Consider the following 57,671-nt stretch of genomic DNA (forward strand, 5'->3'; position numbering starts at 1 on the left):
TGGCGAGGGGGCTTGTCGGAATGCCCCCTCGCCACAGATGTCAGGGTTAACCAAAGATCTTTTTGAAGAAAGCCTGCATGTCCGCCCAGGATTTTTCGTCCGCAGCCTTGTTGTAGCCAATGTCGGGCCCGCCATGATCGCCATGGCCCAACCGATCGGCTTCCGGATTGGTGAAGCCGTGCTTGGCGCCGTCGAGACTGACGAATTTATAGTCGGCCCCGGCCTTGTCCATCTCGCTCTTGAAGGCGCTGATGCTCTCCGGGGTGACGATGCTGTCCAGCGCCCCGTGCTCCACCAGGATCTTCGCCTTGACGCTGCCCGGCGTTGCCGGCGTATTGGTTGCCAACGCACCATGGAAACTCACCACACCCGCCAGCGGCACACCCTGGCGCGCGGCGTTGAGCACCACGCCACCACCGAAGCAGTAGCCGATGGCGGCGATTTTGTTCGGGTCGGTTTGTGGCTGTTTCTTCAGCAAGTCGAGTCCGGCGTTAAACCTCGCGCTGCCCACGGCACTGTCTTTCGTCACCGCTTGCATAAAGGCCATGGCGTCTTTGGGGTGTTCGGTATTTTTGCCGTCACCGTACATGTCGATGGCCAGGGCGCTGTAGCCCAGGCCGGCGAGATCCCGGGCGCGACGCTTGGTGTAGTCATTCAGCCCCCAGAACTCATGCACCACCAAGACCCCGGGGCGCGGACCTTTGATGGCATCGTCATAAGCGTAATAGCCGATCATTTTCGTGCCGTCGGCACTTTGGTAGGGAATTTCCTGAGTATTGATGGCGGCCTGACTGAGCCTGCTCAGGGCCAGTAGGAGGACGGCTAAGAACATGCGCATGGTCGGAACTCCTTTTGAAACGTGTCGAAACATTCGGGAGGGGCCGGTTCAGCCCAGGTTCAGATTGCGTTCAGGGGGAGTTCAGGGCGCGGTGCGTAACCTTGCCCCGTACCCAAAAAACAAACGGCACATGAGGAACTCCCCAATGACTGGATTCAAAAAACTGCTTCTGGCGTTCACCGTTCTGGGCGCGAGCACCGCGGCCTTCGCGTCTGACGACAACTTCGCCAGCCTTACTCTTGGACAGACCAGCGACAAAGTCAAAAAGTCCCACGCCCTGAATGACAACCTCAACCACCCGAACGCCGATGGCGTGATCGGCAAGGACACCACCTGGGGTGTGCGTCTGGGCCAGCAGAATAGCCAGGGCCGTTACTACGCCACTTACGACAACGTGTCGGGCTCGCACAACGGCATTAAACTGCGTCAGGAAAACCTCCTGGGCAGCTACGATCTGTTCTACCCGGTGGGCGGCAGTACCAAATTGTTCGGCGGCGCCACGGCCGGCCTGACCAAAATGACCCAGGAGTCGCCAGGCTTCAGCCGCGACAGCGATATCGGCTACGCCATCGGTGGCCAGGTGGGTGTGCTGCAACAGGTTTCGCAGAACACCTCGGTTGAACTGGGTTACCGTTACCTGCGCAGCAACGCGAGCACCGAGATGAGTGAGCGCGGTGGCAGCAAGCAGGGTTCGCTGGACCTGACCAGTAGCGCCCAGACTTACCTGTCGGCCAACTACGCTTTCTGACAAGCGTTTCGTGAGCGGCTTGCGCCGGATCAGCCCGAGTGACTGATCCGGCGTTGCCATGTTAGCTATTGAGGTGCGACGTTGCGCCTCTGGAGATGTTGATTTGCCCGGGAGAGCGTTATGAAACTGCTGGTCGTCGAAGATGAAGCGCTGCTGCGTCATCACCTGAAAACCCGCCTGACGGAGAGCGGCCACGTGGTCGAGTCCGTGGCCAACGCCGAGGAGGGGCTGTACCAGACCGCGCAGTTCAACTTTGACCTGGCGGTGATCGACCTCGGTCTGCCGGGCATGAGCGGGCTCGACCTGATCCGCCAGTTGCGCTCAAGTGGCAAAACCTTCCCGATCCTCATCCTCACCGCGCGCGGCAACTGGCAGGACAAGGTCGAAGGCCTGGCCGCCGGCGCCGACGATTACGTGGTCAAGCCGTTTCAGTTCGAAGAACTGGAGGCCCGCCTGAATGCCTTGCTACGCCGCTCCAGCGGTTTTACCCAATCGACTATCGTTGCCGGTCCCTTGCTGCTGGACCTCAATCGCAAGCAGGCGTCCCTCGACGACCAGCCGCTGGCACTGACCGCGTACGAATACCGCATTCTCGAATACCTGATGCGCCATCATCAGCAGGTGGTGCCCAAGGACCGCTTGATGGAACAGCTCTACCCGGATGACGACGAGCGTGATCCGAATGTGATCGAGGTGCTGGTCGGCCGTCTGCGCCGCAAGCTGGAGGGGCCGGATGGGTTCAAACCGATCGACACCGTGCGCGGCCTGGGCTACCTGTTCAATGAGCGTTGCACTTGATCCGTTCGCTGCGCATTCGCTTGATGCTCGCCGCCACGCTGTTGGCGGTGTTGTTCATGCTGGCGTTGCTGCCGGCGATGCAGGGGGCCTTCAGCCTGGCGTTGCAGGACTCCATCGAGCAGCGCTTGGCATCGGACGTGACCACGTTGATCTCTGCCGCCCGGGTGGATAACAACAGCTTGCAGATGCCGGAGCAATTGCCCGACGAACGCTTCAACCTCACCGACAGCCGATTGCTCGGCTACATCTATGACCGTGAAGGGCATCTGGTCTGGCGTTCGAAGGCGACCCGGGAAGAACAGATCAATTACACGCCGCGCTATGACGGACGTGGCAACGAGTTCGCGCGGATCCGCGAAGCCAATGGCCAGGAGTTCTTCGTCTACGACGTCGAGGTCAAGTTGCTCGGCGGTAAAAGTGCGGCGTTCAGCATCGTGGCGCTGCAACCGGTTCGCGAGTACGAACTGACCCTCGAAGGCCTGCGGGAAAATCTCTATCTGGGTTTTGGCGCGGCACTGCTGGTGTTGCTGGCGTTGCTGTGGATCGGTCTGACCTGGGGCTTGCAGGCATTGCGGCGCTTGAGCCAGGAGCTGGACCAGATCGAAGGTGGCATCCGCGAAAGCCTCAGTGAAGAACATCCCCGGGAATTGCTGCGCCTGACCGGCTCTCTCAACCGCTTGCTGCACAGTGAACGTGAGCAGCGCAGTCGCTACCGTGATTCTCTCGATGACCTGGCCCATAGCCTGAAAACGCCGCTGGCGGTGTTGCAAGGCGTCAGTGAAGACATGGCCCAGCGTCCTGAGGATCGCGATCAGGCCTGGGTGCTGCAAACCCAGATCGAACGCATGAGTCAGCAGATCGGCTACCAGTTGCAGCGCGCCAGCCTGCGCAAGAGTGGTCTGGTACGTCATCAGGTGCACTTGCGGCCGGTGCTGAAAAGCCTGTGCGACACGCTGGACAAGGTCTATCGCGACAAGCGCGTGCACGTCGCGTTCGATTTGCCCGACCCGTGTTACGTACCGATCGAGCAGGGCGCTCTGTTGGAGATGATGGGCAATCTGCTGGAAAACGCCTATCGCCTGTGCCTCGGCGAAGTACGCATCAGCGTGCGCGAAACCCTCGGTGGCACCGAGTTGTGTGTCGAGGACGATGGCCCCGGCGTGCCACAGGATCAGCGCGCACGGATTCTCGAGCGAGGAGAGCGCCTGGACCGCCAGCACCCGGGGCAGGGCATCGGCCTGGCGGTGGTCAAGGACATCATCGAAAGCTACAGCGCCCAGCTGACGCTGGGGGATTCGCCAATGGGCGGGGCGGCGTTCCGGATTCACTTTCCGGTGGTTTAGTGGTGTTTTATCGGACGCCATCGCGAGCAAGCTCGCTCCCACAAAGGGTTGCGATAAACCTGTGGGAGCGAGCTTGCTCGCGATGAGGCCAGTGAATACTTCAAAAAAATCGGCCTTGGAAATCAGCTTTCCTGCGCCCGATAGGCTCCCGGTGTCAATCCGGTCCACTTCTTGAACGCCCGGTGAAACGCCGACGGCTCGGAAAACCCCAGCTGCTCGGCGATCTGTTGCAACGACAGGTCGGCGCGGCTCAGATGATAAATCGCGATGTCCCGGCGCAACTGGTCCTTCAATTCCTGAAAGCTCGAACCCTCTTCCCGCAGATGCCGGCGCAAGGTTTGCGGGCTGATGTGCAAGTGGGTGGCCACGGTTTCGAGGTCGGGCCAGCGTGAACTGTCGCGGCTGAGCAAGCGCCGCAAGCGGCTGCTCAAACTGTCGCCGTCATCCGGGCGCGAGAGCAGGTCGGCGGGGGAGCGCTCGAGGAAATGCTTGAGGGTGCGTTCGTCCTGCAACAGCGGCATGGCCAGGTAACGGCTGTGGAACAACAGGCTGCTCTGGGGCCTGGAAAACTCAAGCGGGCAGGAAAACAGCAGGTCGTACTCGGCGCCGTGTTCGGGCCTGGGGTAGCTGAACGTGGCCTGCTCCAGGCGAATGCGCTGGCCGATCAGCCAACTGCCGAATCGATGCCAGATCACCAACAGAGCCTCGCTCAGAAAGTGGTCCGGGTCCCAAAGTTGCGCGTCGTCCAGGCTCAGGCGGACCCATTCGTCCTCGCGGCTCAGGGTCAAACGCGGAGCTCCGGGGAATAGGCTATAAAACAATAAGCCACGATTGAGTGCCTTATCCAGATTGCGGCAGTGGATCACGGCATGACCCATCATCGCGAAGCTACCCGGTTTGCTCGGGGCTTGCCCGAACCCCAGGTACTCGTCGTCCAGTGCCAGCCATAAGGCCTGAATCAGTCGGGTGAACTGCTCCGGAGCGATACGCGCCCGCGGCTCGTCCAGCAACTCGGGGCTGATGCCCAGTTGCTGGAGCAGGCCCGAATAGTCGTAGCCATGCCGACGCGCACCACCCAGGGCGGCGCGAGCGAAATGACTGGCAATGGTGCGTTCGCGCATGGCAGCAGATCTGACCGTTGATCGACGGATGGTAGCTGCGCACTGCGGGCATGAACAGGGCGGATATCCGCCAAATTGCAGGGCGACTATTAGTGGAAGGGCGGAAACCCGCCACATGCTAGTAACCGTTCGGTGACAAGGAATTCGCTGCAACCCCTGATATCAAAAGGCTTGCAGGGTTTTTACGGAAGGTGGCACGGGCCTTGCGATACAACGAGCAGATGCCTGCCGTTGCGCAGCTCGAAAAAACAAATCCCTCCAGTGCAGGAGGGTTCGCAATTGCGGTGTTGCGGGCAACAGATGGATGTTGTCACCGGGCACCCTTGAGGAACTTTGCAATGACGACTCGTCAGCCACTGTACAAATCCCTGTATTTCCAGGTGATCGTTGCAATTGTCATCGGTATCTTGCTCGGTCACTTCTATCCGCAGCTCGGTGTGGCGGTAAAGCCGCTGGGTGACGGGTTCATCAAACTGATCAAAATGATCATCGCCCCGATCATCTTCTGTACCGTCGTCAGCGGTATCGCCGGCATGCAGGACATGAAAGCGGTCGGCAAGACTGGCGGTTACGCACTCCTTTACTTTGAAATCGTTTCGACCATCGCTTTGCTGGTGGGTCTGGTCGTGGTCAACGTCGTGCAGCCAGGCGCTGGCATGCACATCGACGTGAGTACACTGGATGCTTCCAAAGTCGCTACCTACGTCGCGGCCGGTGCCGATCAAAGCGTGGTCGGCTTCCTGCTCAACGTGATCCCGACCACCATCGTCGGCGCGTTCGCCACGGGCGACATCCTGCAAGTGCTGATGTTCTCGGTGATCTTCGGTTTCGCCCTGCATCGCCTGGGTGCCTACGGCAAGCCGATCCTCGACTTCATCGATCGCTTCGCCCATGTGATGTTCAACATCATCAACATGATCATGAAGCTCGCGCCAATCGGTGCCTTCGGTGCGATGGCGTTCACCATCGGTGCCTACGGTGTCGGCTCGCTGGTGCAGTTGGGTCAGTTGATGGCGTGCTTCTACATCACCTGCCTGTTGTTCATCCTGATCGTGCTGGGCGGCATTGCCCGCATGCACGGCTTCAGCGTTTTGAAAATGATCCGCTACATCCGTGAGGAACTGCTGATCGTGCTGGGTACTTCTTCTTCGGAATCGGTACTGCCACGGATGCTGATCAAGATGGAGCGTCTGGGCGCGCAGAAATCTGTCGTGGGTCTGGTGATTCCGACCGGTTACTCGTTCAACCTCGACGGTACCGCCATCTACCTGACCATGGCTGCGGTGTTCATTGCCCAAGCCACCGATACCCACATGGACATCACGCACCAGATCACCCTGCTGGTGGTGTTGTTGCTGTCCTCCAAAGGCGCCGCCGGTGTGACTGGTTCGGGCTTCATCGTACTGGCAGCCACCCTGTCCGCTGTTGGCCACCTGCCGGTTGCCGGCCTGGCGCTGATCCTCGGCATCGACCGCTTCATGTCCGAAGCCCGTGCCCTGACCAACCTGGTCGGTAACGCCGTGGCCACCATTGTTGTGGCCAAGTGGGTCAAGGAACTGGACACCGACGTGCTGCAAGCGGAGCTGGCCTCGGGCGGTCGCGGCATTGCCGACGAGCCTAAAGACGATGTTCTGGGCCACGTCGAAGGGGCAACCCCGACGAACGCCAAGTAAGCCTTGTTGTAATGAAAAACCCGCTTCGGCGGGTTTTTTCATGCCCGGCGTTTGAGCGTAACGGTCACTGCACGTGGCGTATAAGGTGATTGCTGCAAAGCAATCGGCTGCCTAGGCTGTGGGCATCGTAAAGGGAGAACGCTCATGCTCGGTCCACTGGCATCACTCAAGGTTCTGGATTTCTCGACACTGCTGCCGGGGCCATTCGCCTCGTTGTTGCTGGCGGACATGGGTGCCGAAGTGCTGCGCATCGAATCACCGACCCGCCTGGATCTGCTGCGGGTGTTGCCGCCCCACGATCAAGGAGTGTCGGCCAGTCATGCCTACCTCAACCGCAACAAGCGCAGCCTCGCCCTGGATCTCAAACAGCCTGAGGCGCTGGAGGTGATCGGGACGTTGCTGCAGGACTACGACATCGTGCTCGAGCAGTTCCGTCCGGGTGTCATGGCGCGCCTGGGCCTGGGTTACGAAGCCCTGAAGGCGATCAATCCGAAACTGATTTATGTGTCGATCACCGGCTATGGCCAGACCGGTCCCTACAAGGACCGCGCCGGCCACGACATCAACTATCTGGCCCTGTCCGGGCTGGCGAGTTACACCGGCCGTGCCGACAGTGGGCCGCTGCCGTTGGGCATGCAGGTGGCGGATGTCGCCGGTGGCTCGCTGCACGGGGTGATTGGCTTGCTGGCGGCGGTCATTGCCCGGCAGCAAACCGGTCAGGGCCAGCACCTGGATGTCAGCATGACCGACTGCGCGTTCAGCCTGAATGCGATGTCGGGTGCCGGGTATCTGGCCTGTGGCATCGAACCGGGCCTGGAAAACCAGGTGCTCAATGGCGGCAGCTTCTACGATTACTACCGCTCCGGGGATGGGCGCTGGCTGTCGGTGGGCAGCCTGGAACCGGTATTCATGAAACAGTTGTGCACGGCGTTGGGGCTGGAGGAACTGGCCGACCTCGGCCTGTCACCGCAACCGGCAGATCAGAAACAGCTTAAAGACGCGCTGAGGGTCGAATTTGAAAAGCATGATTTTGCCGAGTTGTGCGCGTTGTTCGCCGAAATGGATGCTTGTGTCGAGCCGGTGTTGAACCTGGGAGAAGCGCTGCGTCATCCGCAGTTGCAGGCCCGGGAGCTGGTGACCAACGTGCCGCGGGGCGATGGTTCAGCCCAGGCGCAGATGGCGTGCCCGCTGAAGTTTTCGCAAGGGTTGCCTGAGCCTCGGCATATAGGCGCGGTGCTGGGGCAGCATACGGATCAGGTGTTGGGGGAGTTGGGGTTCAGTGCGCAGCGGATTGAGGCGTTGCGGCGGGCCAAGGTGATTCTCTAGGGCCTGTCAGGCCGCTATCGCGAGCAAGCTCGCTCCCACACTGGATTTGCATCGCGCCAAATATCCCCTGTGGGAGCGAGCTTGCTCGCGATGAGGCCAGTGCAGTCACCAAAAGAACAACTACTCGACCCGCATCTCCCCACTGAACACCAAGGTGTGGCGACACCGCCGGCACAAATACCGCCGCCCTTGCCGAACCAGGCTGTGGCGCTGGGCCGAGAACGGGAAGTCGCTGTCGGCGCACGGGCACTTGTAGATGTAGCGGGTCACGCTGCGGCGTTTGACGTCATAGGTGTGGCAGCGGTTGGGCGGCAGTTCGTACACGCCGCGCATGATCAATTGCCACTCTTCGCCATGGGGCTGGATGCTCTCGCCGAACAGCTGATGGGCGATCAGGTGCGCGACTTCATGGGCCACGGTCTGCTTGAGAAAATCTTCGGTGTTTTCCCGGTACAGCTGCGGATTGAAGCGCAGCAGGTTCTCGTGCAAATGCGCGACACCGGCTTTCTGCCCGCGCAGCTTGAGGCTCACCACGGGGCGCTTGAAAGGTCGTTTGAAAAAGGATTCGGCTAGTTGGAAGCAGTCTTCGACGCGGGTATTGAGTTGCTCGGGCATGCTTGATGGATCTCCAGAGCGCTCGAGTATGCCGCAACCCTCGGGCCTTGCGAATCACCAGGTTGCCGAATGGTCGTGTGCCTTCTCGGCCCTGAAGATGAAAAGGCCGCCTTGCGGCGGCCTTTGTCGGCAGTTCTGATTTTCAGTGATGTGCGGCTAACTGGTGTAGACCGGCCCCACGCCGAGTCCCCAGACAATCACGGTGAACGCCATGATGGCGACCAGCACCACCAGGCCTACGGCGAGCACCGAACTTGAAAACAGGAAGCCCTCGTCAGATGGAATGTTCATGAATGTCGGTAAGCCCACATACAGCAGGTACACCGTGTAGCAGATGGCTGCGGTGCCGACGATCATCCCCAGCCACAAGTGCGGGTACAAGGCGGCGAGGCCGCCGATGAACAGCGGTGTAGCGGTGTAGGTTGCAAACGCAATGCAGCGGGCGAGGCTTGGGTTGGCGTCATAGGTGCGGGCCATCCAGTGGATGAATGCGCCCATTACCGCTACACCACCGAGCATCGCCAGGTACGACATGATTGTCATCCATACCGCGCTTTCTACGGTCAGCATCACGGGAGGCCGATTGCCGATGACCCAGCCGACCTGTGTGGTGCCAATAAAGGCAGATACGGCGGGGATCGCCGCCAGGATCAGCGTATGGGTCAGGTACATGTGGCTGATGCTTTCCTCCTGGTCGCCACGGATTTCTTTCCATTCTTGGTCAGGGTGGGTGAAGAGCCCCACTACGTGATGGATCATGCCAGTCACTCCTCTTGTTTTTACCGTCGCCCCCCAGTGGAGCGCCTACAGGCCAATGCGGCCAGGCAAGTCATAGGTCTGAAGATAATATGCGACCTTATGTCGCAGTATAGGGAGGAGTTTCCCCAGAAGGAGTAGGGGCATTAGAGCAAATCGCGCTGTAAACCCGGTTGTTAATCGCCGTCGGGTCTGTGCGGTATGACATCTGTGGCGAGGCACTTCGCCCCTGAAGCGTTTTTGCGTAAAATGCGGGCCTTTCGTCACACCTCACGGATTTCGCGTCATGGGCACTCTCACGGTCAACCAGAACAAACTGCAAAAGCGCCTTCGCCGACAGGCCGGTGAGGCGGTTGCCGATTTCAACATGATTGAAGACGGCGACAAGGTCATGGTCTGCCTGTCCGGTGGCAAGTTATAAGCAACAATTTTTTTGTAAAACACAAAAATCCGTAAATCTTTTCTTCATAGCCCGCTGGGTATCAATCTTCTCCCGCTTTAATTTGACAAAGCTATTTTCCAGCCTAGCCTTCACTGAATGGTTATTGGACTAGGTATTTTGTCAATGAAAGTCAGACGATACCAATACAATTCGATACCTTTTGTATCCATAGTGGATGATGCGGATTGCCCTATCGATCCGTATGTTTCGTGCTATCTCAATGGGGCATTGTCTTCTAAAGCGCCCAATACAAGATTCCGATACGCCAACGAACTTTTGCTCGTGCTTCAGCACTTTTCTGAAAGAAATATATTTTTACCTGGGCGGATTTCGTCTGGAAAGTTAATCTCTCAGAAAGAGTATATGCAGTTTTATGATAGATGTTGTTTGATTAAGGATGCGTGTGATTCGAGCTTAAACATAAAGTCCTTTCGAATAAATGATAAGCATCTCAGGAATGTGATTGCCGCCAATCAAAAAGGCATGGCAAAGGTATCTAGAGGAACATTGCAAGGTCGCATCAGAAGACTTCGAGCTTTTCTAACTTGGTTATTTGAGCAGTTTCACGATGTGCACGGGATTGAATACGAAATCAAAGAGCGATTCGCTAGGCTGACTTCCAAAATCAAACTAGATGAAGATGACCTTAAGGAGGATGATGGGCAGGAAGTAAGGGGAGTTGAAGAGTCGGTGATTCCTGATGAGGTTTTCATGAAGTTTATGGAGATAATGATGCCTTCTTCTCCGAATAACCCATTCAAGGCTTCGAGGATTAGAAATTATTTAATAGTCAATATGTTAGTAAGTAGTGGTATTAGAAGAGGCGCCCTTGCGAAATTGAAAATTTCAGACTTTCATTTCTATGGAACTTATGACCAGGTATCTATCTACAGATCTGAAAACGAGTCCACAGATCCTCGTGCTGAAAAACCCAACCAAAAGACAAAAGCGCACCTAGCTACGGTTGGGAAAAATTTAATGGTTAATGCTAAGTTTTATATTGATCAGATTCGTACTGAATTTTCTCGTGCTCAATATCATGATTTTTTCCTGATCAGCGAAAATGATTCTAAAGGGACTGCGGGTCAACCTCTATCCTTGAAATCAATAAATTCGATTTTCCAAACTGTTTCGAAAAGCCTGGGGTTTCATGTGCACCCTCATATGCTGCGTCACAAATGGAATGAGATTTTTGATAAGGAGGCGGAGCGGGTTGGGACAGATCCAGTTCTTCGTGAAGACGTTAGAAAGTACGCTATGGGATGGTCACAAAATACGACCATGATCAACGTTTACAATGATAGGCGTCTAGCGCTTAAAGCAAGGGAACTGTCGAAGGCGCATCAGCAACGTGTGAACCAGAAATAATGATCCAGAAAAAAGAAGAGGTGTCGTCGGCTAAAGCTGAACAGGCGCCTTCATTGTTCTCGGCTAAATCCGGTTTGATGGTAAACGAGTTAGATGACGTGTGGGAAATACTTCCAAATAATTGGAAAGGCGCACGGGTTAGCGTTGAATGGGTCCACAAATCGGAAATGTCAGATAAAGAAAAACGTTTGATTCTAGATGTTTTTACATATTATGTGCGAACCAAGGCCGCTAGTACTGCGAGCGGTGTTATTTCAAATGTAAGGCCATTTATGTTGGGTGGAATCCCAACTTTGAATAAAATCAAGGCAATTTGGAGTGGCCTGAAAGTAAATATGAAGAAAGCTCTGAATCAGTTTTTTGGAACTTTATCTAAGATGGGTAATCAGCAATTTAATGAAGTTCACAAATTTACAAGAACACATCTAGATAAAAATAAATTCAATGCGCTTGATTCGTCCACAGGTGCATTTAACGATATTGAGTTTGATTCATTAGCAAAGCTGATCAATGAAAATCTGCAGCGATTTAACTGGGCTGTTGAACGAGATTTTTCTTTTTATCAATCATCAATGCATTACGGCGTACTCAAGAATTTGGTAACTAATAAGTTGCTGATATCTATTGTACGTCGACCAATTCAAATTGCGCTTATGAAATGGTCAGATCTGATTCCCTCAGGTTCAAGTTTTCATGATGCAGCTATACGGTCTGTGGATGAGATTGGCAATTTAGGGGGCGGGACCCTACAGCTTAGGGTGTTTATTGCTAAATCTACTGGGATGCTTTTTTCACGTGAATGTCCCGAGCGCTATCCACTATACATTTCTGAGGAGTTATCTGATGCGCTCATTAAGTTTAAAAGCATAGTCTTTGAAGGACTAGAGCTGTTAATGAAGTCATCGGGAATTCAAGTTGATAAGGCCGAACTCTTGAGTTTGATGAATGATATCCCTATGTTTCCCGATGTCAGCATGTTTTCTATAAAGGGCGAGTCATTAGATTTTTTTAAAAGTCTTTTTTCTTCACGCTCCACCGCCTACCATGTATCAGAGTCTACCATAACAAACGCCATGAGGAATATACGTCCCAATTCTGATCGTGTAGTCGATTGCATAGCCAGTTCCAATAGGGTTCGTCACACTGTGTTAACTCGAGGCGCTCAAGATGGGCTTTCCGCCGCTCAATTAGCCAAAATAACCGGTGTAACAGAACCAGCTGCAAGACATTACATTGACTTGGATTACGAATCCAGGCGAGAGATTGACTCAAAGTATATAGGCAATGAGTTTCTTAGAAATTTATTTAGCACTGTTTTGATTGTGAAGCGAGAAACAGACGAAGCTATAGTTGATCATAACTTTAAGCCTATTGGTGGTCCGCGAAATGAGCGTGTATGCGATACCTGCTCTACCGTTATGGGGAGACCATTGGGGTGTTATGGGTGTCCTAATTTTCTACCTATGCTTGAGGCCGATCACAGGTCGGTTTTAGAGGCAGCGGAGGACAAGCTTATGGTCAATCGCAACGCCCTACTTAATCCTCTTTATATCCGTAGTATTGAAAAATTAGAGCGACAGATTGTTTGGATCAAATTGACTATAGCTGTTTGCGATGAAACCCTTGCAAGGAAGCTGTCAAGAGATGATTAACAAGTACTTAGACCGATTGGAAGCCCTCATTGTTTTGTATCGGGAGTTGGATCTGGAACAGTTTGAGGGGCCTGGCGGAAAGAAGGCGGATTTTGATGATTCGATTTGGTATCACATTGACCCAAACACTGGTCGCAGTAATAGGTTGCTCTGCGGCATCCATGGAAAAAAGGGAAGAGGCAATGCCGGTGGTCTGCCGACAGATGCCCTTCCTCATCCTTATAATTATTTGGTAAAAGTGTGGATCATCGAAACAACGAATACAAATTTGTCTGCTAGCGAGAAAAGGGCTAGAACATCAGCCGCTAGAAAGTTGTTATCGTTTATGGATGGAGATCTTTACATCCAGTCAGAATCCACAGTTCGGAGCCTTAACTTGGGAAGGCGAGTTGCTGGCCGTCTGCGCTCTTTTTTCGAATTCTGTGCTGACAAGGGCGTGATGAGGAAAATTGATTTAAAGGGAGTTGAAAGCCGAGACAGGTCGGGTCATGCCAGTTTCGATAAAAAGCTGGATAAACTTCCTGATATGAGTGCAGTTATAGCCTTAGGTAATATTTTTACAACAGTATTCGAACATGTAGATGAAAGCGGCTCGTTGCGCCCTGGTATGGAAATAAAAATAAATGATGCATTGGTGGTAACGTCTACCCTTTTGTCTCTAGCATCACCTAATCGCGCTTCTGCAGAAATTCCACTCCTTCCCAAACAAAAGCTTCAGTCTCACTCGGAGGGTAAAGGAGAACTGGTTTATTATCTTGATTGGATTGGAAGCAAAGGATACAAGAATAATAAAAATCATGTGCTTTCTGCGCTAGCTCAACCGATCAATAAAGCCGTGAATTTCTTTTATAATACATGTGAGCCCGCAAGAATACTTTGTAGATTCTATGAAAAACCTAACCGGGGTTGGAAAGCGTTGCTTGGAAAGTTCGAGATTGAGCCAGAGTTAAAGAAAAATGTATCTCTAAGTCAACGACCAAATCTTTTTACTTTAGGATATGCATTAGGTTTTTACGGAGTTGATGATAACGTTCCGGTTTTAAAAAAAGGAGCTGATTTAACGTGCGTTTATACGAGCCATAGAGGTCGTTTTTTTGAAAATAAATCAATTTTCTCTTTGCGGTCAGATGATCAGGTCTCTGTATCTGCGTCTAAAAACGCTATGTTATCCGGGCTGCCGTCTTTATTCGGGTACACGCAGCTCCCGAAATTATTTGCTGGCAAAGATGTTGTAACGATCGGAGAGGTACAGGATTGGTGGGTTTCGTTTTATAGAAAGACGATCCTACCCGAGTTTCCGTTTTCATTTTCTAACGGTGAATCATGCATTAAGCTGAAAAACGCCTTGTTTTGTTTCTTAGGTAGCTGGTTTCATGGAGATGCCCAAAACTGGGGGGGAGGTGGAAAGATACTTAAGAAGACAAATTACGCGATGGTGCCTTTAGCTTCTCTAGGAAGCTCGATTCTAAGTCGACTTTGTCCGCCTAAAAATAGAGATTCTATTTTTTTTGATTATGGGTATTCATCAGAATTATCGCTTACGCCAAATAAGTTGCGCCACCTAACAAATACATTGGCAGATTTAAGTGATATTCCCATCGAAATAATTACTGCTTGGTCGGGCAGGAAAAGTGCTGAACAAACTCATACTTATATCCATACGAGTGATGAAATAAAAGCGAGTCGAGTAAGTGCAATAGTGAATCCGCCCGAGATCGACCAAAGCTCTATTAGGACTTTTTCCAAAGAGCAGATTAAGAGCGCTACGAATCTACCGGCCTCGCTCACCTCGACGGGTCTCTGTGCTCAAAATTTACATGTTAACCCGTGCAATTATTTGAATGATTTCATCTCTCAGTGTTTTATGTGCCCTGAGACTTGCTACATTGCAGGCGATGAGAGCGCTATAGATTTTCTTGAAAAAGACTTAGCGTTTCAAACTGTGAGGCTAGAGTCGGTGGCAGGCGATATTCGTTTATCAACATCTACGGCAATGAAGAAATGGTATGTAATCCACTCTCGGAATACTTATATACTTTCTTTACTTATTAGCTTGATGAAAGATAGCCCTTTAGGTACGACAATTCGTTACTCGAACAAAAGTTCTCAGTTTCATCTGGTTGACTTGCAGACGATGGTCATTACAAAGGTTGCGTGTGCCCTCCCGGATTTTGAGACGCGACTGAGAGATGTAATTGAAAGTGGTGTTGCGAGCGTAAGCGCTCATGTTAATCCCGATTTGTGCTCGCTTTTGTCAAGTTTCGGTCTTTCTGATAAGGAGTTTTGACTTCGTGACGCCAAAAATATCCGCACAAGAGCAACGTAAAATAGAAATTATGCTGGCCAAATGGACGGGCAAGCTTACTTGGGATGCACTGGTAACAAGGGTTCAGCTTGAACTCGCAATAAAAACGACAAGACAAACTCTCTGCACTTATGTGGGTATAAGTGCATCCTATAAAAACAAAAAAGCGCAACTTCGTGGCGCATCACCCTCACTCTACACAAAAATCACAGCTTCTGACGTGAAGCTGGTTGAGCAGATAGAGAACCTGAAGGCTGAGGTTGAAGTACTAAAGAAAAATAATGCTGAGCAACTTCGAATGATTGAAAGAATGCTCTTGAATGCGGGAGCAATCCCCAATCTAGATCTCTATGCTTTAGTTAAGAGGAGGCCTGAGGAAATACAAAAGGACTAATATGTAATGTGTTAAATTGTCTCATGTCTGTATTTTGAAATCTTTAGAGTATGGCGAAATTTTTATTTTGGAAGTCTCGCGTGGTTTAGTTGGCGTGTAATAATGAAGTTTTGTGTTGTCTGACTTATCATCTTTCATAAATTTTCTACGGTAATAGTTCTGCTGGGGCACATTCAAGGCTTTCAGCAATCTGGTACAACTTTTCGACCGTAATATTGACTTCTCCTCGCTCAATTCGCCCCATATAGCTACGGTCTACTTGGCAAATTAGAGCGAAGACGTCTTGCGATAGACCTTTCGCTTTCCTCGCTTGCCTGATCTTTTTCCCCAATTCTTCCGCCAGATTCCCCATAGCCGCCTCGACACACATGAGGAAGGACTATCGAGCGTTTGCGGACGAATCGGCCACGGACTATAATCCGTATTTTTGTTTAAAAATCATTGAGGTGCCTGCATGAAACAAGATTTATTCGAATTCGACAGGCAGCTCCATTCGCTGCTTTGCGAGCATTTTTCTGGAGGGTTCACGACCCATCAGTTGAGAGACGCGTATGCGGCACTCCTTCCTCCCTCAAGCTTTCGGCTCGCGGATGTGCGCGTTTATGTTTATGAACAGATCCGAAGGTTAATTCGCGCTGGCTGGGTGGAGATGGCAGTGCAACGTCAAAAGCGGGGACAGGTGTTTCGTATGCTGGAGATGCCGCAACGGCTGCAGCTCGTACTGGTAGATGGGAACTTCTCCATGACCGTCGATCCTCTGGAAGGTCCAGCAGATGAGGGAAGAGAAACACCATGCCCTGTGCCTAGCTCAAAGGATGGGCAAGACGACCAGGTCCGCCTTCAAGCGATGCTAAAAGAGACCCGGCTTGATCTGCTTTCATCCTTGGGCGAGACCGAGCGGTACAAGCAGTTGTTTGAGGAAATTCCTCACCTGAAGGGGCGTTTTGAAGGGGTATATCTGGAAGTCCGTGACAGGAGCTCAAAGCTCCTGGGGCACGTTCGTGCAATTGAGAATACGCTTAAGGCGATTTCTGCCGCATGAACACCGATCTCAGGGTATGGCAACACGACTGCATTACGTTGGCTATGCAGCACTACACTCAGCAACCTCATTTCTTTTGCCAAGCAACTCCCGGTGCCGGCAAGACCAAAATGGCAGCGGAGCTGGCCAGACAATTACTAAAGCAAGACAAGATAGATCTGATCCTCTGCTTTGCTCCGTCACGACAGACAATGGATGGATTTCAGAGAACGTTCTCCGCAGTTCTGGGTAAACGCCTGGACGGGTTGATAGGTGCCGTCGGTGCTGCTTGCACATATCAAGGAATGGAATATCGAGACGCAGCATTCTGGAAACTGTTCGACGACTATAGGGTGTTCGCGGTTTTCGATGAAATCCATCACTGCGCTGGCCATGACTTGCTGTTAAGCAATGCATGGGGTCAGCAGATTGTGCAAAGGATTCAAGACCGCGCCACCTTCACTCTTGCTCTCTCGGGGACACCTTGGAGGTCTGACCAGAAGGCAATAGCGCTTGCTCGATATTCTCAGCCAGACGGGGTGTTGATCTGTGATTACCGATATGGCCTGCAGGAGGCAATCGCTGACGGCGTATGTCGGTCGCCGCGCATCGTCGTTTTGGATAACAACATGGTGAGGTTAACTGAAACGCTATCCACAGAAGGCACCGTCACAACGTATCCGAGTATTGCCAGGTTACTTTCTGAGTCACCCGTGTCTTATGAGGATCTGCTGTTCCATGACGATATTTTGCGGCAGATTCTGATGTTAGGGTGTACAAAGCTTCGCGAAATCCGTGAGCACCATCCGGAAGCCGGCGGCCTGGTAGTTGCGACAAACATTGAGCACGCTCACCGCATAGCTGAACTTATGCGTGCACAGGGGGAGGTGTGTCAGGTCGTGACCAATAAGACGCCAAACGCGCAGCAGGTCATCAATGATTTTCGACATGGTGGCTGCACCTGGATTATTGCGGTTGGCATGATCAGCGAGGGGACGGACATACCTAGGCTTCAGGTTTGCTGTCATCTAAGTCGTATACGTACCGAACTGCACTATCGGCAGGTGTTAGGCAGAATCCTCAGGCGCTCAAATGATGCGGATGAAAAAGCTTGGCTGTATGTTCTCGCGGAACCTGCGCTCCAGCAGTACTCGGAGCGTTTGGCCGATGATTTGCCCGATGATCATGCCGTATTGAGTGTCGTACGAGCTTCGCAGTTTGAGTGCGACGACCAGATTGACGACCATCCAGAAGATCCCAGTGGCATTGAGATCGCTATCTTGGGAGGTTCAATGGGCGGAGCCTATCCCCGAATGGGTAGCGACCACGCTATTTCGATTATCGGCTCATCCGAGCCCGCATTGTATGAACTCAATTTTTCTCAGCACTACCGAACTCAGCTTCTGAGCGTGTATTGAGAGCATGAGCTCATTAGCGTGGCTGTGGTTGGAAAGGTTCAGCTTCGGCTTCACAGTTCACCGACCCAGCGGACACAAAATGCCGGCTCCCCAAAGTTAATTTTGGTAGTGGCAGCACTGCGTTGGTGCCAATGCGAGAAAACTCTTGTGCGGAAACAGAAAAACAGACGTAAGAAAGCGCGGTTCATCAAGGCGTTGATGGCCATCAAAATCACTCGAGAAGCACGTCAATTGCTTGAAGGGCGTTCAGCTCGCGCGAGTCGATTTCTGGATGGGATATCGATCGTCGGAAATAACTCAGAGTCCGATGGCTGCGAGGCACAGGGAAAATACATGCGTGACTGTTCAACCGTGGACGAGAGTACGGGGGCTAACTATCGTCGATAGTCATCATCCATTTTAAAGGAGGCCGCCCGTTTTGGCGCCGTGATCTTTGGCGTCCACCTGACGATGTGAAGCTGGTCATGTATCAATCCCAACCTCCGGAAACCTCTATCAATGGACCAACAGACCCACGAAAACCACTACGTGTGTTTGGCGACGCCAAGATGACCACTGCTTTACTAGATCGGCTGACACACCACCGCCATATCGTCGAAACGGGCAACAAGTCTTACCGCCTGCAAAACAGCACCTTGGCCGCCCAGACAAAGATCAAATCACGTGAACGAAAGCGCAAGGATGAAGATGGTATCGAGGACGATGAACCGTTTTGATCTGCACCATAAACACCCTGCCGCATGCATGCGGTCGGGTCCGATGCGTCTTCAACCAGGACACTACTGCTAAGCTTATCCAAAATTGCTGGGACAAAAATCAGCAATCCGCCCTGGGTCAATTTTCAATCGGCAGGGTGGGTCAGTTTTCAATCAGTGCCACCACGTCGGATCTACAGCGAGGAAAGCGCCGCCCCTTCGTTCCTTGAAGATAGGCATCTGCTACTCGGAGCAGGCTTGCCATGCCTATCGAAGGGCCCTTTGATAGTCAAACCAAACTCACTTGGTCAGCCAGGACTCAACGGTCGCGGAGCCGTGCTCTGCTTTCCATTCCTTGAGGGTCTTGTGGTTGCCGCCTTTGGTTTCGACGACTTCGCCTGTGTTCGGATTTTTATAGATCTTCACCTGGCGTGGCTTACGGCTGCCGGATTTGGATTCGGCTGCTGGAGCGCGACGACCGGACTTCGGATCAAGCAGGTTGATCACGTTCGGCAGGCTGTAGCCGTACTCGGCAAGCAGAGCGCGCAGCTTGGTTTCAAATTCGATTTCTTTCTTGAGGCCAGCGTCGCCTTTCAACGCCTCGAGAGCTTGGAGCTGTTCGGCGAGGTTTTTTTCGAGTTGACGGAATTCTGCGAGCTTGGACATGACAGGTCTCATTTCAGTAGTTACCTAACAGTATATTGCAAATCGGTCAGCGCAATAGGGGCTGCTTGCGACAACAGAGCTAGCAGCCGAAAATTATGGCTCAGCAATAATTATGGCTGAGCCATAGTTTTGAATAATCCAGTTTTGCTGCGAAATTGCACTCCACTTGACCACCCGCTTCCATTCGACCTGACCAGTCATTTGCATCGGATTTGACCATCACGCTGCGTGGCCATGATCGGCAGAGAACGGCCAAAAGCAGCCGCTGGGCGAATTTCGCTTGGCGGGTTCGCGAGGCCTTGACTGCTTTGCTAGGCGGACACGGTAGTAGTTGACGTCGGACACTCCCCCAAGCAATGCTGGCCATTAGCTAACCTCATGTTGCTGAAGGGACTCTAGATGAACGAGATCGCAGATATATCTGAAGAAGTCGAAGAGCTAGATCACACCGAACAAGCTGTAACAAAAAACTTCGAGGCTGAAAAGCAACGGGTGCTCTTCGCAATTTCCAGAAATAGTCCTAAACGCTTAGTTGATCGAGTTGCTTGGATTCTGAATCACTACACTAATGCCCGTGACTCAGATATTGCTTGCCAGCTACACTACTGGAAAACATTCCAAGGGGACCTCTACAGTGGCGGCAATATTCTGCAAGAGAACTATCTTAAACTTGAACGATTGAACAGTATCACTCGGGCACGGGCAAGAGTGCAAAATGACCTTAAAATGTTCATCGCATCTCCTGAGGTTAGAAAGCGCAGAGGAAAATTGGAAGAAGAAGAAAAGCAGCGCGCCCTTGAGGAGCGTCCGACCTTTCCAATATATTGCATATATGCGGACGAAAGTGGCAAGACCAGTAAATACCTATTAGTCGGTAGCGTATGGGTGTTGCGAAGTTACGAAACGATAAAGATAACTAACGCAATCAACCAAAAGAAGCAGTCTATGGGCTTCAAGGGCGAGATGCACTTCAAAGACATCAACAAAGGCAACTTAGACGCCTACTGCGAGCTTTTGAACGCCATTATTGAAAACTCCTCTTCAATTTCATTCAAGGGTATTGGGGTTCTGAGAAGTGGTCTGACGAATCTCGACGACACGCTGAACAAACTCTTCTACCACATGGTCATCCAAGGCATCAAAGAGGAGGACACGTCAGGACGAGCTGTGCTTCCAAGAAACCTACAATTCCGTAAGGATTCCGAAGAGGAGTCTAAAGACAAACTATCTATGATGGAGATTGAGCTTCAACTCAGGAACGCAGCAAAATCTGTTTTCAACGATCGCTTGTATATTGACGTGGTTGAAGCTGAGAATTCTGAAAGATCCCCACTTATGCAGGTTGCGGACCTTTTCGTAAGCTCAATTTCGCGACATTTGAATAAAGGTGACGGAGCCGAGGGACCGAAGGACGTCTTTTCAAAAAAGTTCCTTCAATCGTTCGGCGTGAATACAAATTCCCAAGAGCTAGATGGTTTTAGCGATTGCGTCCGTTTCTCCCAGCCTAAAAATTAACGGCAATCAGACTTTCACTTGCTGAACGCAAAGAAGTCGCATCAACCCTATGGAAGCCTCATTCAGTTGATCATTTGCTTGAGGCACTGTAGAGGCCGTTTAGACGCAGTTCGCGTCAGCGACTAATGTTAGTGGTTATAGGCGTTCATAAGTCGGTAGCGCCAGACTTTTTGTGCACAGACAGGTTGAATCCACAACCAAATGCTGCCGCTCAATGGTATATCTCAAACCAGAGGCAATTCATCCCAGTCGTCAGCTTCTCACGTGGGTTTCAAAGCTATTTGGTTTTCCGAAAAAATTCATTCTAGGGCATCTGGTTTCATCCGACTGCTGCATTCAAGCTTCTATTAGAAGCCCCAATGCCTTCATGCGCAATCGGATCGCTGTCAAAGACACCCTAAAATACTTACTCAGCGCTGCCGCGATCATCCAGAAATTATCTACATTGTCACGCTGTCCATCCAGATACAGAACGCCATGCCCTCGGTTTCGAATTCCATGGTGTTTGATCAAGAGACTCAGTGCCATGTTGAACTCATATCGAGGCATAAGCAGACATGAGGCAAACGTGTTTGCCTGCCATTCAAGTCGCTCGACTTCCCCCTTTGGAATAGTGATGAGCTGGCTTTGATCGATGTCCCGAGACTGAATGCTCTCGCGTGTCATGTATCGTCCATGTTTAAGAAAATAATGGCCCAGCTCATGGGCCAATGTGAACCTGGCCAAGTCTGATTTTTCGTCGGCGGTGAAGATTTTTATTTCCAAGGGGCTGAAGGTAATGCTGCCCAGAGCTGAGCGATTCTCCTCAAGAAAACGCACAATCAAGCCATTGGCATTTCTCTCCTGGACAACAAGCTTATTTAGATCTACATCGCCTCGGATGTAGGAAATCGACTTCAATGCTCGTTCGGCTAAGTCTTCGAGGCTGCTTCTTGAGATAAAGGCAACACGTGGTTTGGTCGCAGGTAGGGGCGGATGAATCAACCTCAGCTCATCTTCGCTGAAAGCAGCTTCAAAGCTGAGCCCTTTCCAAATGCCTTCCCACCCATCAGTGTAACCAGACGGAGTGACGGCGTAGGCGCTGTAGATAGTGGGCTGAAAGTCCGGATGTGTCAGAGCATATTCAATTTCCGCTCGCTTACGCGACTTTGCGCTTCTAGCTCCTGTTAGCAACGCTCGAGGAAGCTCCCATCGAAACTCAGATTGGTCAAAGTACCGCAGAAGGCCGAAGCCTTTGTTGCGAGCAATGTTGAAGGTACCAGACTGAAACGCGCTCATGGAGGCGAAAATTCCTTTGACGTTGAAGCCGGCAACCTGACTGAGCTTGGAGCTGAACTCTTCAATGTCGCATACGGGCACAGTACCGCTGTAGTTTTTGCACTCTATTATGATGATCATCGATGGTTTTTCGAGACCCGGCAGGAACACCTCGATCGCAATATCGAAGATGATGGAATCTTCTCGATCGCGCGAGTAATAGCCTCTTTTTCTGTAGATCCGACAGTGCTCAGGTCGACAGAAGAAGCGCCCCTCATCGATCTCACGAGACAGGAAGTGAAAAACCTGTTCTTCAAATTTGTCGCCCTTGGCGTAAGTGCTTAGCTTCTCAATTTCCATATTTACGCAGAAATGCTGCTGATTGGACTCTGAGAATAGCCGATAGCGCAGTAGAAATTTCTATACATATGCTGGTTGTTAACGGTGCGACTCTGGATGTCGCTCGTGAGGGCTGCTTGATGAGCCAAATGAAGGGCTGGTGTGGGTTGTATAGGTGTGGGTTGTATAGAAGAGGGTTCCCGATGAATCACCTCTGGCTTGATAGACACCATCGACCGGCAGCTTTTGGCCGATTCTGTTGAAAAAGTCGGTCATTCCAAACTGCCTGATCATTGATGGGTGAAAACGCCTTTTTTGCACGCTGCCACGTGAAATCTGCGTCTAGAAGACTCTACCGAAAGTACAGATTTCAATCTCGGACGCGTACTTTTCAGCTGCGAAAACCATGGCCGACTTTTTCAACAGAATCGGCCGGTTTCTGGCCCTCACGGAGGGCCGCTATGGGTCGACTGGCGTCCCTGGCGAGCGACGACAGTCGACCAAGCGCCCCGGTCGCTTCGGCCGCTTTTGCTCTGTAGCGTGTGCGGTGATCCCGCTCAGCCCAGCGATGCAGCATGGTGGCGCCATCGGGCTAAAAGGGTTCGCCACCCCTGGCTAGCGGCTACGCCAGTGTTCTTGCCAGCGCGTCGATTTCACTCATCATCAGCTTGAACCTTAGAGGTAACACGGTGCTGGGTATCAGAGTGCCTGGGTCTCGCACGAAATGTGGGGTGTAGCCCATCAGCCCGGCATATTGGGCGGCATCGCTGCCCAACTGTTCGTAGAACCGCTCGAACAGTTCCTCCTCGTTTATTTCTGACAGCCGACGATACTGCGATTTGCAGAACGCGCACGCCTGGATATAAAACGGGATGAATAACGGCCCCGCCACGTATTTTGACTGTTCGAGTGCCGTTTTGAAGTGCGTGAGCGCCAGTAGGCTGTCACCGGCAAACATGGCCTCCCGGGCCTGTCCCCATTCATTCAGCCAGTTGGGGCCATGCATCAGTGCTGCGTGCCAGTTCCCTTCGATGAACCGCCTGTGTTGACCTTTATAAGCTAGCTCTAGGCTGTCCGGAATGTCGGAAACGCGGTTGAGTGAGCTGGGTAAGGCGCGAATTTGGTCGAGTAGGGTTTGAAAGCGGCTGGGCGCCTGTTGCGCAAAGGCCTCATGGCCGATGGGGTAGTCGTTGAATAACAGATCAAGCAGGTCGCTGCTAGGTATTGAATGGCTGTGCTCAACCAGGCCGGGCGGTAGGCCGCCCTTCACCGGAGGTGCGAACGGCCCGCAGTCAGCCACATGAACATTGAGGTTGTGAGCGATCAGGGCCGCAAATGCATTGATCGCGAATGCCTTTTCACCGATGGCCTCCGGGAGGTGGTAGGTCAGTGGCTGGAGGGTAGGATAAAAGGTTTCCCACTTCATCCGGCTGTGCTTGCGCAGTCGGTCGATCACCTGTTTGGACTGGGTATTAACCAGCTGGGAGGTGAAGTCTCGGTTCCATGCTTGCTCTTTAAGCGGTTTCTCTTGTTGAAACGCGTGGTACTGGTGAAGTTTGTGCAACGAAATGCCGGTGATGCGACAAGCGTCGTCAGCGAACCCTCTCAAAGGCCACTGCTCATTCCGCTCGGTATCTGGCCATGCATTGCCTGGTGACAGCGAGTCGGCCAGCGCTGCCGCCAGTAGGCGAAGGTTTTGGCTGAGAAAGAACTGAAAGCTATACACCTGACTCTGCGCGCTGCAGGCATGCTCTCTTACAAACTCCCTGTAGTGCGCAAGTGCCGATACGTAAAAACCTACAGCCAGTTCGGACACACCCCATTGGACGTAACGCTCACTGATCAACGTCTTGATGTATTGGCTCAGTTCCAGGTACTCATCGAAGGATTCAAAGTCGTTTTTGGATAGATGATTGACATAGGCGTGGATTGTTCTGCTTTTTTTTACTTTCTGTGCGTCCTTCGGGGCGAATTGGGCAGCCGCTGCGACTAGATCGTCGAGCGAGCCATAGGCGCCGTCGTCATTTTTGATTTCCTCGAAAGCCTGCCGAAGTGCGATGCGCCGATCTTTCTCCGTGGCGGATACGTGGAAGGTGACGTCCTGACTCTCGCTGTTCCAAAGCCCAAGGCAATCGCACACGACCTTGTGTAGGTAGCCGAAAGTCGGCAGTTGATTAGCAGTTGGCAGCATTGTTATTTCCTTGAAGATGAAGTGATCGCCATCCTAGGGAATTGAAAGCCTCTCACTAAGTATCAAAATCGATATAGACCGCGATCAGACTCAGAGCCAATGGCCCAGCCGATGTACCTGTGCCAATGACCGCTTCGGGTCCAGGCTGTGTGAAAACGCATTCACTGTTTTGAAGTCTGCGTTGCTACGTAAAATCTGCCGATTGTTGGTTGGTCAGCAGTCCGAAAACTTACATAGGAGCGCGATTCTTGCTCCGACTCTGACTGTCAAACGTGCTCTAAAACGATTTCACACAGCCATGGTCGATTGCAGCCCGTCGCGACAGGCAACAATCGGCCAAAAATAGTCATTGATGACGACTGAAAAAAGAGACGGAGTTATGTCAGAGGCAAGGTCACCCACTCAGCATCACAATGTATACCCTAAATACCATTTTGAATGACCATGGGAGTCAATATGGGCAGGGTCAGCGTTGCGCATTAACGAAATATTCAATTTTAACACTGACACTTTCACCTTTGTCGGTAAAGCTCATGGCTATAGGCAACCCGTTTTCAAGATGTGTATAGCTTGCCGTAAGCAGGCTCTCACCTGATAAAACTAAATAATATCCAGAGCTATCACAATTTATCTCGAAGAATTTTATTCTGCCTTTTCCGTCGGGCCACGTAATATGTCGACCCGAAATCGTAAATCCGACTGACAGGAATTTTTTAAGAGCACGAGAAGAACAAATCATCCATTCCGCCTTACGAGTAGGGAATGTAGTTTCCGAGTTTTCAGTTCGGTGATTGTAGAGTAGTATCTGCCCGCTCAACCAACTGTGCACTTCCTGCGCTAAATTTAAACCATACGTATCAAAAACGTAATGGGTGTCAGTGCCCGAAAGAAAAGCTTCGCGCGGCAGAGTTATATGCGAAACTATAGGTTCAACTTGAGCTATTGTGAGCCTTTTGAATAAGGGGTATTTTCTGACGGACGAGCTGAGCTCTTGAGTAACTTCACTCTTAAATCTGTCTAATAGAGTAACGTCCAAACTCTGACTGGAAATCTGAGACTTAATTTTTTGCTCAAGCGCTGTACTCAACAATTCGCAAAACTTACAAGCGTATTCCCGCAAGCTCACTGCCTGTTCTGACAAGACTCCAAGCCTGTCTATAAATCTAACGTTGGCCAAGGTTTTAAGTAGCGACGTTTTTAGCAAGGGCACTCTTTGAGAAGCAGCCTTCATCTCACCAAGCAGGCTATTTGGAATGGCTGGCGTAGGCATTTCCGGCTTAATGGTCGCTCCAGTTGCACGTAGTATGTAAATATTCCAAAGCTCGTAGACTATAAGAGCCCCTATGGCATCTACTATTTTATATTCCTGAAGGTCACTGCGAACCCCATAAAAATCACCAAAATTTTTCGCCGATAAAAATGCTGCAATGCATTCACCCAAAGATGTCGGGACTGGAGAGTGGCCGACATTAAATGAACGCGATCCAGCTGGATTGCGTAGCTCTCTACACTCGACGACTATTTCAGGATGCGTAGATAACAATGTAGCTAGAGCCCTCAAAGTTCCTATTTCTATGTCGCTTGAAAATCTTTTTAACGCTATACCTTTCCGGCACTTATCTAGCACCATATTTATAGACTGAATCTTCTCCTTGAGTTGCGCCTTATCTGAAATTTTTACATCGAGATAGGCTTGCATCTCAGGCTTATACTTAGTCTCAATCTTCTCATTTAGTTGCTCTACGGTTGTTCGCCCAGCATACGTGTCAGCAACGTCTTTATCGAACTCTAGCATGGATTCGTATCCCCATAATTCTGAAACTTCTTCAGGGAGATCCCAGCCACCTTCGTGATAGTTGCTTTTAAATTGAATTACTTGGCGTACATTACTCAAAAGCTCAGGAATATTTTCCGGCTGTTCACGAACAGAGGTTTCAATCAGAAAATTAAAATGTTCTTGCAAGTATGTATAAGCATCATTGCTAGACTTTGATTTATTGGCAAAACTAAGAAATAGGCGGCCATTTCGACAGAAGCGACCATACGATGGTAGCTTGTCCTCTCTAAATCTCGCGATTCGTTCAATAACTCCAATCTGTGATTTGTATTCTTCTTTGGAGAGAATCGCCCTCATAGCAAGGTACAAATAGAACCCAGCTAACGCTTGGTAAACATCGACTTCCCTGGAGACTTCAACCGCTGCTAAGGCTGAGGGGAGAGAAGCTAGCAAATGACGCGCATATTCATTTGCTTCATAGTTATCAAGATCGCTAAAGGCCTTATAGGAAATATCCTTGATCCGTCTATCCAAATCGAGTTTGGACGGGTCGGTGCTGAGCAAGTAGGACTCTAACTCCATCAAGGCGGCGACATTATCCTGAACTCTGACTTTACTTTTAAACAGCTTTTTTATTTTTAGAGAATTAGAGGAAAAAAAACCCCGCTCCCCGGCAGGTCGCAGGAAGCTAAGCTGTGCATAACTATTGATGCTTTCAAATATGCGCTCGTGTATCTCCCCTATGTTCGACATGAAAGTGTATGTAAACTTAAGATGTCGATACACTTGACACACCACAAAGCCGAACCAGACTGCCAGCGCACATAAATATGGAACTAACAAAATTAATTCAAACAGCTGAATTGAAACAAGCAATTTAGCTATGAGAGCGGTTGCTAATACCGCGAACAACTGTCGATTTAACTTTTTGGCATCTATGCCTGATAGCGAGGAAGTGATTTTTAACAGTGAGGGACTTCTGTAACGCGTCCTGGTTGCATCGATTACATTTAAAGAAATTGGAAGCGCTAACGCACCCAAGGCTGCGGCAATGGTTATTATGTCAGTTATCAATGTCGCCCAAATTGCACTTTTCTCCTCTGTAATTGCTGCTTGTGCGGCAGTCATTATCCAACATTTAAAATTCTCAATCGTTAGAATAATCTTGCTGCCGAGCTGAAGTGTAGAATTTAAGATCTCAGAAAAATCCATTTCGCATATCTCACTTGGCAGTTAAACAACCAATTGCATTAGTTGACGACTGCTTTCTTAATTTTCGAAATAGCTATGTCATGCATTCATGTGTGAAATTTACACCAAACGCGTCAACAAATCTGCCCAGACGGCAGTCAACATCGAGGTAGACATTTTCTTATCGCGACCATCAGCTTCACGCCCTGAGGAAGTCAGTCAACCTAAATAGAGGTTCTTCAGGAGCGGTGAACCACGCTTCCTCAAGGCATTCAAATAGGTGCTATCCAGCCCCCTCTGAACCCTTGGGAGAAAACCTCTTTCAACCGCTCGTACCAATCTACGTCTTACGGCAGGGTGAAATTCACCGAGCCACCTCTGCTCGTTGTGCCTGCACCGCATATCGGCCATAAAAAGGATGGGATACAGTCAGCGACCAGAGGTCCTGAATAAACGGGTGCAATGGCGAATCTATGCTAAACCCTAGGTAGATCCGTAGAGGTCCATAGCCGATGCAAGGCTATTGCTGATGGTTAGGTAGGGGGAATATCCTCCCTGCCTCGCGCCATCGACAACTGTCGGCTGGTCTCGGGCTCCTAGGAGCTATCTCCTATGTTGCGTTCAACAAGGAAGCTGTTTAAGTCAAAACGGATGACGAATTTGCTAGAGGAGAATGACAGTGAGCAAACATCGCGAACATAAAACCTTGATGGATAGACTGAAAAGCTATTACCAAGGTGCTGAGCGTGAGGCAGCAAAAACAACGCCTTTTTACGTCACGGGAGACGGCGTAATGTTTGCTGACCCAAAAGAAGTGATTCGCTCGCAAGCTGTGCAAAATCAGCTTTCAGCATTCGAATCTTTGAGGACAGAGATTCAAGACAAGAAGAGCGATCCTAAAAAGTGCGTCGCACAAGGCGATTAAACCCGGCGTTAATCGCCTCCTAAGGATAGGTTGATGCTCAAAGCAGCGCTGGCGTTTTTCCCCTTGATAGCTGGCTATCTTTTCGTAAGCACGTGGCATCAAACCAGATACCTTATAAAACGTGAAGACTCTCAAAAGGTCTATATCAGGGCCGCATTCTGGGGTATTTGGCTATTCCTTCTTGCTTTTGCTTTTCTTACCTCGGTCAAACAAAAGTTAGAGCCGTATCTTGCATTCGTAAGGGAGTGGGCAGACCTGGCAATCCTTCAGGACTCCAGTGACCGGCCGACCGATACAGCGTTTTGGCTTCTCGTTCTGTTTTTCACATTGTTTCTAGGAATGGTTGGCGGCTATTTTCTCAACTGGCTGCTGGCGCTCAAATCCATTTCTAGACAAGAGATTTTCCGACTGCTCGTACGTCGGATCAAAAACCGTGACCACCATTTTTTTGGGCTGATTTATGCCTACTCCAACCGGACTGCGCTCAAGACAGCAGTACGCGTTCTGAATGCCGATCTTGAGATCATCTTGATGAGGTCATTAGAGTTGACCATTCCCGTATCTGTGACCTTGGGGAGCGGTAAGGTATACATAGGCTATGTGACCGGGGCGATTGATCCGGGTGACAAACGCGACATGCTCCGGATCCTGCCCGTGGTGAGTGGCTATCGCGCGGGAGAGGAAATGAAGCTTTGTTTCACCACCTGGTACATAAATGTGTATCAGCGATTCAAGAAGGATGAGTCACTTAGCCACTTGAACCCTGAGTTGTTTGAGGTGGCGTTTCCTTTAAGCGAAATCAAGACCATCAACCTGTTCGATATAAAGGCGTACCAAGCTTTTCAGCAGGAAAACGCTCCGCCCGCTTGATCTATGTCTCTCTGGCTCTCCGCGCCGACATCTGCCGATTTTTACTGGCTTGCCGGATGAGGCTGCGACCGACTTAGCATGCAGCAGCTTAGGTTTGACAGTCTTTACGACCGTATTTACCTCCACTATCGAGCATTTAGAGTCTTTCCTGGGCAGTTCAGAGTTGACGCTAGTCGGGGAACTTTGCAGGGCGCGCCGCGCTGCACACTACTTGTGCACAGCGCGGCCAAGCTCGCGCATTAAAAAGGGGAAGCCACAGACTTACCTACAACCCAAGGGATTGCTCTTAGGTTAAATATTTAAAATGCTTGAATTTGATTAAACTACATTTGCTAAACGATGCCGAGCAACTCTGCTCCTACCATAGGGCATAAGTGTAGTTGACGTAGAATCGGGTCTGATCCTGATCCTGAAGAGTTGCAGTAGGCAACTCAGTGCGAAAGTTCGCTCGGCGCAGAGAGAAACCCAATCCTTTAAGAGCACCGGACTGAAGGACGTAGTCCAGACGAACGTCGCGCTCCCACTCGCTATACCTTTCAGTCGTAACGCCGCCAGATCCACGTATGTCGCGACCGCTAATGTAGGTCAACCCCGCCTTAAGACCTGGCACGCCCAGCGCGGCAAAATCGTAGTTGTACATACCAAACGTCGAATTTTCACCCGCGCGAGTGAAACTGTTGATCATGATATCGGTATTGAGATAAACGCTCGCGCCGCCTTCACCTTCAGCGCGACCCCTCCCATCGACAACATTAGCGTTGTTAATAAAGACCATCCCACCGCTGTCGCTGACACGCTGATGACCCATGGTCAGCGCATGCCCACCGAGGGTATAAGTGAATGCAGCAGACCAGGTATTGTTGTCGACTTCACCAGTATTGCCTTCGTTAAATCCATTCCTGTAAGCGAAATTTGAGTCACTTCCATTTTTGCCATCAGACTTGCTATTGAAATATCGCAGGTCTGTCTTGAACGACTGGTCAGGCGCAATCTGGTAGACATGCACCAACCCTAGGAAATTCTGACGGTAGTAATCTTCAAGATTGGCGTAGTAATACTGAAGAGTCAGGTCTTTATTGACTTTCCAGTCCACACCGCCAAACCGAAAACCATCGGAACCCTTGCGACCGCCCGCGGCGATACCTGCCCAGTTGCTGGAGGCGCGACCTATCTCACGATTCAGGTTGCCGGCAGTGAAAGTAAAATCATCTATCTCCTTCGAAGTCAAAATGGCGCCTTGGTAGCTCGCAGGGAGCACTCGACTGTCATTTGACACCAGAATGGGCAGGTTCGGCGCTAAAGCGTTACCCGCTTTCAGTTCGGTTTTAGAGAACATGATCTTGCCGTTTGCCCCCAGACGACTCCATTCATCTACCGGCGATCCATCGGTTTCCGTCGGGGAAATCGTATTGCTCGTAGTAGCGCTGTGCGGAGAGATACCGCCACCCAGATTTAGACCCAGCAACCCCTGAACATCCAATCCAAAACCGACGACACCTTGCGTATAGCCCGACAGATAGTCGAACCTCAGACCCGTTGCGGTTTGGCGCTGATCAACACCGTTGGGACCGCGCTGATCATTTTCATAGTACAGCGTACGAGAGCTAATGGACGCCTTGCTGTCTTCAATCAATCCGGCGGCATTAGCCTGTTGAGCTGTAACGCCTAAGGCAACTGCGAGTGCCAGCGTAGACTTGATCACTGAAAATGCTCCTATATTTTTGTGGTGTTGAGTTGCATCGCATGGTGAAAGTGGATTGATGCGCAATCCAGAATCTCACCAATGCAATGCTATTTAGCAATAGGAGTGCCATTGATATATAAGTTGTTGTTTTTAATAGTTATTTAATTCAAATCAACGATTATTAATAGTGTTACAATATTATCCTATGCTGAAATGCTATTGATTTGGAGAAGGGCTGTGGAGAATCGAATCACTTTGCGCCACCTCGAAGCATTTCGAGCCATCATGGTGCGCAAGACCGTTACTGGCGCCGCTGAAATGCTCGAGATCACTCAGCCCGTGGTAACACGACTTATCTCCGATCTTGAAGAGAGGATTGCGATTCCTCTCTTCACGCGCACCAAAGGTCGGCTTCTGCCTACGGCCGAAGCAGCCTTACTGTTCAAAGATGTAGAGCAGTCATTGATCAGCATCGAGCGCATCGCGAATGCTGCTTCAAACATCAAGGCCTTGAAGATGGGCTATCTGGAAATTGCAGCAGCCCCCAGCATGTCACTGTCCTTTCTGCCTCGGGCGATAGCGAGCTTTACGCGCGAGCACCCCGATGCAGTGGTTTCAATGCACATGCATAGCTCGTCGACAGTGCTCGATATGGTTCAACGCGACCGCTGCGATTTAGGGTTCGCTATGTTTCCCATGCGCGCGACTCGCCATGGCAACAGCGAGACATTGGTATCGGCCAAAATGGTGGGAGTCGTACCGATCAATCACCGCTTGGCGAACCGTGACGTCTTGCACCCAGAAGATTTTGAAGGCGAGAGTTTTATTTCATTGATGCCGTTAATGGAGGAACGAATGAGGATCGACTCAGTGATGCTGTCGTATGGCGTCAAACGACGTATGAATGCCGAGACCCAGGTTGCGTCCGTCATCCTTAAAATGGCTGAAGCAGGCTCGGGCGTATCCATCATCGATCCATTGACGGCCAGTGGCTACACGGGAACCATGCTCAAGTTCATTCCCTTTGAACCGGCCATCATCAATGATTATTCCATTGTCATTTCGCAGCGCAATTCCTCAACATTAATTCTCAAGCCATTTATTGACCATGCTCGGAGAGAGATACGGAAAATGGTTCCCGCCAATCTGATTGTCCGAAGTTAGGGCTAGTGCAAGCAGATGAGCACTCGCTTGGCCACAACGCTGCAGATTGTTTATCTCTCTGAACGGGCGCTGTCTAAGCTTTCATCGACCTTTGTGCTGCAACATGAAGTGCTTGCTCTAACTTGAGTACAGCTGCGCTCTGCGGGCGATTTACCGGATGTTCAAGGTAGTAGTTTCCAGGGCCTGGGGTTTGCGGGATAAGGGGGCAGACTACCAACCCCAGTGCAGCTGCCAGCGGTAAACACACTGGAACAGGCCCGATCGCGAGCCCCAATCCCTGGCTGACCATCATGAAAGCCAGCGGCGTGGTGTCGACAGGTTCCAACTTCAGATTACGACCTTGGGTGGGACCGAAGTTGTGACTCAGCAACCCCATCCAGCCCATCGAATGCGGAATCATCTCCAGAAGACGGTGTTTTAGCAGTTCGTCCACTGACGTCAGCTTGGGCAGATCAACCTTGCGGCACATGATTACGTAGGAAAGTCCCATGAGGCGGCCAGGATGGCGTACCAGATCCGGGTCTTCGCCGAAACGTATTGCCAAATCAGGTTCGGTATTTCGCAGATGAGCGCCTTCCATCCAGAGCTCGACTCGAATGGAAGGGTTGTCGCGCTCAAAGTCCGCCAGCACTTGAGGCAGCCAGCTCATGGACATCAGATGGCTGGCCTGTAGCGACACGCGCTGTATCCGTTGAGGCGAAAAAAGTGCGGCGGCCTTGCTCTCTATAGCGCCAATGGAAAGCTGCACAGCCGGAAGGAAGTCGCTGCCCTCCGGCGTCAACTGAATGCGATTCGCCAAGCGCTCGAATAATGGACGGCCGAGGCTGGCTTCTAGCGACTGGACCTGTTGACTGACGGCCGCGCCCGTCATGTGAAGTTCCTGGCCGGCTTTGGAGAAGCTCTGATGACGGGCCGCAGCCTCAAAGACACGAAGCCAGTTCAGCGATGGAATAAGTGATCTGCTCATGAATTCAGCATAAGTAGCGCTTTTGCTGAGGTCAACTAGATAGTGTCTGTGCCACTTCTCAGCCCGTCGTTATAGTGAGCCCACAACGATCGCTAGCCGCTTTTAAGCCTTTTGCTATCTGCCCTTTAATAATCTGAACAAGCCGGGAGATGGAAATGTTAAAAAAACGTGTGTTGCTTGCCATGGCGTTTATGCCTTTGTTTGCAGGTATTGCCAGCGCCCAGACTTTGCCGGGCGAAATCAAGATAGCCACTGAGGGTGCTTATCCTCCGTGGAACTACACAAATGCCGATGGTTCACTGACGGGTTACGAGATTGATCTGACACATGCGCTGTGTGAGCGTATGAAGGTCAAATGCACCATCGTCAGCCAGGAGTGGAACGGCATTATTCCAGGTCTGACTGTCGGAAAGTACGACGCGATCATTGCCTCCATGGGCGTCACCCCGGAGCGCAAAAAAGTCATAGCTTTTTCCAAGTCGTATGCCAAAGCGCCCAATGGATTTCTCACGACTTCAAACAATGATCTGAAGAGTCTCGCTGACGCCGGACATGCATTTGATTTGACTGATTCGCCATCGGATGCACAGTCTGCGATAGACGAATTGAAGTTGAAGTTTAAAGGCAAGGTTATCGGCGTGCAGACCGGATCGACTGCATCGAACTTCGTTCGAGAGTACTTCAAAGGGATGGAGATTCGTGATTACCCTACCTTTGAGCAGCTGGCACTTGATCTGGCGAACGGCCGACTTGATGTCGGCGTGGCGAACGTCACCACCTTCAAGCCTGTGATTGAAGCGAACAAAGGTGTACTGGTGTCCACTGGGCCTACCTTTGCAGGGGGCGTGCTGGGGCAAGGCACCACCAACATTGCGCTTCGTCAGGGTGACGATACTTTGCGCCAGGCATTTGATGCTGCGATCACTTCGGTGAACAACGACGGCACCAACAAGGCGCTGACGGAAAAGTGGTTCGGCGTGGATATCTCGACACGAGATTGATCAATGGACGAAGGCCTCTTCCGGCTACCGGGAGAGGCTCTCCAGGCGTTGAACACAGCAGCCAACTCCGCAACTTTATTTCTGGCAGGTACGGGTATGTTCACCCCAGTGGGTGCCGTCGAGGCAACAATCACTATTTATTTCAATGGCCGGCCCATTCCGGCTCGTTCCGGCGAGACAGTCGCGGCCTGTCTTTTGCGGGCAAATACACCTGCTTTTCGCACGACGCCTGTTACAGGTGCTGCTCGATTGCCGTATTGCATGATCGGCCATTGTTTCGAATGTCTGGTGGAAATCAACGGAATCGGCAACAGGCAGGCCTGCCTTCAGATTGTTAACGAGGGTATGAAAGTCTGCGCCCAGACGGGTGCCGCGACAGTCATTGGAGAGCTCCAATGACCGGTTTGCCGACACTGCAATCCCTCCCGGGAAACAACAGCGAAATCAAGTTTGATGCCGATGTCATCGTGGTCGGCGCAGGGCCGGCTGGCATGTCTGCGGCGATTGGGATCACCCGCGCAGGATTCAAGGTCATCGTGCTCGACATGCAGCCCACGCCAGGCGGGCAGATTTTTCGCTCGCTCGAATCCAATCTCCAAGCACGCCCAGCGACAAACAAGCTTCTGGACGCGCTCGGGCCCACCTACCTCGCCGGGCAGGCATTGATCGAGCAGTTTCGCTCTACCCCCGGCATCGACTACCGGCCGGAGACCACCGTCTGGGATTTGCGCGCTGATGCCACGGTGGGCTGGCTACAAGGTGATGCCGCTGGCTATCTGCGGGCACGTCAGGTGGTCGTTGCGAACGGCGCCATGGAACGACCGGTTCCCTTCCCGGGGTGGACATTGCCTGGCGTCATGACCGCAGGCGCGGTGCAAACGCTTCTAAAGGCCGGCCGACTGCAGCCTGACGGGCGCGTGGTACTTGTAGGTACTGGCCCGTTGATCCTGCTCCTGGCTGATCAGTTGCGTCGTCTTGGGATTCGTCCGAGTCTGATTGGGCGGACTGACACGCTCAATGACAAGATCGCAGCCTTAGGAACACTGAAGATCGCTGCATTGGCTCCCCTTGCCAAAGGGCTGGGATGGCTCACCAAGCTGAAACTGGCCGGTATCACTATGCGGACGGGCGTTTCGGATTTGCGGGCTCTTGGACGAGACAAGGTCGAGTCCGTGAGTCTGTCTATTGCAGGCCGTAAAGTCGAACTCGGTTGTGATCTGCTTGTGGTGCACGACGGGATCGTGCCGGCGACCGACATTGCGCACTGTGCCGGCCTGGCAATGGATTGGCAGAGCGATGACTCGAGCTGGAAACCCAGGACAGCCGAAGACGGCCGTGCAGAAATGGCGCCAGGCCCGGGTTTGACCAGCGGCCCGTGCAAGATTCGGGTATCCGGCGATGCGAGACGAATTGGTGGTGCGGATGCTGCGATTGCCCACGGGCGGTACGTCGCTGCTTGCATCGCGGCTGACTTACACAAGACTGCCTTATCGGGCGGGAAGATAGTGGGGGGCGATGACGTCGTCCGCACTCTCGCGGGCCGACCTTTTATCGACAGGGCTTTTCCTCGCGGCCTTGCGGCACAAGCACTAGAGGACAATACGATCGTTTGCCGTTGCGAGGAGCTAACGGCGGGAGACATTCGAGCGGCCATCGGCAATGGCGCCAGCGACATGAACCACCTCCGGGGCATCCTGCGTTGTGGGATGGGGCCGTGTCAGGGGCGCAGTTGTGCGGTGACAGTGGCTCGCTTACTAGCTGAACCGTCTGACGCAAACACGCCGGCACCGTTCCGTGCGCGGCCTCCGCTGCGTCCCTTGCCGCTCATTGCACTGGCGAACCTGGGTGGGCTGGATCCGGAGCTATCGCAGATCGTTTCGTTGGAAGATAAACCGGCAGCCGAAGCCATGGAGCAGCCCCATGAGTAAGTATGCAGATGATGTGCTGATCATCGGTGCTGGCTTGCAGGGGTGTGCGATCGGCATGTTCCTCGCTCGATCCGGTTGGAAAGTAACCATCGTCGACAAAGGTGTGCCGGGACGACACGCTTCCGGTGTGAACGCAGGTGGATTGCGATTGCTCATGCGCGATGTGCGCGAGTATCCGTTGTCGATGCGTGCGATGGAGATGTGGCGCAACCTGGACAGATTTGTTGACCCGTCTGCTGTGCAGTCTTGTGAGGTTCGTCTGGGGTCGTCGCAAATTGCCATTGCCTTGGATGAAGCCGAAATGGCGTGGGTGCGCGCTCGTCATCAGGAGATGCTGCGCCGTGGCTATACCTGCGAAGAGTTCATCGATCCCCACGAGTTGCGGCGGATGCTTCCTGGTCTCGCTGATTCTGTTCTGGGCGGACTCATTTCCCGAGGCGACGGACATGCCAATCCGGCTAACGCAGCGTTGGCGTTCCGGCAGGCGGCCGAGGCGGCAGGTGCATTCATCCATGAACGATGTGCACTCAACGGCCTGGATCAAAACGCCAATGGGCGCTGGTTAGCTGACACTGATGTCGGTGCGATCGAAGCCAATTGGGTTGTCAACTGCGCGGGAGCCTGGGGTTCCCAAGTCGCGGCGCAGTTGGGTGATGAACTGCCGATCAAGGTGCTGGCGTTGAGCATGATGGTAACCAGCAGAGTCAAGCCGTTTATCGAGCCAGTTGTGATCGGTATCGACAGGCCGTTGTCGTTCAAGCAGAGCGCTGTGGGTTCACTGGTGATCGGCGGTGGCATCTCCGGCAAGCCGTGTCTGGATGAGGGGACCTCGTTCACCATCATGGATCGGATGGCGTCCAGTGCTGCTGCGACGCTGGAGGCGTTTCCCATCCTGGCCGGCGTGCCGGTACTGCGTACCTGGACTGGTCTCGAAGGGGCGACGCCGGATGGCGTGCCTTACATCGGGCCCAGCGCAAAACATAAAGGTCTGTGGCATGTGTTCGGCTTCTGCGGTCACGGCTTCCAACTCGCGCCGGCAGTTGGGGAAGCAGTAGCCCATTCCATGGTGAACGATTCAATTCACCCATTAATCGAGCCATTCAATACAACAAGATTTTCCCGTATCCATTCAGCCCAACTATAAGGTTAAAAACAATGACGCTGGGTATCTACGAACTCGTCGGCTTTGGCCCTCAGGGATGGGGCATGCCCTTGATACATGCCGCCGGTATTACCGTCGCCGCTGCAATCAGTGGCTTTCTACTTGGAAGCGTTCTCGGAGTGGGCGGCGCTGCACTGAAGTTGTCTCGTCAATCCATGCTGCGAGCCGCAGGCATGTTCTATACCACGGTGTTCCGTGGTATCCCCGAGATTCTAATCATCTATCTGTTTTACTTTGGTGGAAGCGTCGCATTCACCAAAATCATGAACCTGAGTGGATTCCCAGGGTTCTTCTCGCTCCCAGCATTTTTCATCGGTGTACTGGCGATTGGTATTGTTTCCGGGGCGTATCAGACCGAAGCCTACCGCGCGGGTTTTCTGCGGCTGGATCGCGGACAGATCGAAGCCGGGCTGTCATGCGGTATGTCCGATTTTCTTCTGCTCCGGCGCATCATTGCGCCGCAGACGTTGCGTTTCGCCTTGCCCGCCTTGGGCAACATCTGGCAATCGGTATTGAAGGAAACCGCATTGCTGTCTGTCATTGGTCTGACCGAACTCCTTCGTCAATCCATCACGGCAGCCGGATCGACACGAGAGCCGTTGTTGTTCTACGGCGTGGCAGCGGCGGTGTTTTTCATTATCGGTCGTTTAACTGGATCTCTGTTGAGCCGCACGGAAAAGCGCCTTGCCGGACCGTGGAGTCGTTGATGATGGATTGGGATTTTTTGACTGATGTCTTCCTGCAATTGCTGGGAGGCATACCGCTCACTCTCCAACTTGCGCTGACGGCACTTGTTGCGGGTTTTATTCTCGCTGTCGTGATTGCGTCCGCTGCCAGCAGCCGTTATCGGTTGCTTCGCTGGATAGCCAACGCGCACGTCGAGATTTTTCGCGGAACACCGCTTCTCGTGCAGGTATTCCTAATCTACTACGGGCTGGGGCAGATTCCGGGATTGCGAGAATCGTTTCTCTGGCCATATCTGCGCGAGCCCTATTGGTGCGCGATCCTTGCACTCGCCTTGAATACTTCGGCGTACACGGCGGAAATCATCAGAGGTGCGATCCAGGCCGTACCGGCCAGTGAAATCGAAGCTGGCCGAGCTTGCGGGATGTCCGGCTTGTTGCTGCGCCGGAGGGTGACGTGGCCCATCGCGATTCGTCAGGGCCTGCCAGTGTATGGCAGTGAAGTCATCCTCATGCTGAAGGCCACGTCGCTGGCGAGCATCATCACGCTGACCGAGGTGACAGGGATCGCCTACAAACTGATTTCTTCCACGTACCGGGTCATGGAAGTTTTTGCGGTCACCGGGGCGCTTTATCTGACTTTGACGTTCCTCATCAGTCTGGCGTTTTCACTCATCGAGCGACGGCTGCAGCGGCATCTCGCTCATCGCCGTAACTAATCCTGCCAATGCACTGCCAAGGAGTATGTCATGTCTGTTGTCGTCCATGAGTTGAACACGCGTGCAACTGCAATTGCGACGCTGGGTCTACGTAAAAGCTACGGTGAAATCGAGGTATTGAAAGGCATCGATTTCACTGCACGTGAGGGCGAGGTCGTCTCGATCCTCGGTGCCTCGGGGTCAGGAAAGTCCACGTTCCTCCGTTGCCTCAACCTGTTGGAACTTCCGTCAGCCGGCTCGCTGGATATCTTTGGCGAGCAAGTCAAGCTGAAGTTGGGAGCGTCCGAGCCTCGCATTGCCGACCGCAAACAGGTGGATCGCTTGCGAACCGAAGTGGCCATGGTCTTCCAGAACTTCTGCCTTTGGAGCCACATGACAGTTCTGGAAAACCTGATGGAAGCACCTGTACACGTTCAAGGGCGTAATCGCGTGCAAGTCCGCGAAGAGGCACTGTCTGTGCTCGAGCGCGTAGGACTGACTCATCGCGTCAACGCCTATCCGGCGCAGCTGTCGGGCGGTCAACAACAGCGCGCAGCCATCGCTCGCGCTCTGGTGATGAAGCCTCGCGTGCTGTTGTTCGACGAACCGACGTCCGCCCTCGATCCCGAACTGGTCGGCGAAGTACTCAAGGTCATGCGCGATCTCGCTGCCGAAGGCCGAACGATGCTGATTGTGACCCACGAAATGGCCTTCGCTCGTGATGTATCCAGCCGAATTCTGTTCCTTGAGGAAGGCCGGATAGAAGCTCAGGGTGCACCACAAAAACTGTTTGCGGGCGGCGTCAGCGACAGGTTTGATCAGTTTGTCCGTCGGTTCAACGAGAGCGCTTCCAACTAGCAGTCAGACAGCCCGCTGGCTGGCTGGTGCTCACTTTTGATTGGCCAGCACGGCATCAAGTATCAGTGAGGTAATGATGTACACCATCACCCGTATTGAAAGTAATCCGAAACTGAGTCGTGCCGTAGTTCATAACGGGGTGGCTTGGTTCAGTGGCATCGTCGCCACCGATTGGAGTGAGGATATCGCAGGGCAAACCCGGCAAGTGTTGGCTCGCCTGGATGAGTTGCTCGAGGGCATAGGGAGCAACCGTTCCAGGATACTGAGCGCCCAGATATGGATGAAAGACATGGTGGCGGATTTTGATCGCATGAACGAGGTCTGGAGTCAGTGGTTCACGCCCGGTGAAACCCCAGCTCGAGCGACATCTCAAGTGACATTTGATGAGGCAGACATTCGTCTGGAGCTTATCGTCGTCGCAGCCGTGAAGGCCTGAGTTAATCGCGTATGTGTACTTTTCTCGAGCGTTCTCTATCAGAGTCAACTCATGTATGACTGTCAGGAACTACAGTTCATCAACGGTTCACCGTCCCGCATTCTGCTAGTTATCGAGCCGCGATCCAGCGAGTTTTGGATCGAGAGCGGCGCCACCGTGCGAGTGTTGGTCAGAGGTACGTCAACAACACCGAGGCTAGATGTTGAATACCTCAGTGGTGGGCTGGTCATGTATGCCAGCGGCAGCGGTCAGGTAGAGGTTTACCAAAATGGCCGTCGCTTGGCCCAATACAAGCGTACCCGGAATATGGCAAAGAAATTGGTCTGTAAGGTTGCAGCATCAAATTGAACTGAGGAATTGCACGCCATTTGACCACCCGTTTGCATTCCCATTGACCACGGATTTGCATTGCAGCTGACCAGCCGTTTGCGTTCGACCTGACCAGGCAGAATGTCGATTTTTTGCTGTTCCCTGAACTGTCCCTCACCGGCTAACTGCTGCCAGACATCCTATTCTGGAAGCGCGCCTTTGGCGTGAACTGCCAGCGAGATGAATGGCACACTCGAAAACAACCACGGATCACTAGAGCCATGGGCGTAGCCACCTAGGGGCTACCCTTGCTTCTCAACTCCCCGTTCTAAAGTACCAATTCCGAGCTTCGTGCCAATGCCACCTACCCCTTCCGCATCCCCTTTGCTTGGTGGCTAACGCGGTGGGGGGGCGACGGGAAAGGTTAGGCGTTGCGCAAGGAGCGCTGCGCGGGCAGTAAAGATTAGCCATCGCGTGATGCCCTACTGATTCAGGCTGTTCATTCATATCGCTTATACCCCTATAAATTACAGGTTATAGCTCTCTCGGGGCTTAACCCGTATGGTCAATGCACTGCGAATAACAATATCAAATGGGCTATTACAAATCTTAAAAAAATAAATACTAATGCCTTTTAATGCGACGCCATACCAAATAAGGCGCTCCGCTTCGACTAGACATAATCAATTTAGGATTATGTCCACGCTCACATACTGCCCCCAAAATAGATAAATATAATTGCGAGGTAACTCTGTGAAGAATATACGTCTTGTGACGGCGATTTCTGCATGTGCGTCCAACCTGATTTTTTGCTTGTCCCCTCAGGCAAAGGCTGACTTCTTAGAAGACAGCAAGTTGACGTTTAAAACTCAGAACTATTACTATCGAAACGACTTTCGCGATGGCACTGGCCAAAACCAAAAGGCAGAGTGGGCTCAAGGATTTACGGCTAACTTCAGCTCAGGATTCACGTCAGGCAACATAGGTTTTGGACTGGATGCTGTAGCTATGCTTGGATTGAAACTGGACTCAGGACCAGGTCGCACGGGTAGTGGGCTCTTGCCACAACATGACGCAGATGATCCAACGAAGCCAAACACGAAAGATCCCGCTGATGAGTACTCTAAGCTCAATCTAACCGCCAAGGTCCGTATTTTTGATAATACCCTTCTCAGGCTGGGTGCGATTGACGAATCGGGCCCGCTTGTCCAACCAAACACCAGTAGGCTGTTCCTACAGACCTTCGAGGGTGGTTGGCTCAGTCATAAATTTTCTGATGAAATACAGTTGGGCGGCGGGCAATTTCAGAGAGTGCGTGAGCGCGATTCTACTGACTATCAGCCGCTTCGAATTGCAGGTCAAAATGGCCAGTACGCGGTAACGGATGAAGGGAAAATGAACCTCGCCACGCTGACTTACAAGCCTTCGAAGCAGTTGAGTCTCGCGTACAGCGGTGGGCAGCTTGAGGATGTCTACAAACAGCATTTTCTAGGTGCGATCATCAACGTTCCCGTAGGGCCTGGCGCCATTTTGGGTGATATTCGTACATTTCGCTCTACTACCGATGGCGCTGCCCATGCTGGCGACGTAGACAATAAGGCTTTCAGTGGTCAAATTGGATACCAGCAGAATGGTTCTACATTCCGTGTTGGATATCAAAAAATGCTGGGGTCGACTGCGTTTACTTATCTAGATGGCACGTCGACTTATCTTTTTTCAGAGTCGCTGATCGCGAACTTCACCAAGCAGAGCGAGCGCGCTTGGATGCTTCGTTTTGACCAGGACTTTGCCCCGCTGGGTGTTCCTGGATTGGTGGGTTCGGTTAAACACATCAGGGCCGATAACGCCGAAGTTCATAACTTCGCGGACGAAGGCAAAGAGTGGGAGACAGACATGGATTTGGGCTATACCATCCAAAGCGGGCCGTTAAAAGAGCTATCAATGCAATGGCGCCATGCTGTGTATCATAGCAACTATGCGCGAAACCAGGAGCAAGACCGGCTTATTTTCAGCTATCCCATCAAGATTCTCTAATGGCTATCGGATAGCGCTTAGGGATTTTAGAAAGAGTATTAGTAACTGGCCCAACCATATGTTGGGCCTTTTAGTTGGTGAAGAAAGCACTTCCACGCTAGCGAGAGAGTATTTCTCCGATCAGCTGTCGAACCCATGCATGTGCCTGATCTTTCTGGTAGCGCTCATGCCAGTACACCGAGACATTGAACAGGGGAAGCGCGAGTGGTACTTCTAATAGGGTCGTACCACTTATTTTTTTGAAACCATCCGCGACGCTGAATGGCAAGGTAGCTATGAGATTTGAAGATCCGACTACGAATGGACAAGCCAAGTAGCTCGCCAGCGTGGCACCGATCTGGCGGGTACGATCCATGGCGGCCAGCGTATCGTCGATTTGCTGGCCGAAATTTCTGGTGTGTGCAGCCAGATCAGCGTGAGGATACGCAAGGAAGGTGTCCAGCCCCCAGCGCTGTTTCAGGCAGGGATGCCCCGTGCGAACAATGCACACTGAACGCTCTTCAAACAAAAATCTCGCCCGCAAGGAAGGTGCTGGTTGAGGGAAATGCCCTAAAACCAGCTCAACATGATTGGTCTCAACCATGTTCAATCCATGAAAAAGTTTGGCTGGGACAACCCTAACCACTAGCCCTGGGGCATGCTCGCTCAGGGCGGAGACAATTTTCGGCATTACCGCGTACTGCAAGTAATCCGACGCATAGATCGAAATTACCCTTCGCGTAGTAGAGGGGTCAAACTCGCTTTTGGGTTGGGATTCAAGACGCCACCGATCCAGCAACGGGCGAAACGCCAGATTCAGCTCACGAGCTTTCGCAGTAGGTCCCCATGCCCCTGCTTCTCGGATGAACAAGGGGTCATTGAATATCCGTCGCAACCGACTTAGTGCCGCACTCATCGCCGGCTGACTAATACCCATTTGTTCCGCTGCTCGGGACACGCTACGAGTCGCCATCAGCGCGTCGAAGTGGACAAGTAGATTCAGGTCAGCGTTTTTCATCTCGTCACGTTCATATGGTTAGCCACCCATCGCGGGGTTCGATCCGTTGCCTACGCTGGCTCATCATCGCCTGTATCTACACACTTTTCGAGCCAAATAAGTATTTGCAGTGTTTATATTTATATAAACATTGGTATATGGAGTGACCTAGCCACAGCTCGTACGATCAATCCCATCCAACCCACGGAGCTGGTCATGTATCGTATAGGCATAGATGTAGGTGGAACCTTCACCGATTTCACCATGATTAACGAAGATAACGGTAAAGTTGAATACCATAAGGTGCCGTCCACCCCTCATGATCCGTCCGAGGCAATTGAGAACGGCATCTCCGATCTTCTGCGAAACCACAAAGTCAGTGCTGATCAGGTCTCTCATATTGGCCATGGCACTACGGTTGCGACCAACCTCATTATCGAACGAAAAGGCGCATCACTCGGCCTGATTACCACGCGCGGCTTTCGCGATGTCATGGAGATCGGGCGGCAAATTCGACCTAGCCTCTGCGACTACAACGTAGGTAAGCCTCCAAGCCTGGTTAAGCGCATGCACCGTGTTGAAGTCGGCGAGCGACTGGATGCGCAAGGGATGGTTGTCGAAAGCCTTGACGAAGAAGCTGTTCGCCAAGCGGCCACGATGTTCGCTAAAGAAAGTTTGGAAGCTGTCGCCATCTGCTTCCTCCACTCCTATCGCAATCCTGTTCATGAGCAGCGTGCCAAGGCGATTGTTCAGGAAATTTTGCCTTCCACATACATCAGCATCTCCAGCGAAGTGCTGCCGGAATTTCGCGAGTACGAGCGCCTTTCTACTACCGCCCTCAACGCAAGCGTTGGGCCGCGCATGGCTCGATACCTTGATCGGTTCCTGGAGCGTGCCAGCGCCATGGGCGTGGTTGGCCAGCCGCTGACGGTACATTCCAACGGTGGTCTGATGTCGCCGGATGCGGTCCGGGAGTTTCCGGTAAGAACGTGCTTGTCTGGGCCTGCGGCAGGCGTGGTGGGGGCAGCAGCTGTTGGGCGCCACATCGGCCAACCCAATCTCGTGACCTTTGACGTGGGGGGTACGAGCACCGACGTTTCGCTCATCAGTGGTGGCAAGCCGTTGTTCACCTCCAGCCGTCAGGTTGCGGGGTATCCAGTGAAAACCCCAATGGTCGACATTCACGTTATTGGCGCCGGTGGCGGCAGTATCGCCTGGCTGGATGATGCCGGTTCACTGAAGGTTGGCCCGCATAGCGCTGGTGCTGTCCCTGGCCCTGTTGGGTACGCTCGCGGCGGCACTGAACCGACGATTACTGACGCTGAAATCGTGTTGCAGCGCCTCAACCCGGAAGTGCTTTTGAAAGGCCGTATGCGGGTGGATGCTGCGGCCGCACGTAAGGTCATCGAGGACAAGGTCGCCAAACCCCTCGGCCTGAGCTTGGAAGATGCAGCAGAGGGCATCCTGCGCATTGCGAACGCGAACATGAGCCGTGCCATCCGAGCGGTATCGACTGAGAAGGGTCATAACCTTGCTGAGTTCGCGCTCTACGCCTACGGCGGGGCGGGTGGTCTGCATGCCATGGACGTTGCGGAAGAGTGTGGCATTTCAACCGTGGTCGTACCGCGAGAGCCAGGGACCATGTGTGCTCGCGGAATCCTCCTGACTGACATTTCCTTCGACTTCGTCCGCAGCGCTATCACCACAGCCAGCGCACAGAACTGGAAAGGCATTGTGGAGCTCTTCAACCAGTTGAAGGGCAATGCTACGAAGTGGCTGGATCAAGAGCACGTAAACACTGAAATGCGGCAATTGGTATGTGCCATCGACGCGCGCTATAACGGCCAGAACTTTGAGGTTCTGGTGCCGATGGATACGGTAGGGCCAGATGATCTGGGTTCGTTCGAGGCGGCGTTCCATGTTGCCCATGAGCGTGAGTACGGCTACCAGGTTGAAGGTCGTGCCATTCAGATCATCAACTGCCGTGTTCAGGCGGTAGGACGTGTGCTGAAGGCGCCGCTTGCTGCTGCACGCGCAGACACCACGCTCGCCGACGCGAAGGTCGGGCAGCGTCAGGTCTACGCTGGCAAGGCCTACGGTTGGTGCGAAACCCCAATCTTCGACCGCGATTTGCTGTCAGTTGGCATCGTCGTTGAAGGCCCCGCGATCATCGAAGAGATGAGTTCCACGACTGTGCTCGGCCCAAATCACGAGGCCCTTGTTGACCCGCACGGTAACCTGATCGTCACTCTGCACCTGGGAGCACAAGCATGAGTATCCAACAGTTCACCAGCACCGCAACCATTGCTGATCCCATCGAGATGGAAGTGTTCGTCAACCGGCTGCTCTCCATCACCGAGGACATGAACAACACGCTTGTACGCTCTTCGTTCTCAACCAATATCAAAGAGCGTAAAGACTGTTCGGTAGCGCTTTTTGACCGCGCCGGGCGACTGGTCTCTCAAGGCACGCAGATCCCTCTTCATCTGGGGTCGCTCAATGGTGCCGTTGAAGCAGTCCTTGCGCAGTATCCAGTGGATACGATCAAAGACGGCGATACCTTCATCTGCAACGATCCGTATCTGGCTAATGGCAGTCACTTGCCTGACATCAATATCGTCACTCCAGTGTTCTGGGAGGGCACCCTGCGCTTCTTCGCAGCGAACATCGCCCACCACTCGGACGTTGGCGGCGCGGTTCCAGGCTCGATTGCCGGTGGACTCACGAGCATTTTCCAGGAAGGGATTCGTATCCCCGTAAGCCGCATCGCCCGCAATGGGGTCATTGAGGACGATCTGCTCCGGTTGATCTGCTCAAACTGCCGCGATCCCGAAGAGCGTGGTCTTGACCTTCGAGTGCAGATTGCAACCAACGAGCGCGGGTCCGAAGCCGTCAGGGAACTCATCCGCCACATGGGCTTGCCGAAAGTCCTACAGTCGGTTGAGGACGTTCTGACCTACACCCGTACTCGATTGGCTAACCGAATCGCCGAACTCAAAGAGGGCAGTTACCAATTCACCAACATGCTCGATGACGATGGCATGGGTGGCGGCGACCCGGTTCCAATCACTGTGACTCTCACCGTGGCTGACGGCATCCTCTCGTTCGATTTCACCGGTTCGGGTCCCCAGGCTCGTGGTGCAATGAACCTCCCTATCAACGCGCTGAACGCGACTGTTTACTACGCCGTTAAGGCGCTGCTGGATCCTGAACTCCCGCCCAATGCCGGTCTGTTCGCAGCGATTCGCGTGAGTGCCCCGAAAGGGACCATCACCAATCCTGAGATGCCTGCTGCTGTCGGCGCCCGATCCATTACCGCGCAAAAAGTTGCGGGTGCAATCTTCGGTGCATTTCGTGGGCTGTTGCCTAAAGAAAAGGTTATGGCATCCGGCAACGATTTGTGCCCGGCCATTGTGTTTTCTGGTCCATTGCATCAACGCGCTGGTGAGTTCATCTACCTCGAAACCATTGCAGGCGGCAGCGGTGCACGCTTTGACCTTGATGGGATGGACGCGGTCCACGTGCACATGACCAACTCTTCCAACCTTCCTGTCGAGGCAATGGAGAACGAGTATCCATTGCGCGTTGAGGAATATGCACTTATCCCTAACTCAGGTGGTGCAGGCCGTACACGCGGCGGGATGGGGGTCGCTCGGCAGATCAAGGTGCTGGAATCTGGCATCGTCTTCTCGGCTCGCTCAGACAGCCATACCGTGGGTGTTCCAACGGGCGTAGATGGTGGCCATGACGGTCGCCGAGCGCGACTGCTTCGAAATCCTGGCGGCCAGAATGAAGAGGTGATGTTTTCAAAAACCTCGAACATCACGCTCCAGGCTGGCGAGAGCATCAGGATCGAAACCCCAGGCGGGGGCGGTTATGGTGAGCCGTCCAAGCGTGAGGCCAATAAGCTGCGGCAGGACGTCCTTGATGGCCTTGTCTCTGCTGAATGCGCAAGCGAGGACTACGGTTTTAGCCTCTAAGCATCGCGCGGGTGCCTGAATAAGGCCCCGCGTTTTTTGCGTTATGAAAAATTTTGAGCAGGTATAAAAACAACAGCATGGCCTAGGTTTTCTTCACTGCCGACGCACAGAGCACTAAGTGCTCTTTCATCGTTTTAAGCATACCTGGCTATACAGTCCAATTTTTTGAGGGATCCGAGCATGATGCGTAAATACATTTCTGTGATCACCTTGTCGGCCTCTGCGGCTCTATGCCTTGGCGTCAATGCCGCTCAAGCTGAAACCCTATATGTAGGTGGCGGGGGTGGCTCGATTGAGCAAATATTTAAAGAGAAAATCATCCCTTCCTTTGAAGCGAAAACTGGCGCCAAAGTAGTTTACGTCCCTGGAAACTCCACTGATACTCTCGCCAAAATTCAAGCGCAGAAAGGAAATCAGCAGATGTCCTTTGTGATGTTTGACCACTTGCCAATGTACCAGGCAGCCAGTCAAGGGCTTTGCTCAAAGCTTGATGACAGCGAAATCTATCATAAGCTTTACTCTAAGGCGTTGACGAAAGATGGATCATTTGTAGGGATAGGTTTTCTGGCTACAGGACTAGGCTATAACACGGAAGTGTTTGCTAAAAATGGCTGGAGCGCACCAACATCGTGGATGGATCTGGTAGATGGCAAGTACAAACAAAGTATTGCGATCCCTCCCATAACTAATGGCTATGGTTTGGCGACACTCCTGATGATGGCAAAGCTTAATGGGGGGAGTGAAAATAAAATTGAGCCTGGCTTCGACGTAATGGTTAATAAGGTTTCCCCCAACGTCGTTTCTTGGGAGCCATCTCCTGGGAAAATGGCCGAGATGTTACAAACCGGTGAGGCTGCAATGGTCGTGTGGGGGAATAGCCGGGTCCAAGCAGTTAAAAACCAAGGCGCGCCAGTCGAATTCGTTTATCCCAAGGAAGGTGCCTTTGCGATTATCAACTCGGGTTGTGTAGTCGAGGGTGGTCCGTCACCCAAGCTGGGTCAGCAGTTCCTGCGACACATCCTATCCGCTGAGTCCCAGTTGGCGCTGGCCTCCGGTGAGGGATGGGGCCCCGTGAATAAAGATGTAAAACTCCCGGAAGACGTTGCTAAGCGCGTGATTTATGGAGCTGATCAGGTCGATGCTCTTCTTTCCACTGATGCTGAATTGGTTAATACAAAGCGGGCAGAGTGGACAACCCGCTGGAATCGGTCTGTAGAGCACTAATGTCACCGAGATTTCGTTCAGGGTAAAGGCGCAACCGTAGTACGCCCTGATCGGGTAAGGCATAGGTTGCCATCCAGCATAAGCCCCCCTCGCCGCCGAGATAGTGCAATGGCCCAATCTTGGCGAGGGGCGACGTGGGGGCGTATCAAAAAATCCCATTCCACTAAACGGCCATACTCCGTTGGCATGCCACAGCCTAGTTAGGATGCCATTGTAGGAATACGCTAGCTGCCAGGCTGGTGTATGTGGGATGGCTAATATGTCATTTTCACGATTATAAAGTTCAGAAACTCTGCATCGTGGCTCGCAACTGAGCGGCAAATGCTTCAGCCAGCTTCATTCGATCCCCCGGATAAGGAAATATCACCGCACATCGAGACGCAAGTTGCTCTCGTATTGGGATTACCACTACTTCACTCGACTGGAACGGCAGCGCCGTAACCTTGGAGATGAGACTAATCCCTGCTCCGGCTGCTACAAGTGCGCAGGCTACCAACGAATTAGGTGTTTCTAGCACCACGTTGGGCGAGATGTGCAGTTTCGTAAAAGCTTCCTCGATTTGATATCGAATATAACTGTGCTGAGAAAGAAGAATCATCCGCTCTCCATCCAGATCAGCTAATGAGATGCGATTTCTCTCAGCCAGTGCATGGTCTCTCGGAATTACAGCACAGATCGGAACCGGGTCTAAAGGCTCGATGGAGATAGAGGCTTTGGATAGAGGAAGTTCAACCAGTGCTATATCGAACTGGCGAGTGGCGATTTGATCGGCAATTTGGCGGCTAGGTAAGACTTGAATGAAAACCTTGACCTTTGGACGGTCTTTCAAGAATTCCGCAACAGCGCGCGGCACTACGCCTAATGACAATGACGGCAATGTGGCTATGCGCAACTCTCCCGCGCGAAGCTGACCGATGTCTTGCGCTGTCTGAGCAATGCGATCAAGGCTACCGTAGATAGGTTCGATTTCGCGAAAAAATGCTTCACCTTCAGGCGTCGGTAGCAATCTACGTCCACGCCGTTCAAATAGCTTGTAGCCAATTCTGAGTTCCAGCAAGGCGATTGAGCGACTGATGGCAGGCTGCGTCACACTCATCATCTGTGCCGCTCCAACCACGGTGCCGGAGCGCATCACGGAATAGAAAGCTTCTATCTGGCGTAGGTTTACAGCGGGCTTCATGTAGATGACTCATGTTGGGCTGTTCAAAAGGGCATCGCCTGTCCGGAGACCAATGCTGCCCCCTTCATCGGTTTCAGACAAACCCGGGGGGGCGCTAGAGCGTCTAGATCATCATACATAACATTCATGCATAAGCACGCATCATAATTTGCATTTTCAGCACCTCTAATCAGTGCCTAAGATGTCCACAAGCCTGGCGCCGCGCGTTCCTGGCCGTCCAGATATTCGACCGTGCCAACGATGTAGGAAACCTATATGAATAAGAATATTGCCTTGATGAGCTCTTTGGTTTTCACCGTTTCAGTCAATGCCCATGCCGCAACGACGCTCTATGTCGGGGGGTCTGGCGGCTCGACGGAAAACATTTTCAAGGAAAAGATCATTCCTCCGTTCGAAGCGAAAACAGGCGCGAAAGTGGTGTATGTGCCCGGCAACTCGACGGACATTCTGGCCAAACTTCAAGCGCAGAAAGGCCAGCAGGAACTATCCGTGGCAATGATTGATGACGGCCCCATGTACCAAGCCGTAAACCAGGGCCTATGTGTTGACATCGAAGCCAATCCCGAGCTGGAGAACTTGTACCCGGGGGCACGAATGCCAGGTGGCAAGTCGCTAGGTGTCGGCTACATCGCTGTGGGCTTGGCATATAACAAAGCCGTGTTCGCAAAAAATGGCTGGGCCGCTCCTACCTCCTGGCACGATCTAGAAAATCCTAAATACGAACAGAAAGTGGTTATCCCTCCTGTCACTAACGGCTACGGGCTTCTGACCCTGCTGATGATGGCCAAGCTTAATGGCGGCGGCGAAACCAACATCGAGCCCGGTTTCTCGGTAATGACCAAAAAGGTCGGGCCCAACGTACTCGCGTGGGAGCCATCTCCCGGCAAGATGGCTCAGATGCTGCAAACCGGCGAAGCGGCGCTGGCGGTGTGGGGCAACGGCCGTGTGCAAACGGTGATCGCCCAAGGCGCACCGGTGGAGTTCGTATATCCAAAGGAAGGCGCTGTTGCGATGCTCACCGCTGGGTGCCCGGTCGCAGGGGCGCCAGAGCCAGACCTCGCGCAACAATTCTTGCGCCATGTGACCTCGGCGGAATCGCAAAAAATCCTCGCCGAAGACAACAGCTGGGGGCCTGTCAACCAAAATTCGAAGCTTTCCCCTGAGGTAGCCGCTCGTGTGGTGTATGGCCCTGAAAAAGTCAACGCACTCATCGCTCCAGACTACAACGTGATCAACGCTAAGCGCAGCGAGTGGACCACCCGCTGGACTCGCGCGGTTGAGCAGTGAGATGTACTCCAAAATAACTAGAACTACCGCTGTAGTGAGGCAAGACTCATGAGCTTCTTAAAGTTAGAAGGCATTTCCAAGCACTACGGTGATTTTGCCGCAGTCGTAGATACCACCCTGCACATTGAAAAGGGAGAATTCGTCAGCTTGCTCGGCCCTTCCGGCTGCGGCAAAACCACCACCTTGCAGATGGTGGCGGGGTTCGCGCAGCCAACCCGTGGGCGGATCATCCTTGACGGGCGAGATATCACCCAGGTCAAACCCAGCCAACGCGGGCTGGGCATCGTTTTCCAGAGCTACGCGCTATTCCCGCATATGACTGTGGCAGACAATGTCTCTTTCGGCCTTGAGATGCAGGGCCTACCTGCCGCCGAGCGTCGCCAGCGGGTTAAAGCCACCTTGAATCTGGTACACCTTGAGGCCCTGGCCGAGCGTTACCCGCGCGAGCTGTCTGGTGGCCAACGTCAGCGCGTCGCCTTAGCTCGCGCTTTGGCCATCCAACCACCTGTGCTGCTACTCGATGAGCCGATGGGCGCACTGGATGCAAAGCTGCGCGAAGAGATGCAGATCGAGCTACGTGCCCTGCAACACAGGGTTGGAGTGACCACGATCATGGTTACACACGATCAGGCAGAGGCAATGACCCTGTCTGACCGCGTAGTGCTGATGAACAAAGGTGAGATCGAACAGGTTGACCGCCCGCTGGACATGTACGAACGCCCCAGCGGCCGCTTTTCTTCGACCTTCCTGGGCAAAGCCAACGTATTCGACGGCACGCGCACACAGGCTGGCGCGATGTTTGAAACACGGGGTCATAAGCTGCCCTCAAACGACCAAGGTGTTGGTGAGCTGTCCTATATCGTGCGTCCGGAGAAAATTAAATTTACCGATCAGAGCGCTCTGCTGCGGGGTAAAGTTAGCGCAAGGGTGTTCCTTGGCAACCACTGGTTGTACCAAGTGCAAACGACGCTGGGCATGATGCAGGTTACTCTGCCTAACAACGGTCTCCCGCAAGTGGCTGAGGGCGACGATGTCGGCCTGAGCTGGCAGGCCGAACATGCCCGGCTGGCACCGCGGGCAGGAGGCAAGGTATGAGCTGCTCCCGCAGCGCCTTGCCTTATTGGCTGGCAAGTCCTGGCATGCTGATGGCGCTGGCCTTCGTGGCCTTGCCTCTGATGATCATGCTGTCATTGAGCTTCTATAGCTACCTACCCGGCGGCGCGGTGAGTGCCCAGATAACTCTGGGCAACTACACCGACGTGCTCAGCGACAGCTACTACTACTCCATCTTCGCCCGTACTTTCGGTATGGCAATACTGGTAACAGCCTTATGCATTGTTATCGGGGTGCCGGAGGCCTACGTGTTGAGCCGGTTGTCACCGCGCTGGCGGGCGATCTCTATTGTGATCGTGTTGGGTCCGTTGCTGGTTTCGGTAGTGGTGCGCACATTGGGTTGGGCGATCCTGCTCGGCAACGAAGGTGTGATCAACAAGACCCTGATGGAACTGGGCCTCATCGATTCGCCAATCAAGATGATGTTTACCTTTGGCGGGGTAGTAGTCGCCATGGTGCATGTACTGGTGCCGTTCATGGTACTGGCAGTATGGGCTTCGATACAGAAGCTTGATCCGGCCACCGAACAGGCAGCCGAGTCGCTTGGAGCGGGTCTGCTTACTATTATGCGTCGTATCGTCTTTCCCCAAGTGATTCCGGGTGTTCTATCCGGAGGGTTGATCGTTTTCGCATTGGCCACCAGTGCCTTCGCTACGCCCGCCATCATCGGTGGCCGTCGACTCAAGGTCGTACCCACCACTATATATGACGAGTTCCTTGGCAACCTCAACTGGCCGCTGGGTGCCACTCTGGCAGTGGTGCTGTTGGTGCTGGTAATGGGTGTGTCGATGGGTATCAACCGTCTGGTCGAGCGTCGTTACAAGCAGGTATTCCAATGAACAGAACCTCTCGATGGCTACTGGTGTTCCATGGCCTGTTCATCACCTTCATGCTCGCTCCCCTGGTGGTAGTGGTGCTGGTGTCGTTCACCGACAAGGGTTACATCGCCATGCCCTTTGACGGAGCGTCGTGGCGCTGGTACACGGCCATGCTCAGCGATGACAGTTTCATCACGCCGTTTTATCGCAGCCTAGGGCTGGGAGCGATAGCCGCTACTTTAGCCACTTTACTAGCAGTACCAGCCGGTATGGCTATCGCTTGGCATCGCTTCCCAGGGCGTGAAGTGGTGCTTGGCGCGCTGATGTCACCGCTGATGGTGCCCCATGTCGTGCTGGGTATCGCCCTATTGCGCTTTCTGACGGCGATCGGCGGCTCCAGCACCTTCTGGGGGCTTACTGCTGCCCACACGGTCGTGGTGCTGCCTTATGTGCTGCGCTTGGTAGTGGCTGCGGCTACGGGCTTTGATCGCAGCACTTCGCAAGCGGCTCAGTCGCTGGGTGCTTCGGCCTGGACGGTATTCTGGCGCATTGAGCTGCCGCTGATTATCCCAGGTGTGGCGGGCGGTTGGCTGATTGCATTTATCAACAGCTTTGACGAGCTGACGATGTCAATTTTCGTAGCTTCTGCTAGCACCGAAACCCTGCCGGTGAAGATGTACAACTACATCGCCAACACCATCGACCCACTGCTGGCATCAGTGTCGACGGTGCTGATCGTGCTGACCCTGGTGTTGATGATCCTGCTAGACCGCTTCTATGGGCTGGATCGGGTATTGGCAGGTAAGACCTCATGAACAAAACGAGCATCGATACCCTGGTTATTGGCGGCGGCGTGGTAGGGATGTCTATCGCTTACGGCCTGGCATTGGCAGGGGAGCGCGTTCGGGTGTTGGATGAGGGAGACGATGCCTTCCGTGCTGCCCGCGGGAATTTCGGCTTGGTGTGGGTACAGGGGAAGGGTGTAAGCAGCCCGAACTATGCGCGCTGGACAATGCATTCAGCGAAGGGCTGGCAGGCATTCGCGCAGGATCTGACGGACCGCACTGGCATTTCACTGGAGCTGGAACAAAACGGTGGACTGCACTTTTGCTTAAGCGAGCAGGAGTTGGAGCAGCGAGTCGCAAGCATGGAGTCACTACGGTTGGCGTTGGGAGAACCCTATCCCTACGAGGTGCTAGACCACGCTGCGCTTCGGGCTCTGGAGCCGCACATCGGCCCAAAAGTGGTGGGGGCTACGTTTAGCAACCTGGATGGTCATGTTAGCCCGCTTCGTTTGCTGCGGGCTCTGTTCGCCGCCTTTCGTGCGCTGGGTGGGGAGCTAATCAATCCCGCTCGCTGCGAGCGCATCCAGAAGCTCTCCGATGGCTTTCATGTATGGGCAGCGGGGGTGGAGCATGTGGCCGACCGCATAGTGCTGACTGCGGGCCTTGGCAACCGTCATCTAGCGCCGATGGTCGGTATCGATGCTCCTATCGAGCCGAACCGGGGGCAGATCCTGGTGACCGAACGGATGAAACCGTTCCTCAAGTTTCCTTCCGGTGTGATCCGCCAAACTGGCGAAGGTGTGGTGCAGATCGGAGACTCCAAGGAAGACGTAGGGCTAGACGACAGTACTTCCCTGGAACAATTGGCACGTATCGCCGATCGTGCGCGGCAGATTTATCCCCTGCTGGAAAACGCCAACGTGGTACGCACCTGGGGCGCATTGCGAGTGATGACACCTGATGGCCTGCCAATTTATCAACAGTCCACCCAATATCCTGGTGCGTTCCTAGTGACCTGCCATAGCGGCATTACTCTGGCTTCGGCCCATACGACAGCGCTGGTGCGCTGGCTGCGTGGTGGAGACGAACCGGCATCGATCAAAACCTTTAAGACGGACCGCTTCCATGTTTAAGCCGATCACGCTCCCCGTGGCGCAACAACCGGCCCAGGTGCAGATCTGGGTCGACGGGCAACCGCTGGCGGCCCGTGCTGGTGAAACCTTGGCCACTGCTCTACTGACCCATGCCGACGAACCTTTTCGTCACTCAGCGGTATCGGGTTCGCCGCGCATGCCGTTTTGCCTAATGGGCGCCTGCTTTGAATGTCTGGTGGAAGTGGACGGTCAGCCCAACGTGCAGGCCTGTATGGTACAGGTCCGCGCTGGTATGCAGGTGAGGCGGATGCATGGTGCACGCCAAGCGGAGGCCCGAGCATGAGCGACTTTACCCATGATGTGATCGTGATCGGCGCGGGTCCAGCGGGGCTGTCAGCCGCCATGACTGCTAAAGCACAGGGGCTTCGCACCTTGCTGTTAGATGAGCAGGTAGGGCCTGGCGGTCAAATCTACCGCAACATCTCCGCGATACCGCCAGCGGTGGCTGAGCTATTGGGCAAAGACTATCGCCATGGCGAAGGCTTGGCCGCACGTGCAGAGCGGGCATCGATAGACATCAAATATGGCGCGCTGGTGTGGGATGTGGCGCGCGACCTGACGTTGACAGTTCAGCAGTTTGGCAAGTCGTTCCAAGTACGTGCGCCGCAGTTGATCGCTGCCACGGGGGCTTTGGAGCGCCCTTCGCCAATTCCCGGATGGACCCTGCCAGGGGTACTTACAGCCGGTGCAGCTCAGATTGCGCTAAAAAGCGGTTCCAGCGTACCGGCTGGACGGGTGGTGTTGGCAGGTGCTGGACCATTGCTGCTGTTGGTTGCATGCCAATTGCTCGACGCCGGGGTGGATGTGCGCGCTATCGTACAGACCTCGCCGCATGGCAACTTGGTCCGTGCCTTGCGCCACTTGCCTGCTGCGTTGGGGGCACCGGCTTACTTGGTTAAAGGCTTGCGCATGTTGATGAAACTCCGGAAGGCCGGTGTGCCGGTGCACACTGCCGCCCACGATTTACGTGTGGAAGGCCAGCAGCAGGCCGAGGCGCTGGTGTTCCGCGCCGAGGGTCGCGAATGGCAATACGAAGCCGAGACCATCCTGCTGCACCACGGGGTAGTGCCCAATACCCAGCTCAGTCGCCTAATGCGAGTCGAACACGACTGGGACGTTGAACAACTTGCTTGGCGGCCTCGCCTAGATGCCTGGGGTCAAACATCGCTGGCAGGCTTGCGCATTGCCGGTGACGGAGCTGCTATCGGCGGTGCACTGGCGGCAGAGCCAGCTGGTGAGTTGGCCGCGATAGGCGCAGCGCTCGCGCTGGGCAAGCTCGACGTAAGGAATGCTGAAGCCCAGGCGGCTCCGTTACGCGCCCAATTGGCACGACAACTGCGGATCAGGCCTTTCCTGGATGCGCTTTACCGTCCACCCAAGTGGCTGACCGAACCGAGTGACGACACTGTGGTATGCCGCTGCGAAGAGGTGACCGCTGGGCAGATCCGCGAGATGGCTCGTTTGGGATGCAAAGGTCCGAACCAAACCAAGTTCTTCAGCCGCTGCGGTATGGGACCTTGCCAGGGGCGGATGTGCGGGCTGACCGTAACTCAACTGCTGGCCAGCAGTTCTGGAACTACCCCAGTAGAGGTCGGCGCATACCATATACGTTCACCGCTCAAACCGGTCCCATTGGGGTCGCTGGCGATGCTGGCTCAGCCAGGGCCGGTCGAGCCGCCGCATTGACTTCGCCCCATCTCTAATTACCTAAGCCTTTATCGCCACTGTTTTAGTGGCTTTCCTTACCAAGGAGTACTGAATGTCTACGATCCAACGCATCCAAACTGGCCCAAGAATGAGCAAAATCGTAATCCACTCCGGGGTAGTTTATTTGAGCGGACAAACCGCCTCCGGAGGAGAGTTTGCAAGCGGCAACATCACCGAACAGACTCAGGCCGTCCTGGCGAAAATCGACAACCTGCTGGCTGAAGCCGGCAGCGATAAGACCCGAATTCTCTCCACAACAATCTATCTGAAGACTATGGAGGATTTCGCCACTATGAACGTGGCATGGGAATCTTGGATCAACCCCGAGCACACGCCAGCCCGTGCCACGGTGCAAGCACTGATGGCTAGCCCTGACTTACGTGTGGAAATGTCTGTAGTCGCTGCATGCGACTGATTGTGTCTTAGAAAGTACGTTATCCCTCGCTTGGGATGACAGCGTGGGCGGAGGGGTTAATTCTTTTGGCTAGTAATACAGCCCCCGTGTGATAGAGCTGTTTGCATCTAACCAAACCCTCCCTCAAAGCTTCCCGATGGAGATACTGGCGACTCTCAGAGCATTGTTACATACGGGATCACTGCCGCCATTTCACTCCGAATGTGTGATCTCCCACTCAGTCTTCGTTAAGGATGGTACCGCGTTGTGTCATCGGAGAACTGATAACAGGGCCTTCCATGAAAACGCTGTTGAACGAGATTCTCGACGAAGTACGTCCCTTGATCGGCAAGGGCAAAGTGGCTGACTACATTCCCGCGCTGGCCGACGTGCCGGCGCAGCAGTTGGGCATCGCGGTATATGGCAACGATGGCAGCTATCACTGCGCAGGCGACGCGCTGGTGCCGTTTTCGGTACAAAGTATTTCCAAAGTGTTCAGCCTGGTTCAGGCGATTGGCCACTCCGGTGAAGCCATTTGGGAGCGGCTTGGTCATGAGCCCTCAGGCCAGCCGTTCAATTCGCTGGTGCAGCTGGAGTTCGAGCGCGGGCGCCCACGTAATCCCTTTATCAATGCGGGTGCGTTGGTGATCTGCGATATCAACCAGTCGCGCTTCGCAGCACCCACGTTGTCGATGCGTGATTTCGCACGACGGCTATCTGGCAATCCCCAAGTGTCGATCGATACCCGTGTGGCTGATTCAGAGTATCAATTCCGCGCGCGCAACGCTGCCATGGCTTACCTGATGCAGTCATTTGGTAACTTCCATAACGAGGTCGAGACTGTTCTGCGCAGCTATTTCAGTTACTGCGCGTTGCAAATGAATT

The 57,671-nt window shown here is 53.0% G+C and carries 49 protein-coding genes and 2 pseudogenes (1 of these 51 running past the window's edge); 38 read left to right on the forward strand and 13 right to left on the reverse strand.

Annotated elements, in window-relative coordinates; all coding sequences use genetic code 11:
* Window positions 1–46: 46 nt before the first annotated feature.
* Window positions 47–838, reverse strand: coding sequence for a dienelactone hydrolase family protein (locus PMI29_RS02740; protein ID WP_008003547.1), 792 nt, complete (start codon window positions 836–838; stop codon window positions 47–49).
* Window positions 839–983: 145 nt separating this feature from the next.
* On the opposite strand from PMI29_RS02740, the gene PMI29_RS02735 reads away from it, so the two are divergent.
* The 3 genes from PMI29_RS02735 (at window position 984) to PMI29_RS02725 (ending at window position 3,727) form a co-directional block, all read left to right on the forward strand.
* Window positions 984–1,586, forward strand: coding sequence for a membrane protein (locus PMI29_RS02735; RefSeq protein ID WP_008003549.1), 603 nt, complete (start codon window positions 984–986; stop codon window positions 1,584–1,586).
* A 120-nt stretch (window positions 1,587–1,706) separates the two neighbouring features.
* The gene (locus tag PMI29_RS02730) at window positions 1,707–2,384 is read left to right on the forward strand and encodes a response regulator transcription factor (protein ID WP_008003550.1); all 678 of its coding nucleotides are present in this window, start codon (window positions 1,707–1,709) and stop codon (window positions 2,382–2,384) included.
* The gene (locus tag PMI29_RS02725) at window positions 2,381–3,727 is read left to right on the forward strand and encodes an ATP-binding protein (RefSeq protein ID WP_008003552.1); all 1,347 of its coding nucleotides are present in this window, start codon (window positions 2,381–2,383) and stop codon (window positions 3,725–3,727) included. Before PMI29_RS02730 ends, PMI29_RS02725 begins: the two co-directional genes overlap by 4 nt.
* A gap of 122 nt (window positions 3,728–3,849) precedes the next feature.
* Here PMI29_RS02725 and PMI29_RS02720 read toward each other — a convergent pair whose 3' ends face one another.
* Window positions 3,850–4,848, reverse strand: coding sequence for an AraC family transcriptional regulator (locus PMI29_RS02720; RefSeq protein WP_008003554.1), 999 nt, complete (start codon window positions 4,846–4,848; stop codon window positions 3,850–3,852).
* Between the two features lie 338 nt (window positions 4,849–5,186).
* On the opposite strand from PMI29_RS02720, the gene PMI29_RS02715 reads away from it, so the two are divergent.
* The gene (locus PMI29_RS02715; protein WP_008003555.1) at window positions 5,187–6,521 is read left to right on the forward strand and encodes a dicarboxylate/amino acid:cation symporter; all 1,335 of its coding nucleotides are present in this window, start codon (window positions 5,187–5,189) and stop codon (window positions 6,519–6,521) included.
* A gap of 144 nt (window positions 6,522–6,665) precedes the next feature.
* Window positions 6,666–7,847 carry a CaiB/BaiF CoA transferase family protein gene (locus PMI29_RS02710; protein WP_008003557.1) on the forward strand — a complete coding sequence of 394 codons (1,182 nt, stop codon included), beginning with the start codon at window positions 6,666–6,668 and terminating at the stop codon, window positions 7,845–7,847.
* A gap of 120 nt (window positions 7,848–7,967) precedes the next feature.
* Here PMI29_RS02710 and PMI29_RS02705 read toward each other — a convergent pair whose 3' ends face one another.
* Window positions 7,968–8,462, reverse strand: a complete 495-nt coding sequence (locus tag PMI29_RS02705) for a SprT family zinc-dependent metalloprotease (protein WP_008003559.1) — start codon at window positions 8,460–8,462, stop codon at window positions 7,968–7,970.
* 156 nt (window positions 8,463–8,618) lie between these two features.
* Window positions 8,619–9,221, reverse strand: coding sequence for a Yip1 family protein (locus PMI29_RS02700; protein ID WP_008003560.1), 603 nt, complete (start codon window positions 9,219–9,221; stop codon window positions 8,619–8,621).
* A gap of 283 nt (window positions 9,222–9,504) precedes the next feature.
* Between PMI29_RS02700 and PMI29_RS31550 the strand changes: the two are divergent.
* From PMI29_RS31550 to PMI29_RS30635, 5 genes and pseudogenes are all read left to right on the forward strand, one after another.
* Window positions 9,505–9,633: pseudogene (locus tag PMI29_RS31550) on the forward strand (tRNA 2-thiocytidine(32) synthetase TtcA); the annotation flags it as partial.
* Window positions 9,634–9,783: 150 nt separating this feature from the next.
* Window positions 9,784–11,028, forward strand: a complete 1,245-nt coding sequence (locus tag PMI29_RS02695; RefSeq protein ID WP_008003562.1) for a site-specific integrase — start codon at window positions 9,784–9,786, stop codon at window positions 11,026–11,028.
* The gene (locus tag PMI29_RS02690) at window positions 11,028–12,680 is read left to right on the forward strand and encodes a hypothetical protein (protein WP_008003564.1); all 1,653 of its coding nucleotides are present in this window, start codon (window positions 11,028–11,030) and stop codon (window positions 12,678–12,680) included. Before PMI29_RS02695 ends, PMI29_RS02690 begins: the two co-directional genes overlap by 1 nt.
* A complete protein-coding gene (locus PMI29_RS31555; protein ID WP_008003566.1) occupies window positions 12,673–14,967 on the forward strand; it encodes a hypothetical protein in 2,295 nt (764 codons plus the stop codon). The genes PMI29_RS02690 and PMI29_RS31555 overlap by 8 nt, the downstream gene beginning before the upstream one ends.
* 4 nt (window positions 14,968–14,971) lie before the next feature.
* A complete protein-coding gene (locus tag PMI29_RS30635; RefSeq protein ID WP_008003567.1) occupies window positions 14,972–15,379 on the forward strand; it encodes a hypothetical protein in 408 nt (135 codons plus the stop codon).
* Between the two features lie 145 nt (window positions 15,380–15,524).
* Here PMI29_RS30635 and PMI29_RS02685 read toward each other — a convergent pair whose 3' ends face one another.
* Window positions 15,525–15,731: a helix-turn-helix domain-containing protein gene (locus tag PMI29_RS02685; protein WP_008003568.1), complete on the reverse strand. Its 207-nt coding sequence runs from the start codon at window positions 15,729–15,731 to the stop codon at window positions 15,525–15,527.
* Window positions 15,732–15,833: 102 nt separating this feature from the next.
* On the opposite strand from PMI29_RS02685, the gene PMI29_RS02680 reads away from it, so the two are divergent.
* The 3 genes and pseudogenes from PMI29_RS02680 to PMI29_RS0130490 form a co-directional block, all read left to right on the forward strand.
* Window positions 15,834–16,421: a hypothetical protein gene (locus PMI29_RS02680; protein WP_008003569.1), complete on the forward strand. Its 588-nt coding sequence runs from the start codon at window positions 15,834–15,836 to the stop codon at window positions 16,419–16,421.
* On the forward strand, window positions 16,418–17,818 hold the full coding sequence (locus PMI29_RS02675) for a DEAD/DEAH box helicase (RefSeq protein ID WP_008003571.1): 1,401 nt from the start codon (window positions 16,418–16,420) through the stop codon (window positions 17,816–17,818). Before PMI29_RS02680 ends, PMI29_RS02675 begins: the two co-directional genes overlap by 4 nt.
* Window positions 17,819–18,348: 530 nt before the next feature.
* Window positions 18,349–18,534, forward strand: a pseudogene (locus PMI29_RS0130490) (ATP-binding protein); the annotation flags it as partial.
* A gap of 279 nt (window positions 18,535–18,813) precedes the next feature.
* Here PMI29_RS0130490 and PMI29_RS02670 read toward each other — a convergent pair.
* Window positions 18,814–19,179 carry a histone-like nucleoid-structuring protein, MvaT/MvaU family gene (locus PMI29_RS02670; protein ID WP_008003573.1) on the reverse strand — a complete coding sequence of 122 codons (366 nt, stop codon included), beginning with the start codon at window positions 19,177–19,179 and terminating at the stop codon, window positions 18,814–18,816.
* A 399-nt stretch (window positions 19,180–19,578) separates the two neighbouring features.
* Here PMI29_RS02670 and PMI29_RS02665 point away from each other — a divergent pair, with 399 nt between their 5' ends.
* Window positions 19,579–20,694, forward strand: coding sequence for a DUF3800 domain-containing protein (locus PMI29_RS02665; RefSeq protein ID WP_008003574.1), 1,116 nt, complete (start codon window positions 19,579–19,581; stop codon window positions 20,692–20,694).
* A 336-nt stretch (window positions 20,695–21,030) separates the two neighbouring features.
* Here PMI29_RS02665 and PMI29_RS02660 read toward each other — a convergent pair whose 3' ends face one another.
* From PMI29_RS02660 to PMI29_RS02655, 3 genes are all read right to left on the reverse strand, one after another.
* Entirely contained in the window at window positions 21,031–22,311 is a 1,281-nt protein-coding gene (locus PMI29_RS02660) for an ImmA/IrrE family metallo-endopeptidase (protein WP_008003576.1), read from the reverse strand.
* 601 nt (window positions 22,312–22,912) lie between these two features.
* The gene (locus tag PMI29_RS30640; protein WP_008003578.1) at window positions 22,913–24,481 is read right to left on the reverse strand and encodes a hypothetical protein; all 1,569 of its coding nucleotides are present in this window, start codon (window positions 24,479–24,481) and stop codon (window positions 22,913–22,915) included.
* Between the two features lie 466 nt (window positions 24,482–24,947).
* A complete protein-coding gene (locus PMI29_RS02655; RefSeq protein WP_008003580.1) occupies window positions 24,948–27,470 on the reverse strand; it encodes a hypothetical protein in 2,523 nt (840 codons plus the stop codon).
* Window positions 27,471–28,128: 658 nt separating this feature from the next.
* On the opposite strand from PMI29_RS02655, the gene PMI29_RS02650 reads away from it, so the two are divergent.
* On the forward strand, window positions 28,129–28,374 hold the full coding sequence (locus PMI29_RS02650; protein WP_008003583.1) for a hypothetical protein: 246 nt from the start codon (window positions 28,129–28,131) through the stop codon (window positions 28,372–28,374).
* 33 nt (window positions 28,375–28,407) lie between these two features.
* Window positions 28,408–29,244, forward strand: coding sequence for a hypothetical protein (locus PMI29_RS02645; RefSeq protein ID WP_008003585.1), 837 nt, complete (start codon window positions 28,408–28,410; stop codon window positions 29,242–29,244).
* Window positions 29,245–29,602: 358 nt separating this feature from the next.
* Here PMI29_RS02645 and PMI29_RS02640 read toward each other — a convergent pair whose 3' ends face one another.
* Window positions 29,603–30,946 carry an OprD family outer membrane porin gene (locus tag PMI29_RS02640; protein ID WP_008003587.1) on the reverse strand — a complete coding sequence of 448 codons (1,344 nt, stop codon included), beginning with the start codon at window positions 30,944–30,946 and terminating at the stop codon, window positions 29,603–29,605.
* Window positions 30,947–31,141: 195 nt separating this feature from the next.
* Here PMI29_RS02640 and PMI29_RS02635 point away from each other — a divergent pair, with 195 nt between their 5' ends.
* Complete coding sequence (locus PMI29_RS02635) at window positions 31,142–32,092, forward strand: LysR substrate-binding domain-containing protein (protein WP_274517878.1); 951 nt, start codon at window positions 31,142–31,144, stop codon at window positions 32,090–32,092.
* 73 nt (window positions 32,093–32,165) lie between these two features.
* On the opposite strand, the gene PMI29_RS02630 is transcribed toward PMI29_RS02635, so the two are convergent.
* Window positions 32,166–33,059 carry a LysR family transcriptional regulator gene (locus PMI29_RS02630; protein WP_081501722.1) on the reverse strand — a complete coding sequence of 298 codons (894 nt, stop codon included), beginning with the start codon at window positions 33,057–33,059 and terminating at the stop codon, window positions 32,166–32,168.
* Between the two features lie 155 nt (window positions 33,060–33,214).
* Here PMI29_RS02630 and PMI29_RS02625 point away from each other — a divergent pair, with 155 nt between their 5' ends.
* The 9 genes from PMI29_RS02625 to PMI29_RS02590 all read left to right on the forward strand — a co-directional run bounded on the left by PMI29_RS02625 (window position 33,215) and on the right by PMI29_RS02590 (window position 42,168).
* The gene (locus PMI29_RS02625; RefSeq protein WP_008003593.1) at window positions 33,215–34,060 is read left to right on the forward strand and encodes a transporter substrate-binding domain-containing protein; all 846 of its coding nucleotides are present in this window, start codon (window positions 33,215–33,217) and stop codon (window positions 34,058–34,060) included.
* A gap of 3 nt (window positions 34,061–34,063) precedes the next feature.
* Window positions 34,064–34,459 (forward strand): (2Fe-2S)-binding protein, encoded by a 396-nt coding sequence (locus PMI29_RS0130500; protein WP_238541702.1) that lies wholly within the window; start codon window positions 34,064–34,066, stop codon window positions 34,457–34,459.
* Complete coding sequence (locus PMI29_RS02620; RefSeq protein ID WP_008003595.1) at window positions 34,456–35,988, forward strand: NAD(P)/FAD-dependent oxidoreductase; 1,533 nt, start codon at window positions 34,456–34,458, stop codon at window positions 35,986–35,988. The genes PMI29_RS0130500 and PMI29_RS02620 overlap by 4 nt, the downstream gene beginning before the upstream one ends.
* Window positions 35,981–37,132 (forward strand): NAD(P)/FAD-dependent oxidoreductase, encoded by a 1,152-nt coding sequence (locus PMI29_RS02615; protein WP_008003598.1) that lies wholly within the window; start codon window positions 35,981–35,983, stop codon window positions 37,130–37,132. Before PMI29_RS02620 ends, PMI29_RS02615 begins: the two co-directional genes overlap by 8 nt.
* An 11-nt stretch (window positions 37,133–37,143) precedes the next feature.
* Window positions 37,144–37,857, forward strand: coding sequence for an ABC transporter permease (locus PMI29_RS02610; protein WP_008003600.1), 714 nt, complete (start codon window positions 37,144–37,146; stop codon window positions 37,855–37,857).
* Window positions 37,857–38,552, forward strand: a complete 696-nt coding sequence (locus PMI29_RS02605; protein ID WP_008003603.1) for an ABC transporter permease — start codon at window positions 37,857–37,859, stop codon at window positions 38,550–38,552. Before PMI29_RS02610 ends, PMI29_RS02605 begins: the two co-directional genes overlap by 1 nt.
* 30 nt (window positions 38,553–38,582) lie before the next feature.
* Window positions 38,583–39,389, forward strand: coding sequence for an ABC transporter ATP-binding protein (locus tag PMI29_RS02600; protein ID WP_008003606.1), 807 nt, complete (start codon window positions 38,583–38,585; stop codon window positions 39,387–39,389).
* Window positions 39,390–39,465: 76 nt separating this feature from the next.
* Entirely contained in the window at window positions 39,466–39,825 is a 360-nt protein-coding gene (locus tag PMI29_RS02595; protein WP_008003609.1) for a RidA family protein, read from the forward strand.
* 1,062 nt (window positions 39,826–40,887) lie between these two features.
* A complete protein-coding gene (locus PMI29_RS02590) occupies window positions 40,888–42,168 on the forward strand; it encodes an OprD family outer membrane porin (protein ID WP_008003613.1) in 1,281 nt (426 codons plus the stop codon).
* A 97-nt stretch (window positions 42,169–42,265) separates the two neighbouring features.
* Here PMI29_RS02590 and PMI29_RS02585 read toward each other — a convergent pair whose 3' ends face one another.
* Window positions 42,266–43,165 (reverse strand): LysR family transcriptional regulator, encoded by a 900-nt coding sequence (locus PMI29_RS02585; protein ID WP_081501724.1) that lies wholly within the window; start codon window positions 43,163–43,165, stop codon window positions 42,266–42,268.
* 195 nt (window positions 43,166–43,360) lie between these two features.
* On the opposite strand from PMI29_RS02585, the gene PMI29_RS02580 reads away from it, so the two are divergent.
* The 3 genes from PMI29_RS02580 to PMI29_RS02570 all read left to right on the forward strand — a co-directional run bounded on the left by PMI29_RS02580 (window position 43,361) and on the right by PMI29_RS02570 (window position 48,348).
* Entirely contained in the window at window positions 43,361–45,418 is a 2,058-nt protein-coding gene (locus PMI29_RS02580; protein ID WP_008003616.1) for a hydantoinase/oxoprolinase family protein, read from the forward strand.
* Window positions 45,415–47,124 (forward strand): hydantoinase B/oxoprolinase family protein, encoded by a 1,710-nt coding sequence (locus PMI29_RS02575; protein ID WP_008003618.1) that lies wholly within the window; start codon window positions 45,415–45,417, stop codon window positions 47,122–47,124. Before PMI29_RS02580 ends, PMI29_RS02575 begins: the two co-directional genes overlap by 4 nt.
* 180 nt (window positions 47,125–47,304) lie before the next feature.
* Entirely contained in the window at window positions 47,305–48,348 is a 1,044-nt protein-coding gene (locus PMI29_RS02570) for an ABC transporter substrate-binding protein (protein WP_008003620.1), read from the forward strand.
* Window positions 48,349–48,631: 283 nt separating this feature from the next.
* On the opposite strand, the gene PMI29_RS02565 is transcribed toward PMI29_RS02570, so the two are convergent.
* Entirely contained in the window at window positions 48,632–49,528 is an 897-nt protein-coding gene (locus tag PMI29_RS02565) for a LysR substrate-binding domain-containing protein (RefSeq protein WP_033052737.1), read from the reverse strand.
* A gap of 255 nt (window positions 49,529–49,783) precedes the next feature.
* Between PMI29_RS02565 and PMI29_RS02560 the strand changes: the two genes are divergently transcribed.
* From PMI29_RS02560 to glsB, 9 genes are all read left to right on the forward strand, one after another.
* Complete coding sequence (locus PMI29_RS02560) at window positions 49,784–50,815, forward strand: ABC transporter substrate-binding protein (protein WP_008003624.1); 1,032 nt, start codon at window positions 49,784–49,786, stop codon at window positions 50,813–50,815.
* A gap of 48 nt (window positions 50,816–50,863) precedes the next feature.
* Window positions 50,864–51,910 (forward strand): ABC transporter ATP-binding protein, encoded by a 1,047-nt coding sequence (locus PMI29_RS02555; RefSeq protein WP_007980003.1) that lies wholly within the window; start codon window positions 50,864–50,866, stop codon window positions 51,908–51,910.
* Window positions 51,907–52,767 carry an ABC transporter permease gene (locus PMI29_RS02550; RefSeq protein ID WP_008003627.1) on the forward strand — a complete coding sequence of 287 codons (861 nt, stop codon included), beginning with the start codon at window positions 51,907–51,909 and terminating at the stop codon, window positions 52,765–52,767. The genes PMI29_RS02555 and PMI29_RS02550 overlap by 4 nt, the downstream gene beginning before the upstream one ends.
* Window positions 52,764–53,561: an ABC transporter permease gene (locus PMI29_RS02545; RefSeq protein WP_007979999.1), complete on the forward strand. Its 798-nt coding sequence runs from the start codon at window positions 52,764–52,766 to the stop codon at window positions 53,559–53,561. The genes PMI29_RS02550 and PMI29_RS02545 overlap by 4 nt, the downstream gene beginning before the upstream one ends.
* Complete coding sequence (locus tag PMI29_RS02540) at window positions 53,558–54,664, forward strand: NAD(P)/FAD-dependent oxidoreductase (protein WP_008003629.1); 1,107 nt, start codon at window positions 53,558–53,560, stop codon at window positions 54,662–54,664. Before PMI29_RS02545 ends, PMI29_RS02540 begins: the two co-directional genes overlap by 4 nt.
* On the forward strand, window positions 54,657–54,968 hold the full coding sequence (locus PMI29_RS02535; RefSeq protein ID WP_007979996.1) for a (2Fe-2S)-binding protein: 312 nt from the start codon (window positions 54,657–54,659) through the stop codon (window positions 54,966–54,968). Before PMI29_RS02540 ends, PMI29_RS02535 begins: the two co-directional genes overlap by 8 nt.
* Window positions 54,965–56,371 carry an NAD(P)/FAD-dependent oxidoreductase gene (locus PMI29_RS02530; RefSeq protein ID WP_008003632.1) on the forward strand — a complete coding sequence of 469 codons (1,407 nt, stop codon included), beginning with the start codon at window positions 54,965–54,967 and terminating at the stop codon, window positions 56,369–56,371. Before PMI29_RS02535 ends, PMI29_RS02530 begins: the two co-directional genes overlap by 4 nt.
* Window positions 56,372–56,444: 73 nt before the next feature.
* A complete protein-coding gene (locus tag PMI29_RS02525) occupies window positions 56,445–56,807 on the forward strand; it encodes a RidA family protein (RefSeq protein ID WP_007979992.1) in 363 nt (120 codons plus the stop codon).
* A gap of 278 nt (window positions 56,808–57,085) precedes the next feature.
* Window positions 57,086–57,671 carry the 5' portion of a glutaminase B gene (gene glsB, locus PMI29_RS02520; protein ID WP_008003633.1) on the forward strand. The gene runs 323 nt beyond the window's last position, so 586 of the gene's 909 nt are visible here — the first part of the coding sequence; it begins with the start codon at window positions 57,086–57,088; its stop codon lies off the right edge, out of view.

The organism is Pseudomonas sp. GM49, from assembly GCF_000282355.1.
Lineage (GTDB): Bacteria > Pseudomonadota > Gammaproteobacteria > Pseudomonadales > Pseudomonadaceae > Aquipseudomonas.

Coding starts and splice junctions, on each gene's coding strand:
- PMI29_RS02575 (WP_008003618.1), top strand. CDS start 45,415: ATGAGTATCCAACAGTTCACCAGCACCGCAACCATTGCTGATCCCATC.
- PMI29_RS02735 (WP_008003549.1), top strand. CDS start 984: ATGACTGGATTCAAAAAACTGCTTCTGGCGTTCACCGTTCTGGGCGCG.
- PMI29_RS30640 (WP_008003578.1), bottom strand. CDS start 24,481: ATGCTGCCAACTGCTAATCAACTGCCGACTTTCGGCTACCTACACAAG.
- PMI29_RS02545 (WP_007979999.1), top strand. CDS start 52,764: ATGAACAGAACCTCTCGATGGCTACTGGTGTTCCATGGCCTGTTCATC.
- PMI29_RS02600 (WP_008003606.1), top strand. CDS start 38,583: ATGTCTGTTGTCGTCCATGAGTTGAACACGCGTGCAACTGCAATTGCG.
- PMI29_RS0130500 (WP_238541702.1), top strand. CDS start 34,064: ATGGACGAAGGCCTCTTCCGGCTACCGGGAGAGGCTCTCCAGGCGTTG.
- PMI29_RS02615 (WP_008003598.1), top strand. CDS start 35,981: ATGAGTAAGTATGCAGATGATGTGCTGATCATCGGTGCTGGCTTGCAG.
- PMI29_RS02655 (WP_008003580.1), bottom strand. CDS start 27,470: ATGGATTTTTCTGAGATCTTAAATTCTACACTTCAGCTCGGCAGCAAG.
- PMI29_RS02680 (WP_008003569.1), top strand. CDS start 15,834: ATGAAACAAGATTTATTCGAATTCGACAGGCAGCTCCATTCGCTGCTT.
- PMI29_RS02635 (WP_274517878.1), top strand. CDS start 31,142: ATGCTATTGATTTGGAGAAGGGCTGTGGAGAATCGAATCACTTTGCGC.
- PMI29_RS02715 (WP_008003555.1), top strand. CDS start 5,187: ATGACGACTCGTCAGCCACTGTACAAATCCCTGTATTTCCAGGTGATC.
- PMI29_RS02580 (WP_008003616.1), top strand. CDS start 43,361: ATGTATCGTATAGGCATAGATGTAGGTGGAACCTTCACCGATTTCACC.
- PMI29_RS02625 (WP_008003593.1), top strand. CDS start 33,215: ATGTTAAAAAAACGTGTGTTGCTTGCCATGGCGTTTATGCCTTTGTTT.
- PMI29_RS02685 (WP_008003568.1), bottom strand. CDS start 15,731: ATGGGGAATCTGGCGGAAGAATTGGGGAAAAAGATCAGGCAAGCGAGG.
- PMI29_RS02585 (WP_081501724.1), bottom strand. CDS start 43,165: ATGAAAAACGCTGACCTGAATCTACTTGTCCACTTCGACGCGCTGATG.
- PMI29_RS02530 (WP_008003632.1), top strand. CDS start 54,965: ATGAGCGACTTTACCCATGATGTGATCGTGATCGGCGCGGGTCCAGCG.
- PMI29_RS02525 (WP_007979992.1), top strand. CDS start 56,445: ATGTCTACGATCCAACGCATCCAAACTGGCCCAAGAATGAGCAAAATC.
- PMI29_RS02595 (WP_008003609.1), top strand. CDS start 39,466: ATGTACACCATCACCCGTATTGAAAGTAATCCGAAACTGAGTCGTGCC.
- PMI29_RS02675 (WP_008003571.1), top strand. CDS start 16,418: ATGAACACCGATCTCAGGGTATGGCAACACGACTGCATTACGTTGGCT.
- PMI29_RS02720 (WP_008003554.1), bottom strand. CDS start 4,848: ATGCGCGAACGCACCATTGCCAGTCATTTCGCTCGCGCCGCCCTGGGT.
- PMI29_RS02560 (WP_008003624.1), top strand. CDS start 49,784: ATGAATAAGAATATTGCCTTGATGAGCTCTTTGGTTTTCACCGTTTCA.
- PMI29_RS02630 (WP_081501722.1), bottom strand. CDS start 33,059: ATGAGCAGATCACTTATTCCATCGCTGAACTGGCTTCGTGTCTTTGAG.
- PMI29_RS02710 (WP_008003557.1), top strand. CDS start 6,666: ATGCTCGGTCCACTGGCATCACTCAAGGTTCTGGATTTCTCGACACTG.
- PMI29_RS02620 (WP_008003595.1), top strand. CDS start 34,456: ATGACCGGTTTGCCGACACTGCAATCCCTCCCGGGAAACAACAGCGAA.
- PMI29_RS02705 (WP_008003559.1), bottom strand. CDS start 8,462: ATGCCCGAGCAACTCAATACCCGCGTCGAAGACTGCTTCCAACTAGCC.
- PMI29_RS02665 (WP_008003574.1), top strand. CDS start 19,579: ATGAACGAGATCGCAGATATATCTGAAGAAGTCGAAGAGCTAGATCAC.
- PMI29_RS02555 (WP_007980003.1), top strand. CDS start 50,864: ATGAGCTTCTTAAAGTTAGAAGGCATTTCCAAGCACTACGGTGATTTT.
- PMI29_RS02540 (WP_008003629.1), top strand. CDS start 53,558: ATGAACAAAACGAGCATCGATACCCTGGTTATTGGCGGCGGCGTGGTA.
- PMI29_RS02670 (WP_008003573.1), bottom strand. CDS start 19,179: ATGTCCAAGCTCGCAGAATTCCGTCAACTCGAAAAAAACCTCGCCGAA.
- PMI29_RS02570 (WP_008003620.1), top strand. CDS start 47,305: ATGATGCGTAAATACATTTCTGTGATCACCTTGTCGGCCTCTGCGGCT.
- PMI29_RS02610 (WP_008003600.1), top strand. CDS start 37,144: ATGACGCTGGGTATCTACGAACTCGTCGGCTTTGGCCCTCAGGGATGG.
- PMI29_RS02700 (WP_008003560.1), bottom strand. CDS start 9,221: ATGATCCATCACGTAGTGGGGCTCTTCACCCACCCTGACCAAGAATGG.
- PMI29_RS02730 (WP_008003550.1), top strand. CDS start 1,707: ATGAAACTGCTGGTCGTCGAAGATGAAGCGCTGCTGCGTCATCACCTG.
- PMI29_RS02645 (WP_008003585.1), top strand. CDS start 28,408: ATGCTCAAAGCAGCGCTGGCGTTTTTCCCCTTGATAGCTGGCTATCTT.
- PMI29_RS02605 (WP_008003603.1), top strand. CDS start 37,857: ATGATGGATTGGGATTTTTTGACTGATGTCTTCCTGCAATTGCTGGGA.
- PMI29_RS02695 (WP_008003562.1), top strand. CDS start 9,784: ATGAAAGTCAGACGATACCAATACAATTCGATACCTTTTGTATCCATA.
- PMI29_RS02565 (WP_033052737.1), bottom strand. CDS start 49,528: ATGAAGCCCGCTGTAAACCTACGCCAGATAGAAGCTTTCTATTCCGTG.
- PMI29_RS31555 (WP_008003566.1), top strand. CDS start 12,673: ATGATTAACAAGTACTTAGACCGATTGGAAGCCCTCATTGTTTTGTAT.
- PMI29_RS02690 (WP_008003564.1), top strand. CDS start 11,028: ATGATCCAGAAAAAAGAAGAGGTGTCGTCGGCTAAAGCTGAACAGGCG.
- PMI29_RS02550 (WP_008003627.1), top strand. CDS start 51,907: ATGAGCTGCTCCCGCAGCGCCTTGCCTTATTGGCTGGCAAGTCCTGGC.
- PMI29_RS02660 (WP_008003576.1), bottom strand. CDS start 22,311: ATGGAAATTGAGAAGCTAAGCACTTACGCCAAGGGCGACAAATTTGAA.
- PMI29_RS02535 (WP_007979996.1), top strand. CDS start 54,657: ATGTTTAAGCCGATCACGCTCCCCGTGGCGCAACAACCGGCCCAGGTG.
- PMI29_RS02740 (WP_008003547.1), bottom strand. CDS start 838: ATGCGCATGTTCTTAGCCGTCCTCCTACTGGCCCTGAGCAGGCTCAGT.